Origin of the sequence: Pseudomonas sp. CHM02, assembly GCF_000612585.1 — a bacterium.
In the GTDB taxonomy this organism is placed as follows: Bacteria; Pseudomonadota; Gammaproteobacteria; order Pseudomonadales; family Pseudomonadaceae; genus Aquipseudomonas.
This window is the reverse complement of record NZ_JFCA01000017.1, coordinates 1-57,671: the sequence shown is the minus strand read 5'-3', so window position 1 is coordinate 57,671 and position 57,671 is coordinate 1. Positions and strand designations below refer to the sequence as shown.

Annotated in this window: 44 protein-coding genes and 1 pseudogene (1 of these 45 running past the window's edge); 27 read left to right on the top strand and 18 right to left on the bottom strand. The window is 62.1% G+C overall.

Translation table 11 applies throughout. The features are described 5' to 3' along the window. The 4 genes from BM70_RS0111650 to BM70_RS0111635 all read right to left on the bottom strand — a co-directional run. Window positions 1-383 carry the 5' portion of a hypothetical protein gene (locus BM70_RS0111650; protein WP_025856185.1) on the bottom strand. 313 nt of this gene lie to the left of the window's left edge, so only the first 383 of its 696 coding nucleotides appear in the window; it begins with the start codon at window positions 381-383; its stop codon lies off the left edge, out of view. Then, a complete protein-coding gene (locus tag BM70_RS0111645) occupies window positions 376-1,104 on the bottom strand; it encodes a winged helix-turn-helix domain-containing protein (protein WP_025856184.1) in 729 nt (242 codons plus the stop codon). Before BM70_RS0111645 ends, BM70_RS0111650 begins: the two co-directional genes overlap by 8 nt. Before the next feature lie 295 nt (window positions 1,105-1,399). Continuing rightward, window positions 1,400-2,704, bottom strand: a complete 1,305-nt coding sequence (locus tag BM70_RS0111640) for an ATP-binding protein (protein WP_025856183.1) — start codon at window positions 2,702-2,704, stop codon at window positions 1,400-1,402. Further along, window positions 2,701-3,441, bottom strand: coding sequence for a response regulator (locus BM70_RS0111635; protein ID WP_025856182.1), 741 nt, complete (start codon window positions 3,439-3,441; stop codon window positions 2,701-2,703). Before BM70_RS0111635 ends, BM70_RS0111640 begins: the two co-directional genes overlap by 4 nt. Before the next feature lie 255 nt (window positions 3,442-3,696). Here BM70_RS0111635 and BM70_RS0111630 point away from each other — a divergent pair, with 255 nt between their 5' ends. Continuing rightward, on the top strand, window positions 3,697-4,776 hold the full coding sequence (locus BM70_RS0111630) for a sigma-54-dependent Fis family transcriptional regulator (protein WP_025856181.1): 1,080 nt from the start codon (window positions 3,697-3,699) through the stop codon (window positions 4,774-4,776). Here BM70_RS0111630 and BM70_RS0111625 read toward each other — a convergent pair. Continuing rightward, window positions 4,754-6,166: a PLP-dependent aminotransferase family protein gene (locus BM70_RS0111625; protein ID WP_025856180.1), complete on the bottom strand. Its 1,413-nt coding sequence runs from the start codon at window positions 6,164-6,166 to the stop codon at window positions 4,754-4,756. The genes BM70_RS0111630 and BM70_RS0111625 overlap by 23 nt on opposite strands. 123 nt (window positions 6,167-6,289) lie before the next feature. On the opposite strand from BM70_RS0111625, the gene BM70_RS0111620 reads away from it, so the two are divergent. The 3 genes from BM70_RS0111620 to BM70_RS0111610 all read left to right on the top strand — a co-directional run bounded on the left by BM70_RS0111620 (window position 6,290) and on the right by BM70_RS0111610 (window position 9,341). Then, window positions 6,290-6,922 (top strand): LysE family translocator, encoded by a 633-nt coding sequence (locus BM70_RS0111620; RefSeq protein ID WP_025856179.1) that lies wholly within the window; start codon window positions 6,290-6,292, stop codon window positions 6,920-6,922. A gap of 82 nt (window positions 6,923-7,004) precedes the next feature. Beyond that, the gene (locus tag BM70_RS0111615) at window positions 7,005-8,063 is read left to right on the top strand and encodes a diguanylate cyclase (RefSeq protein ID WP_025856178.1); all 1,059 of its coding nucleotides are present in this window, start codon (window positions 7,005-7,007) and stop codon (window positions 8,061-8,063) included. A gap of 48 nt (window positions 8,064-8,111) precedes the next feature. Beyond that, window positions 8,112-9,341, top strand: coding sequence for a M20/M25/M40 family metallo-hydrolase (locus tag BM70_RS0111610; protein WP_025856177.1), 1,230 nt, complete (start codon window positions 8,112-8,114; stop codon window positions 9,339-9,341). A 221-nt stretch (window positions 9,342-9,562) separates the two neighbouring features. Here the strand turns inward: BM70_RS0111610 and BM70_RS0111605 are convergent, their stop codons facing one another. Both BM70_RS0111605 and BM70_RS31215 read right to left on the bottom strand, forming a co-directional pair. After that, a complete protein-coding gene (locus tag BM70_RS0111605; RefSeq protein WP_025856176.1) occupies window positions 9,563-9,937 on the bottom strand; it encodes a hypothetical protein in 375 nt (124 codons plus the stop codon). Then, window positions 9,934-14,779 (bottom strand): annotated as a pseudogene (locus BM70_RS31215) (RHS repeat-associated core domain-containing protein). Before BM70_RS31215 ends, BM70_RS0111605 begins: the two are co-directional and overlap by 4 nt. Before the next feature lie 201 nt (window positions 14,780-14,980). Here BM70_RS31215 and lexA point away from each other — a divergent pair. From lexA to uvrA, 5 genes are all read left to right on the top strand, one after another. After that, window positions 14,981-15,598 carry a transcriptional repressor LexA gene (gene lexA / locus BM70_RS0111595; protein WP_025856175.1) on the top strand — a complete coding sequence of 206 codons (618 nt, stop codon included), beginning with the start codon at window positions 14,981-14,983 and terminating at the stop codon, window positions 15,596-15,598. Further along, window positions 15,598-16,212 carry a translesion DNA synthesis-associated protein ImuA gene (imuA, locus tag BM70_RS0111590; protein ID WP_025856174.1) on the top strand — a complete coding sequence of 205 codons (615 nt, stop codon included), beginning with the start codon at window positions 15,598-15,600 and terminating at the stop codon, window positions 16,210-16,212. The genes lexA and imuA overlap by 1 nt, the downstream gene beginning before the upstream one ends. Window positions 16,213-16,219: 7 nt before the next feature. Then, window positions 16,220-17,632 (top strand): DNA polymerase Y family protein, encoded by a 1,413-nt coding sequence (locus BM70_RS0111585; protein ID WP_025856173.1) that lies wholly within the window; start codon window positions 16,220-16,222, stop codon window positions 17,630-17,632. Between the two features lie 127 nt (window positions 17,633-17,759). After that, the gene (locus tag BM70_RS0111580; protein ID WP_025856172.1) at window positions 17,760-20,831 is read left to right on the top strand and encodes an error-prone DNA polymerase; all 3,072 of its coding nucleotides are present in this window, start codon (window positions 17,760-17,762) and stop codon (window positions 20,829-20,831) included. Between the two features lie 302 nt (window positions 20,832-21,133). Further along, entirely contained in the window at window positions 21,134-23,650 is a 2,517-nt protein-coding gene (gene uvrA / locus BM70_RS0111575; protein ID WP_025856171.1) for an excinuclease ABC subunit UvrA, read from the top strand. A gap of 100 nt (window positions 23,651-23,750) precedes the next feature. Here the strand turns inward: uvrA and tkt are convergent, their stop codons facing one another. Continuing rightward, on the bottom strand, window positions 23,751-25,808 hold the full coding sequence (gene tkt / locus BM70_RS0111570; RefSeq protein WP_025856170.1) for a transketolase: 2,058 nt from the start codon (window positions 25,806-25,808) through the stop codon (window positions 23,751-23,753). 175 nt (window positions 25,809-25,983) lie between these two features. Between tkt and BM70_RS31210 the strand changes: the two genes are divergently transcribed. Continuing rightward, window positions 25,984-26,265, top strand: coding sequence for a YdcH family protein (locus BM70_RS31210; protein WP_025856169.1), 282 nt, complete (start codon window positions 25,984-25,986; stop codon window positions 26,263-26,265). A gap of 190 nt (window positions 26,266-26,455) precedes the next feature. Here the strand turns inward: BM70_RS31210 and BM70_RS0111560 are convergent, their stop codons facing one another. Beyond that, window positions 26,456-27,832, bottom strand: a complete 1,377-nt coding sequence (locus tag BM70_RS0111560; RefSeq protein ID WP_025856168.1) for a VOC family protein — start codon at window positions 27,830-27,832, stop codon at window positions 26,456-26,458. Window positions 27,833-28,121: 289 nt separating this feature from the next. Between BM70_RS0111560 and BM70_RS0111555 the strand changes: the two genes are divergently transcribed. Beyond that, entirely contained in the window at window positions 28,122-29,531 is a 1,410-nt protein-coding gene (locus tag BM70_RS0111555; protein WP_025856167.1) for an OprD family outer membrane porin, read from the top strand. A 69-nt stretch (window positions 29,532-29,600) separates the two neighbouring features. Beyond that, a complete protein-coding gene (locus BM70_RS0111550) occupies window positions 29,601-32,237 on the top strand; it encodes a glucosidase (protein ID WP_025856166.1) in 2,637 nt (878 codons plus the stop codon). 84 nt (window positions 32,238-32,321) lie between these two features. Here BM70_RS0111550 and BM70_RS0111545 read toward each other — a convergent pair whose 3' ends face one another. Next, on the bottom strand, window positions 32,322-33,749 hold the full coding sequence (locus BM70_RS0111545; protein ID WP_025856165.1) for a serine hydrolase: 1,428 nt from the start codon (window positions 33,747-33,749) through the stop codon (window positions 32,322-32,324). Window positions 33,750-33,773: 24 nt separating this feature from the next. Continuing rightward, entirely contained in the window at window positions 33,774-34,688 is a 915-nt protein-coding gene (locus tag BM70_RS0111540; RefSeq protein ID WP_025856164.1) for a LysR substrate-binding domain-containing protein, read from the bottom strand. Window positions 34,689-35,067: 379 nt separating this feature from the next. Here BM70_RS0111540 and BM70_RS0111535 point away from each other — a divergent pair, with 379 nt between their 5' ends. The 9 genes from BM70_RS0111535 to BM70_RS0111495 all read left to right on the top strand — a co-directional run bounded on the left by BM70_RS0111535 (window position 35,068) and on the right by BM70_RS0111495 (window position 47,702). After that, the gene (locus BM70_RS0111535) at window positions 35,068-36,630 is read left to right on the top strand and encodes an ABC transporter substrate-binding protein (protein ID WP_025856163.1); all 1,563 of its coding nucleotides are present in this window, start codon (window positions 35,068-35,070) and stop codon (window positions 36,628-36,630) included. A gap of 2 nt (window positions 36,631-36,632) precedes the next feature. After that, window positions 36,633-37,574 carry an ABC transporter permease gene (locus BM70_RS0111530; protein WP_025856162.1) on the top strand — a complete coding sequence of 314 codons (942 nt, stop codon included), beginning with the start codon at window positions 36,633-36,635 and terminating at the stop codon, window positions 37,572-37,574. After that, a complete protein-coding gene (locus BM70_RS0111525) occupies window positions 37,571-38,449 on the top strand; it encodes an ABC transporter permease (RefSeq protein WP_025856161.1) in 879 nt (292 codons plus the stop codon). The genes BM70_RS0111530 and BM70_RS0111525 overlap by 4 nt, the downstream gene beginning before the upstream one ends. Further along, window positions 38,446-40,089 carry an ABC transporter ATP-binding protein gene (locus BM70_RS0111520; protein ID WP_025856160.1) on the top strand — a complete coding sequence of 548 codons (1,644 nt, stop codon included), beginning with the start codon at window positions 38,446-38,448 and terminating at the stop codon, window positions 40,087-40,089. Before BM70_RS0111525 ends, BM70_RS0111520 begins: the two co-directional genes overlap by 4 nt. Window positions 40,090-40,200: 111 nt before the next feature. Continuing rightward, on the top strand, window positions 40,201-41,454 hold the full coding sequence (locus BM70_RS0111515; RefSeq protein WP_025856159.1) for an OprD family porin: 1,254 nt from the start codon (window positions 40,201-40,203) through the stop codon (window positions 41,452-41,454). A 444-nt stretch (window positions 41,455-41,898) separates the two neighbouring features. Beyond that, entirely contained in the window at window positions 41,899-43,017 is a 1,119-nt protein-coding gene (locus BM70_RS0111510; RefSeq protein WP_025856158.1) for a succinylglutamate desuccinylase/aspartoacylase family protein, read from the top strand. Window positions 43,018-43,151: 134 nt separating this feature from the next. Then, complete coding sequence (gene rocD, locus BM70_RS0111505) at window positions 43,152-44,345, top strand: ornithine--oxo-acid transaminase (protein ID WP_025856157.1); 1,194 nt, start codon at window positions 43,152-43,154, stop codon at window positions 44,343-44,345. Next, entirely contained in the window at window positions 44,342-46,996 is a 2,655-nt protein-coding gene (acnA, locus tag BM70_RS0111500) for an aconitate hydratase AcnA (RefSeq protein WP_025856156.1), read from the top strand. The genes rocD and acnA overlap by 4 nt, the downstream gene beginning before the upstream one ends. Then, window positions 46,989-47,702 (top strand): transporter substrate-binding domain-containing protein, encoded by a 714-nt coding sequence (locus tag BM70_RS0111495; protein WP_025856155.1) that lies wholly within the window; start codon window positions 46,989-46,991, stop codon window positions 47,700-47,702. Before acnA ends, BM70_RS0111495 begins: the two co-directional genes overlap by 8 nt. Here BM70_RS0111495 and BM70_RS0111490 read toward each other — a convergent pair. Next, window positions 47,688-48,050 (bottom strand): NUDIX hydrolase, encoded by a 363-nt coding sequence (locus BM70_RS0111490; protein ID WP_025856154.1) that lies wholly within the window; start codon window positions 48,048-48,050, stop codon window positions 47,688-47,690. The two genes, BM70_RS0111495 and BM70_RS0111490, sit on opposite strands and share 15 nt — an antisense overlap. A gap of 127 nt (window positions 48,051-48,177) precedes the next feature. Here BM70_RS0111490 and BM70_RS0111485 point away from each other — a divergent pair, with 127 nt between their 5' ends. Continuing rightward, on the top strand, window positions 48,178-49,158 hold the full coding sequence (locus BM70_RS0111485) for a Gfo/Idh/MocA family protein (RefSeq protein ID WP_025856153.1): 981 nt from the start codon (window positions 48,178-48,180) through the stop codon (window positions 49,156-49,158). 42 nt (window positions 49,159-49,200) lie between these two features. Then, the gene (locus BM70_RS0111480; protein ID WP_025856152.1) at window positions 49,201-49,830 is read left to right on the top strand and encodes a ribonuclease T2; all 630 of its coding nucleotides are present in this window, start codon (window positions 49,201-49,203) and stop codon (window positions 49,828-49,830) included. Here BM70_RS0111480 and BM70_RS0111475 read toward each other — a convergent pair. Next, a complete protein-coding gene (locus BM70_RS0111475) occupies window positions 49,821-50,687 on the bottom strand; it encodes a helix-turn-helix domain-containing protein (RefSeq protein ID WP_025856150.1) in 867 nt (288 codons plus the stop codon). The two genes, BM70_RS0111480 and BM70_RS0111475, sit on opposite strands and share 10 nt — an antisense overlap. 120 nt (window positions 50,688-50,807) lie before the next feature. Here BM70_RS0111475 and BM70_RS0111470 point away from each other — a divergent pair, with 120 nt between their 5' ends. After that, entirely contained in the window at window positions 50,808-51,218 is a 411-nt protein-coding gene (locus tag BM70_RS0111470) for a hypothetical protein (RefSeq protein WP_025856149.1), read from the top strand. 106 nt (window positions 51,219-51,324) lie between these two features. Here BM70_RS0111470 and BM70_RS0111465 read toward each other — a convergent pair whose 3' ends face one another. Continuing rightward, complete coding sequence (locus BM70_RS0111465; RefSeq protein WP_025856148.1) at window positions 51,325-51,672, bottom strand: hypothetical protein; 348 nt, start codon at window positions 51,670-51,672, stop codon at window positions 51,325-51,327. 90 nt (window positions 51,673-51,762) lie between these two features. On the opposite strand from BM70_RS0111465, the gene BM70_RS0111460 reads away from it, so the two are divergent. Continuing rightward, a complete protein-coding gene (locus BM70_RS0111460; protein ID WP_025856147.1) occupies window positions 51,763-52,107 on the top strand; it encodes a hypothetical protein in 345 nt (114 codons plus the stop codon). 55 nt (window positions 52,108-52,162) lie between these two features. Continuing rightward, window positions 52,163-53,071, top strand: coding sequence for a glutaminase B (gene glsB / locus BM70_RS0111455; RefSeq protein WP_025856146.1), 909 nt, complete (start codon window positions 52,163-52,165; stop codon window positions 53,069-53,071). Window positions 53,072-53,183: 112 nt separating this feature from the next. Here the strand turns inward: glsB and BM70_RS0111450 are convergent, their stop codons facing one another. The 4 genes from BM70_RS0111450 to BM70_RS0111435 are packed head-to-tail and all read right to left on the bottom strand — an operon-like array spanning window position 53,184 to window position 56,645. Next, window positions 53,184-54,452, bottom strand: a complete 1,269-nt coding sequence (locus BM70_RS0111450) for an FAD-binding oxidoreductase (RefSeq protein WP_025856145.1) — start codon at window positions 54,450-54,452, stop codon at window positions 53,184-53,186. After that, window positions 54,449-55,201: an amino acid ABC transporter ATP-binding protein gene (locus BM70_RS0111445; protein ID WP_025856144.1), complete on the bottom strand. Its 753-nt coding sequence runs from the start codon at window positions 55,199-55,201 to the stop codon at window positions 54,449-54,451. Before BM70_RS0111445 ends, BM70_RS0111450 begins: the two co-directional genes overlap by 4 nt. Further along, window positions 55,198-55,866: an amino acid ABC transporter permease gene (locus BM70_RS0111440; RefSeq protein ID WP_025856143.1), complete on the bottom strand. Its 669-nt coding sequence runs from the start codon at window positions 55,864-55,866 to the stop codon at window positions 55,198-55,200. Before BM70_RS0111440 ends, BM70_RS0111445 begins: the two co-directional genes overlap by 4 nt. After that, window positions 55,863-56,645 (bottom strand): ABC transporter substrate-binding protein, encoded by a 783-nt coding sequence (locus BM70_RS0111435; RefSeq protein ID WP_025856142.1) that lies wholly within the window; start codon window positions 56,643-56,645, stop codon window positions 55,863-55,865. Before BM70_RS0111435 ends, BM70_RS0111440 begins: the two co-directional genes overlap by 4 nt. A gap of 215 nt (window positions 56,646-56,860) precedes the next feature. Here BM70_RS0111435 and BM70_RS0111430 point away from each other — a divergent pair, with 215 nt between their 5' ends. After that, window positions 56,861-57,640 (top strand): IclR family transcriptional regulator, encoded by a 780-nt coding sequence (locus tag BM70_RS0111430; protein WP_025856141.1) that lies wholly within the window; start codon window positions 56,861-56,863, stop codon window positions 57,638-57,640. Window positions 57,641-57,671: the final 31 nt, after the last annotated feature.

Here is a 57,671-nt window from a genome sequence, read left to right as displayed (position 1 = left end):
AACTTATATAACTGGTAGACCATTGCCCTGCGTTCAACCGGGCCGGGAAGTGCGTCCAACGGGTTATTGATACTGAGGGTCAACGGTTGTTTGTGCTTTTCCAGAGCGCGGGCAGTCTGAATAATCTTGTTGTGCAGATCTTCATTCATCAAGGCCGCTTGGTCGATGCATAGAAACTTATGACTCAACGCTGGATTGGACGCTTTATGCCGTGCGCTTATACGTTGCAAGGCCTCGTTGTAGGCACTTTCAGACCGTGCATGATTGTGCGGGCACACGATGCTTATTTCGCTGCCCCACAGTGCATGACTGCGATCAACGATGGCTTGCCTGGCAAGATTGAAGTCCATCAGTTGGTCACGGCATATTTTGTCGCTATTCACGATTCGACCTCTCCTTGGCGGATTGAAAATGGCTGGCGCAAATAAGGCCCAGGCTTAGCTTGTAGCCATAGCCTCGAATATTCTGAATGATATTTTCACCGTAGTGTGCCTTGATTTTGCTGCGCAGGCGGCTAATAGACTTTTCCAGTGCTCTGGAGTCGTAGTACTTGGTATTCAGCCCCATGACAGCTGCGATTTCATTATGACTGAGCAGTCGACGCTGGATAAGCGCTTCCAATACTTTCATCTCGACGAAGGAGATTTCTAGCTTTTTGCCATCACCGTAAATGCACATGCGGTCCTGATCGAGTACCAGGCCACAACGATTCAGTCGAGCGCCCTCGCGGAGAAAAGCGTCAAACAGACTCAACTTTTTTTCGGGGGAGGTCTCTACCACCTTGATGCAGTAATCCGCACCCGCCAGGTAGTATTTTGTTTTGCTCAGGGTAGAGGCAAAGGTGACAACGACAAATATGGTGCAGCCTGGGTTTTTGTCTCGGGTTTTTCTTATTATGTCCAGCGTTAGATTGCTGGCCGAGGGCGTATCGATTTCTATGATGATCGCGCGGTAATTTCCGTGACTTTCCTGGGTGTCAATTAGTTGCTCGTAGTAACGTGTATCGACTTTTAAATCATCCGCTACAGTGCGAACTATAAGCTCTCTGAAATCCTCCGATTTAGACTGAGTCCGTGCAATAGCGAGGACATTGGAAAAATGCATCACCTACTCCCTTTTCCGGCATGCAAGGCCGTCAGATCAATCGCGGCTAGCGTTTAGATACTAATCGAATTGATTCCGCCAAAACGTGACAAATTTTAACATTTGCCACTTGTTTCGGGGTAGCGGAGCGCGGCAGAGAGGGGGATATGGAGAAGTTTGTACGATGTTGCACATATGCTAGTGCAGTTTTTTAGTGTGCGATAAATATCTTACGTCAATGGGTTAGCGGCAGCAGGCGGTTAGATATTATCAGTTAGACGGGAGGCTGCAGTGCAGCCGTTAACCCGGCTTCAAATTAAAGCACGAGGCGAATCTCGGCACACAAGCCACCTTCCGCTCGATTGCTCAAGGTCAACGAGCCGCCTATCGCCACCGCCAGTTGCTGCGCAATCGCCAACCCCAGCCCGGTGCCACCGGTGCCGCGATTGCGTGAGCTCTCCACGCGGTAAAACGGTTGCATCACCTGCACCAGTTCGTCCTCGGCGATCCCGGGCCCACGGTCCAGTACCTTGATCGACAATTCTCCGTTCGCCGTCGAGCCCACTTCCAGCTCGGCACTGCCTGCGAACTTCAGTGCGTTGTCCACCAGGTTCACCAGCACCCGGCGCAGGGCATGAGGGCGGGTGTCGAGCACCACCGCGCTTTTGCCACTGAGGCTGACCTGTTTGTGCATGTCCTGATAGTCGAACACCAGGCTGTCGAGGAAAGCGTCGAGGTTGATCCGGTGGCTGGCTTCGGTAGCGCCATGAACGCTACGCGCATAGGCCACGCCTTCGCGCACCAGGTGCTCCATTTCGCCGAGGTCGTTCCAGAGTTTGTCGCGGTCGGCGGAGTCTTCCATGAATTCGGCACGCAGCTTCATGCGGGTAATCGGGGTTTGCAGGTCATGGGAAATCGCCGCGAGGATCTGCATGCGTTCCTTGAGGTATTCGGCGATGCGTTTTTGCATTTCATTGAACGCGGCGGCGGCATGCGCGACTTCGGTCGGGCCCTTTTCGTCCAGCGGCGTGGGGTGGGCATTCGGGTCGAGGGTCTCTACAGCGCGAGCCAGGCGAGTCAGCGGGCGGATGGCCAGGCGCACGGCGAACCCGGTGCAGCCGAGCAGCAGCGCCAGTTGCAGTACCAGCACCACTGGCAGCCAATAGGCGACGGGCAGGGCGGCGGGGCGTACATCAATGGTGATCGGGCTGCCATCGGCCAGGGTCAGGTGCGCCTGGAAGTGTTTCTGCATGCCGGGGATGTCACGAAAGGTCAGCGCGTAGTGTTCGCCCAGTGCGTCCGCGATCGAGGTGGCGGCCATGGGGGCATCGTCGCTGCTCATCGGCGCGCCGGTTTCGCCGGCATCGAGCAGGTAGCGGTAATTCTGCCGGTCGAGACGCGGCAGCCAACTGGCGCGCTCGGTGGCGGGCAAACGGTCGAGAATGGCGATCGAGGTGGACACATCGTTTTCCAGGTTGCCCAGCATGGCGGTGCGCGCACTGATATAGCGCTCGTAGAACTGCGCGCTGAAGGACAAGCCATGGGCGCACACCAGGCTGATCAGGAAGATCAGCGACAGCTGCGACGCCAGGGTGCGTGGCCAGCCAAATCGTAGCTTCATTGATCGGCCCCGAGGATTTCCACCGGCAGGGAGAACACGTAGCCCTCACTGCGTACGGTCTTGATGTAGGCCGGTTCACGGGCGTCATCCAGCAGGCGTTGGCGCAGGCGGCTCACCAGCAGGTCGATGGAGCGGTCGAACAGATCCGCGTCGCGGCCTTGGGTCAGGTTCAGCAACTGGTCGCGGTTGAGCACGCGTTGGGGGTGGTCGAGGAACACTCGCAGCAGGCGGTATTCGGCGCCGCTCAGGGCCACCAGGGTGCCGTCTTCGTCGAGCAGGTGGCGGGCGGTGGTATCCAGGCGCCAGCGGCCGAAGCGGATCAGGCGTCCGGTCTCGCTGACCACCAGGTTCGGCGGCAGCATCCGCGTGCGGCGTAACACGGCGTTGATACGTGCCAGCAGTTCACGGGCGGCGAAAGGTTTGACCAGGTAATCGTCGGCGCCCATTTCCAGGCCGATGATGCGGTCGGTTTCATCATTGCGCGCCGTGAGCATCAGCACCGGCGTGGCCTTGTGCTTGCCTACTCGAAGTTCGCGGCACAGCTGCAAGCCGTCGTCGCCGGGCATCATGATATCCAGCACAATCAGGTCCACCGGCGTGGTGTCGAGGAAGCTGCGCATCTGGCGACCGTCGGCAACCACAGTGGTGCGCATACCGTTTTTCTTCAGGTAGTTGCCCACCAATTCGCGGATCTCCCGGTCGTCATCGACGATCAGGATGTGATCGACATGATCCATGCTGCCTTCCTCGTAAATTCTCATTGGGGCGCAGTCTAGCCAGTGGCGGCAGCCTTGCCTTGTGCCCTTTGTATTGCAGTGTATCTGGCGATGGGGAGATACACGACGAAGCAAAAATGCCGGAATGACAGGGTCTGGCTGTGGAGTAGTTCCGATAAACGGTTATGTACTAATGAATTTTTAATATTTCTAGTTATATCTGCGGCTGGGTAAAGTCACCCTCACTCTGTTTATCTCGCCGCCGGGAAATTGTTCATGAACCGTCCCCACGGGCAGCCCACGCCGATCCTGACCTTGCCCCAGGGTGAAAAAGACCCGTTGTCGATTCGCGCCAAGGCCCTGGTATTTTCCGATCCGCGCTCGCTGCAACTGCTCGATTACTTGAAACGCGTCGGTCCCAGCGAAGCGCCGGTATTGATCAATGGCGAGACCGGTACCGGCAAGGAGCTGGTGGCGCGTTACATCCACAGTGCCAGCGGTCGCACCGGGGCGTTTGTGCCGGTGAACTGTGGCGCGATCAGCGAGAACCTGGCGGAGAGTGAATTTTTCGGCCATGAAGCCGGCTCTTTTTCCGGTGCTTCGGGGCGGCGTATCGGTTGGTTTGAAGAAGCCGATGGCGGCACGTTGTTCCTCGATGAAATCGGCGACCTGCCGCTGCCTTTGCAGGTGAAGTTGCTGCGGGTGTTGCAGGAGCAGGAAGTGGTGCGCGTGGGCTCGCGCAAACCGATCAAGATCAATATCCGCCTGGTGACCGCCACCAACATCGACCTGGAACAGGCGGTGGAGGCGGGTAATTTCCGTCTCGATCTGTTCTATCGCATCAACGTCGCCCAGGTGCAGGTGCTGCCCTTGCGGGAACGCCCGCTGGATATCCTGCCGCTGGTGGAGCACTTCCGCCGGCTGTACAGCGCCAAGTTGAAAATCGCCGAACCGATGCTCTCCGAGTCCGCCACCCAGGCGCTGCTGGACTACCCGTGGCCGGGCAATATCCGTGAGCTGGAAAACGTCGTGCACCTGGCGCTGCTGGTGGCCGGTGACAAACCGATCATGCCCAGCCACCTCAAGTTTTCCGCCGGGCTCAGTGCACTGCACGCCAGCGCCAACGGCAGTGCACCGCGCATTCCCCAGGAGGTGATACGCGAGCAGTTGTTGCGGTTGTTCGACGTGCCCGGCGATACGTTGCTGCACGATATCGAAGACTTGATCGTGCGCGAGGCTTTTGCATTCTGTGGTTTCAACCAACTGCGCACGGCGGATCTGCTGGGGATCACCCGTAACGCCATGCGTACCTTGCTGGTCAATCACGGCATGCTCAAGGGGCGTGCGAAGCCTTGATCAACAGCGTTTCGAACATCTGTTGTACCTGTGGCTCATCACTGTGGGCCACATTGAAACGCATCGAATCGCGGTGTGCCGGGTCATAGCCGAACAACGCGCCCGGCGCCAACACCATGCCTTCTTTCAATGCCGCCTGGGCCAGCAGTTCGCCGTTGATGCCCGGCGGCAGGTGCGCCCAGATAAACATCCCACCTTCATAGCCCATCGGCAGTTCGCAGCCGCAACGCTTGAGCCATTGCTCGACCCGTCCACCGGCCTCCATCAAGCGCTGCACCATCCGCTTGCGGTGCTTGGCGTAGCTGCCTTCGCTGAGCATGCGGTACACGATCTGTTCGAACAGCTCCGAGGTCACGCCGCCGCTCATCAACTTCATATTGGTCAGGTTGGCCGCCAATTGCGGAGCGGCGACCACGAAACTGACGCGGGTGTTCGCGCTGAGAATCTTGGAGAAGCCCGACAGGTAGGTGACCTGGTCCAGGCCGGCGAGGGCGGCGAGGCGCGGCGGTGGGTTGGGGTGCAGGTCGCCGTAGAGGTCATCCTCGATGATATGGCAAGCGTATTGCTGGGTCAGTTGCAGCAGGCGAAACGCCTGGCTTGGGCTGAGGGAATGGCCGGTGGGGTTCTGCAGCACGCTGGTGGTGAGGTACAGGCTGGGGCGATGTTCCGCCAATAGTTGTTCGAGCGCGTTGAAGTCAAAGCCATCGGGCCGGCGCTGGATCGTCACCCCCTTGACCCCGTGCAATGCCAGGTTGGCATGGAAGTTGAAATAGCACGGGGCGTCGAGCAGCACGGTGTCGCCGGGGCGTGCCAGCAGGCGCATCAGCATGTCCAGGCCTTGCACGGTGTTGGGGGTGGTGATGATCTGTTCCAGCGACACCGACAAGCCTTCGCCATGCAGTTTCTGTTGCAGGGCCTGGCGCAACGGCAGTAAACCGGCCGGCGTGCCCAGCCCGGCGATGCGCAGTGACGGCGCTCGGACCACGCTGCGCAGGGTTTGGCGAATCGCGTCGTTGTCCAGCCAGGCCTCGGGCAAGTGGCCGCCGCCGGGGCGCAGGTCGCCGTAGGCCGTGGCAAGGGGACGACGCAATACGCTGAGCAGGTCTTGGGGCAGCAGTTCCACCCACGTCGCCAGGGCTGGGCGGACGCTGTCCACTGCCACGAAATAACCCCGGCCTTGGCTGGACGTCAGCAGGTTGCGCCCGCGCAGGCGGTCGAGGGCTTCGTTGAGGGTGAACTTGCTCACGCCCAGGGTCTGGGTCAGTTCGCGCACCGATGGCAGCTTGCTGCCGGGCGTCCATTCGCCACTTTCGATAGCCTGGCTGAACGCCTGCACGATCTGCTGCACCTTGGGGGTGCCCTCTACAAAGGTTATGGCCGAAACGAACATGCAGCTTCCTTGTCTTTGCCGGTGATTTTACCGGTGAAGTTCGGGCGGATTAGGCCTCACTTTACCTGCCCTGTGCAATGCCAACTGCCTAGACTGCCGGCTCTCTTTCCCAGGTTCCAGGCCATGACAAGCACATTGACCCTCTCTTCATTTCTCTACTTCCTGCTGTTCTGCGCCACCATGACCTTCAGCCCCGGCCCCATGACCCTGCTGCTGTTGAGCCTGGGCCTGCGCGACGGCTTGCGCAGTTCGATCCCGGCGCAAATCGGTGCCAGCGTGTCGTACCTGATTTCGATCCTGGTTTTCGCAGTGGGCTTTTCTGAAGTGATCAAGGGCAACCTTGCCATCACCCAGGGCATCCAGATCGTCGGTGTGGCCTACATCCTTTACCTGGCCTACAAGCAGTGGACCAGCAGCGGCCTGTCGCTGGACCGCGGCGGCGCGGCAGAGGGGGCGCGCAGTCTGTTTGGCAAAGGGTTGCTGACTGGTTTTTCCAACCCCAAGACCCTCATCATGTTCAGTGCGGTGTTCCCCCAGTTCGCCGGGGCCGGGGAGCACAGTTCGACGATGGACATCGCCATCCTCGGGCTGACGTTCCTGGTACTGCAATTCGCCAGTGGCTGCCTGTATGGCTACTTCGGCCAGCGCATCAAGCATGTGCTGGAAAACCCCAGGCGCCGAGTGCTGTGGCAGCGCATCACGGCGGTGCTGTTGCTGGGCGTGGCGGTGATGCTGGCGCGGGGCTTTTCCCGCTGAGGGCGCTGAGCTTATGAGCGGTAGTGGCGAATTGCCGGTCCCCTGATAGACTCCTGGCATTCACTCAGGATCTCATCCCGCCATGTCAGCTGCAGAAGGACACGGACTTCCGCTCGCTTCACGGCTGTACAAGTCCCGCATGCTCGGCCTGACGCTCGGATTCGTCTGCGTGGTGTTCGGGATGTATCCCCTGGATCCCGCCGGGTGGGTGTGGGCCTGGATGTTGATCAACGCATTTGTCTGGCCGCACCTGGCGTTTCAACTGACGTTGCGCACCGCCAACGCACTGCGAAGCGAACGCCGCAACTTGCTGTTCGACTCGTTTTGCGGTGGGTTCTGGGTCGGCGCCATGCACTTCAATCCACTGCCCAGTGTGACCACCTTGTCGATGATGACCATGAACAACGTGGCCATTGGCGGCCCCCGTTTCATGCTGGCGGGATGGATGGCGCAGGCGCTGGGGATCGGCACGGCATTGTTGATGTTTGCCCCGGCCTTCATCGCCGTGACCACCCAGGCGCAGCTCTACGCCTGCCTGCCGATCCTGATGCTGTATCCGCTGGCCCTGGGCTGGATCTGCTACCGCCAGGCGGTGACCCTGGCGCGACACAAGCGCGAGCTCTTGGCCCTGAGCCGCACGGACAGTTTGTCCGGCCTGCTCAACCACGGCGCCTGGAAAGATCATCTGGAGATCGAATTCCAACGCTGCCGCCGCGGTTCGGCAGGCGCTGCCATCGCGTTGATCGATATCGATCACTTCAAGGTTATCAACGACACCTACGGCCATGTCACCGGCGATATCGTCCTGCGCCAACTCAGCAAGGTACTGCGCCAGAACCTGCGCGCCACCGACCTGGCCGGGCGTTACGGTGGCGACGAGTTCTGCGTGATCCTGCCGGACATGGACCTCAGCCGTGCCACCGAAGTGATGGACGCGTTGCGCGACCGCTTCAACGCCCTGGCCTACGCCCAGGACCCGACCCTGCGCGTCAGCCTGAGCATCGGCCTGGCGCCGTATCAGCCGACCCACGCCGATTCCACCAGTTGGCTGAATGACGCTGACCAGGCGTTGTACGAGGCCAAGAGCAGCGGGCGAAACCGCGTCAGTTCCGTACAGGGGAGTTGGTTGCGATCGGTCTAGTGGGGTAGGGTGTGGCGGCACCCTCCAACAACAATCAAGGATCGGTTCATGCTCTTCAACTTCTCCCGTACCCTCCTGGCCGCCACCCTGGCCTTGTCCGTAGCCGTGCCGGCCTACAGCGCCGAACCCCATAAACAGATCCAGGCCCAATCCGAGCAGTACAAGGCCGACGCCCTGAAACTGCTTGAGCGCCTGGTGAACATCGACTCGGGTTCGGGCTACGAGCCGGGCCTGACTCAAGTGCGCGACATCGCCGTTGATGAGCTGAAACAGCTGGGTTTCACTATCGAGTTGGTGCCGGATAAAGCGGCCAACAACAGTCATGTAATTGCCACCCTCAAGGGCACCGGCAAAGCCAAGATCCTGCTGATGGCGCACATGGACACGGTCTTCAAGGAAGGCTCGGCTGCCGAGCGCCCGTTTCATATCAAGGACGGCCGCGCCTATGGTCCCGGCGTGATGGATGACAAGGGTGGCATCGTCGCCGGCATCTATGCGCTCAAAGTCCTCAAGGACCAGGGCTTCAAGGACTACGCGCAGATCACCTTCCTGCTCGACGCCAGCGAAGAAACCGGCTCCGACGCCGCCTCCGAGCTGATCCGCAAAACCGCCAAGGCCCACGACGTCACCCTCAACCTCGAACCCGGCCGCCCTGCCGACGGCCTGGTGGTGTGGCGCAAAGGCAGCGCCACCGCCGTGGTCGAAGTCAAAGGCAAGGCCGCCCACGCCGGCGTCGCCCCGGAACTCGGCCGCAACGCCGCCATGGAAGCGGCGCACCAGATCCTGCAGCTGGGCAAACTGGGCGACGAAGAGAAGAAAACCACCATCAACTTCACCGTGATCAAGGCCGGCGACCGCACCAACGTCATCCCCGACCAGGCCACCGCCAAGGCCGACGTACGTGCGGCCTTGCCAGAAGAATTTGACCGCATCGAAAAAGACCTCGCTCGCGTATCGGCGAACAAGCTGATCCCCGAGACCGAAGTGAAGACCAGCCTGCAGCGTGGGCTGCCACCAATGCCACAGACGCCGGAGTCGGACAAGTTGGTGGCGATTGCCCAGGAGATTTATGGGGAACTGGGCAAGACGTTGACGATTGAGGGCAGTGGTGGCGCGGCGGATGCCAGCTTGTCAGCCGGGGTAGGGACGCCGACGTTGGATGGGTTTGGGATTGTTGGCGGGAATATTCATACGCCGGAGGAGTACGCGGAGGTGGAGAGTGTGGTGCCGCGGGTTTATCTGCTTAGTCGGATGATTATGGAGCTTTCGAAGCGGTGATTTTCCGCTGATTGACACCCTTTTGTGGTGAGCAGGCTTGCCCTGCGTTGGGCTGCGCAGCAGCCCCAAAACAGAAGATGCCGATTTACCTGAGTACCCACTGCCTGCACTGGGGCCGCTGCGCGGCCCAACGCAAGCAAGCGTGCTACAGGGGGGGTGTTACCAAATTTACTGGTCTTCGAGGCTGGCCCTTTAAACTAATACGGTTCATTTTTCTGTGTTTATTTAATAGCTTTTGATTTGTGTGTGTCGGCCTCGTTGTGGTAACTCTTGAGACGTTCAAGCAGTATTGCCATGAACGCTCTTTTGTCAGTTATGTCGTTTTCGAAGTGTGTGTCAAATAGATAAAAGACAGATTCGAAATCATCCCCTTTTGATAGGTAATGCTCGATGGTTTCTATGAACCATATTTGCTCATCCTCTCTGTATGAGAGGAATTCGGGCTTGGTTAGAATATCGAAAAGCTCTGAGAGTTCAGCGTTGTTGTTTACGTTTTTTGAAACTATGATTTCTTCTCTTTCTAAATCAATGGTGTTCTCTATGCTGTATGTGAATAAAAAGCCTTGCAATATAGCGATGTCTGGTTTCTTTTTCATCTGTCGAACTCCGTATAGGCTGTGATTGGTTTTCCGTCTCTATCCAAATGCACAACTGCTTTAGTTTGTTTTCCATATTCTAGTCCGTCTCTCTTATAACCATCCCCGATAACTTTACCCATGTTCATTGGTCTTGGGGTTTGTGCTCGGCCATTAAGTTTGAATATCAGAATGGCTCGCTCAATTGCATTGAATTGATCTCTGTGACTAAGAAAGTGCGTGGCAGCACTGGGTGGTCTTGGTGTACCTGCTCTTCTTCCTCTGTCAAAGGTCTCGATTCTTCCGGTAGTTGGATTTCTAGCTGTTGTCACCCGTTCAAGTTGGGACTCCAATGAGGTTTGAGCTCCATGTTTTTCCAAGAAGTGTGCTCCTGGAATTGATATCTCGAGTTCCGATAATCGGCGATGAATGTTTGACTCAGCCAGCTCATCAATTCTTGCCTGACGCTCAGCACGCGTCAGTTGTGGTAAAGCTGGCTCTCCATCATTAACACTTGGCGCAGAGTTTTTAGCAGTAGCGCTTGGCTTGCAACCATCTCCGCCAGGACATGAGCTTAACCCTAACGGATCAACCCATCCCGTAGGATTAGGCACGTACTGGTACGCATTGATCCCACCCGCCAGCTTCACCGGATCCGGCGTCAGGTAGCGACCAATATCCGGATTGTAGTAGCGATGGCGGTTGTAATGTAGCCCGCTTTCCTGATCGAAATACTGACCCTGGAAGCGCAGCGGATTGTCGACTTTTCCGATGTCGAGGCGGCTGATTTCGCCGTAGGCGCGGTAATGCGCGGACCAGACGATTTCGCCATCCAGAGCGGTGAGTTCCTGCGGCGTGCCCAGGTGGTCGAGTTGGTAGTGGTAGGGCTTGGTTTCCTTTGGACCGAAACCGTCCAGTAAGGCAAGTGGACGGAAGCTGTCGGGTTCATAGAGGTAGCTGCGGTGGCGGTTCTCGTGGTGTTCGGCGATGAGTGTGTCGCCTTGCCAGAAGAACTCGGTGGTTATGCCATCGACGGTTTTGCTGATACGCCGCCCAAACGGGTCGTAGCGGTAGCTGGTGGTCTGGCCGTTGGGTTTTTTAATACCAATCAGGCGATGCTGGCAGTCGTAGCGGTATTCGGTGACGAGTTGATGGCCTTTGCCGCGGCGTTCGCGGATCAGGTTGCCGTAGGCGTCGTAGTCGTAGTGGTGATCGCCCTGGATCATCAGGCGGTTGCCGGCGACGATGTCGGGGCGGTCTTGCATGAGCAGGTTGCCGGCGGGGTCGTGGCCGAAGCGTTCTTGCTCGCCTTGGGTGTGGTCGGCGCGGGTGAGGCGGCTTAGGGGGGCGTAGTGGTAGCGGTGTTCGCCTTTGCGGGTGTCGAGCAGGCGGGTGAGGTTGCCGGATGGGTCGTAGTCGTAGTGGCGGCGGTATAGCGGGCCTTCGGCGTCGTTGATGCTCTGGTTGAACAGGCGTCCTTGGTGGTCGTGTTGGTAAGTGCTGAGCAGTTGGCCTTGTTGGCGTTGCTGTTCGCGGCCGGCGGTGAAGAGGTGTGAGGTGAGTACTGCGCCGTTCAGTTCGACGGTGGCGAGGTGACCGCCTTTGTCGTGATTGAAGGTGAGGCGGTTGTTGTCCGGCAGGCGTAGGTTTTGAAGATGGCCGCAGGCGTCGTAGCCGTAACGCAGGGTGCCCCAGCCTTGGTGTTCGGCGGTGAGGCGGTTTTGGGTGTCGTATTCGTAGGCCAGGGCCCAGTGGCCGTCTTCGACGCCTAAGAGATTGCCTTGGCGGTCGTAGGTGTAATCAACCTTGCCACCGTCGGGCAGGGTTTTTCTGACGAGGCGTCCGGCGTAATCGCGCTCGTAGCGGGTAACCAACTGACTGCCGTCATCGCCGTGTTCGGTCTTCTCCGAAAGGTTGCCGTTGAGGTCGTAGACGTAAGCGGTGCGCTGACCGTCAAACCCGGTTTCCTGCTGGATCAGGCCGTTGTTGTGGTACTGGAGCCGGTAGGTTTCGCCAACTTCGTTTTCGATTTCGGTCAGCAGTAAACGCGCGTTGTCGTAGCGGTAGTTGACCTGGCTGCCATCGGCATTGATGCGGCGGCTGATCAGGTGCAGGCCGTCGGCGTATTCGTAGCGGGTGATGTTCCCCAGTTCATCGCGTTCGGCGGTGATTTTTCCGTAGGGGTTGTAGCTGTATTCCCTGAACTCGCCGCCTGGCTGCACAACGCGAGTCAACCGACCCACGCTGTCCCACTGATACTGGGTCAGCGCGCCGTGCTCATCTTCCCGCGCAATCTGCCGCCCGAGATCGTCATAGCGATAACGCTTGATCTCACCATTCGGCAACTGCTCCTCAAGCAACTGCCCACGCTCATTCCATACCAGCCGCTGACAGCTGTGATCCGGGTACCAAACCCCAATCAGCTGCCCATATTTGTTGTAGCTGTAGTCCGTAACGTGACCATCAGGATCGGTCTTACGAGTGACATCGCCCTGATCATTGCGCTCATACTTCCAGACGGCTTCACCACGGCGCACCACCCGTACGAATCCATTGTCATGCTCGTAGGTCGTCGGCTCATCATCCCCCGGAAACAACGCCACCAGACGCCCGGCTTCGTCGTACTGGTAGGCCGTGATCGCGCCCAGCGGATCCTGCTCAACCGTCAGCCGGCCTTTGTCATCGTAGGACTTGAAGTGCTCGGCCCCGTCAGGATCCACCCGCTGCACCAGCCGCGCCCGCTGGTCATGCACGTAGACTTCCTGGCTGCCATCGGCGTTAAACACCGTGACCTGCCCGTTGTCATCCCAGGCATACCGCGTGTCCATCTGCGAAAAACTGGCCCAATGCGCGAATACATCGCGCCGCCTTGCCAGACCGTTCCCACTCCCAGAAGAAACTCGCCCCACCGGCCAAGCCGCGTTCAAGAATCACGTGCTGTTGGTCGTACCGATAAACCTCGCTTTCGCCGACTGTGTTGGTCGCTGAAATCAGTCGTCCAAGGTCGTCATAGGTGTAGGAAACAACGGTCTGTTCCGTCACCCAAACATACGGACCCTCATCCACGATGCGTTGAACTTGGTAGTCCACCGCCTCAATGCGGCCCGACGCATAGCGCAACAACAGCGAGCGCCCCACGCCGTTATCGAGCCGCTCAATGCGCCCCAAAACATCCCGGGAAATACGCAGGCGGTTGTCATACGCATCGCTGATCGCCGTCAGCACACCGTCGTGGAAGTGGTAGAAACGTGATGCCTGCGCCAGCACCAGTTCATCGGGCGCAGTACCCAAATAGATCGCCGCTTCGGCAAGACTGTTGGTGATCGCAGGTCGAGAGGCAGTCGGCAAGGGCAGGGTGGTGGAGCGGTTTTCATGATCGGTCCACACTACCGAATCCCCGGACACACTCAGCCGATGCGCCAGCGAATGACTCCAGCCAAAGCCCAACCCACAATCCATTTCCACCGCACTGGTGCGGTACAAGCGGGTCCACTCAAACGGCAATATCCCGTCCAGCGCCCCATCGGTGAGGGTCAGCAGTTCTTCGCCCGTGACCATGGACACCGGGCAGCCGTTGGTAGCGGTCTTGTCCGAAGACGCGGCGGCATCACCATTCAGGTTTCGAGCAGAAGCAGGCGCGTCATCCACAAGCTCCTGCCGCACCAACACCGTCCGTTGCGTGGCCTTGTCCCGAACCACCGGCACCGCGTTGGAAACCACCTGATCCCCCGCCTTCAACGGCGCATCCGGGATCGTCTTGATTGTCGTGGCCTGGCTACTGAGCAATACCGGCTTAGCCACCTCCGTGTGATCATCCACACGAAACTTTCCGAGCTGCGCGGCCATGTGCTCCAACCATCTGCGCACACGCTGAGACTTGATGCTGCCTAGCACCTTCGCACTCATTCGCACCGCCATACCCATCCCGGCGGTAGCGAGACACAGCAGCCAATTGATCAGTATTTCGGCGCTGATTTCACCCAGCAACTCATTCATATAAGGCGGCGGCAACATCCGCATCCAGCTGACCATTGCCGACAGATAAACGAACAGCAGTGGCTCATCGCTAAGCACCAGCAAGCCTTTTGCGATGCTTTCGGTACCGAGCTTCAGCAGCTTTTCAAATTCATCCTGGGACAGGTAATGCAGTAGCTTTTCGGCATAAACCAATGGGTTCAAAAGCCACTGAAACAGTGCATTGATGTTGTCCCAGAGCGAATACAGCGCCTCACCAAAGCCGCGAGCGTAGGCTTGGTGGAGTGAGAGGTAGCGCTTGAGAAAGTTGGCTTCGGAATAGTCCTTCCACAAGGGAGCGAAGGTAGTGGCCCATTCACTGCGCAGCCAGCCTTCCAGCGGTTCGATTATCGACTGGTAAGAGGCGTAAAGGGCCTTGAAATGCGCCTTGGAAACGTTGGGATAGAAGTTGACCCGGTACTGCTGGTCGCGCTCACACGCGTTGATTTCGAGAATGCCGCTCGGGCCGATGGTCCTGTGGATCGGCTCGCCCAGTGGGCCGCCGTTGGGGTCGACGCGCTGCAATACCACCGGCGTGTTGCCGATGGGTACAAATCGCGTGCTTTGGAACAGGTGCACCAGGGTCAACGTGCCGTCTGCCTGGCAGGTCGCGGTGATTGTGCTGGGAAACAGCGAGCGGTCGATCGGCGCTATCAGCGCCACCTCATCCCCGACCTTGAAGACCTGCTCGATATCCAGCGCCGAAAAGCTGAAAAAGCTCTCCGCCCAGGCGTCGTAGTGATTGAGGCAGCGCTTGAAATCGCTGATGACGGATTCGACGTCTCGCGTCTTTGAATCCATGGCGGCCAGTACCAAATAACCAATGGTTTGGCTGGTCACTTCGATCATGAGGCAGCCCCATCAACCGGGGCCCAAACAAATAACGTCATCCGCAATCCCTCGCACTGTGTAATCAGGCGAGGGACTTTGCGGACCTTTTCAGGGGAGGGGAGTAGAGCTTATCCGGCCGTTACGTGGGAAGTTTCGACAGCTCTCGTCAATTCCTGCGCGACTAGCGGCTATTGTCAGAAATTTCCCACAGGAGTACAAATGTACTCCATGACGACTCTAACTCCCCGCCGTACCGCCATCCTGACGTTTATCCGCGACCGTATCGCGCAGCAGGGCCAACCTCCCAGCCTTGCCGAGATCGCCGAGGCGTTCGGCTTTGCCTCGCGCAGCGTGGCGCGCAAGCATGTGCTGGCACTGACTGAAGCCGGTTTTATCGAGGTCAACCCCAACCAGGCCCGTGGCATTCGCCTGCTCAACCAACCGGCGCGCCCGGAATGGCTGGATGTGCCGGTGCTGGGCCGGGTCGCCGCAGGCTTGCCCATCGGTGCCGATGCCGAAGTGCACAGCCGCCTGCAACTGGACCCGTCGACCTTCGCGAAAACCCCGGATTACCTGTTGCGGGTGCAGGGCGACTCGATGATCGAGGACGGCATCCTCGACGGTGACCTGGTCGGCGTACGTCGGAGTGCCGAGGCCTTGAACGGGCAGATTGTGGTAGCGCGCCTGGACGGCGAAGTGACCATCAAGCGCTTTGAACGCAGTGGTGACCGTGTGCGCTTGCTGCCGCGCAACCCCGCGTACCAGCCCATCGTGGTCGGGCCCGATCAGGACCTGGCCATCGAAGGGGTGTTCTGCGGCCTGGTGAGGCAAGGCTGATGGGCGCCGTGGTTGCCCTTGACGCGCTGTTCAACGGTGGGCGCGTCTGGAAGGGCCGGCCCGCCGTGCCACCGGCCAGCGTCCACCCCACTGGGCTGGCGGCGCTGGATGCAGTGTTGCCCACGGGCGGCTGGCCGGAGGCGGCCTTGAGTGAAATCCTCATGGCCAAGGACGGCGTGGGCGAGTTGCAATTGGTGCTGCCGACCCTGGCGCGTTTGTCGGCGGCGGGGGAGCGCATTGTATTGGTCGCGCCGCCCTATACGCCGTACCCCCATGCCTGGCAGAACGCCGGGGTGGATTTGCGTCTGCTCTCGGTGATCCAGGCCGAGGAGCGCGATGCCCTGTGGGCAGTGGAGCAGTGCCTGCGTTCCGGCAGTTGCGGCGCGGTGTTGTGCTGGCCGCGCAAGGCCGACGACCGGGCGCTGCGGCGCCTGCAAGTCGCGGCAGAGACCGGGCAGACCCTGGCGTTTGCCTGGCGTGCCTTGAGTGAGGCGGTCAATTCTTCGCCCGCGGCTTTGCGTCTGGCGGTCGAAGCCAAACCCGCTCAAGTAAGGGTGCTCAAGTGCCGGGGCGGGCTGGCCCACCCGGCGCCGATTGCGCTGGCGGGGCATTGAGGTTGCCATGCGCTGGGTGTGTATTGTTTTCCCGCAATTGGCGCTGGACGGAGTGCTGCGCGTGCATCCCGAACCTGCCCAACCGCTGGTCCTGCTGGCCGGCACGCCGCAGCGACGTGTGCTGCAAGCGGTCAATGACGCGGCCCGCGCCTTGGGCCTGCGCCCCGGCCAATCCCTGACCGCGGCGCATGCCCTGGTCAAGACCTTTGCCTGCGCCGAATACGACCCGGCCGAGATCGAACGTCACCAACAATTCCTGGCCGCCTGGGCCTATCAGTTCAGTTCCCAGGTCAGCCTGTATTACCCGCGTGCCTTGTTGTTCGAAATCGAGTCGAGCCTGGGCTTGTTCGGGCCATGGCCGCAGTTCGAAGCGCGCTTGCGCAAGGCGTTGAGCGAGCTGGGCTTTCGTCACCGTATCGTTGCCGCACCCAACCCAGCAGCGGCACGGGTACTGGCGAATATCTACGATGGCCTGGCGGTGCAGGATGACGGCTTGATGCAGGCGCTGGCGCCGCTGCCCATCGACCGCGCGGGCCTCGACCCGCAGGCCGCCACGGCCTTGTCGCGCATGGGCCTGCGCACCCTGGCCCACGTGCAGGCGCTGCCTCGGCACACCTTGGCGCGACGCTTTGATGCCAGCCTGCTCAGGCACCTGGATGCACTGACCGGGCAGCGGCCGCTGGCCCTGGCGTTTTATCAGCCGCCGGACCAGTTCGACGTGCGCATCGAGCTGAATTTCGACGTGCAATCCCATCAGGCGTTGCTGTTTCCCCTGCGCCGCCTGACCGGTGATCTGTCCGCCTTCCTCTGTGGCCGCGACAGTGGCGTGCAACGCTTCGACCTGCACCTGGAACACGCGCAGGTGCCGGACACGGTGATCAAGGTCGGCCTGCTCAGCGCCGAACGCGAACCGGCGATGCTGTTTGAATTGGCCCGGGGGCGCCTGGAGCACGTCCAAGTCACCTCGCCGGTGCGCGGTTTTCGCCTGGTGGCCCAGGACCTGCCGGTGTTCGTGCCGCAGCGCCAGGACCTGTTCGACGACCGCCCGCAACAGACCTTGCCCTGGGAGCAATTGCGCGAGCGCCTGCGTGCTCGCCTGGGGGATGAGGCTGTGCAGGGCCTGCGCTTTCACGCCGACCACCGGCCCGAATGCGCCTGGCAAGCGACGGCGGATAAAAGTCCGTGCCCGAGCCTGAACAGGGTGCGACGCCCCGGTTGGCTGCTGAATGAGCCGACCTTGCTGGCCGAGCAGGGCGTACAGATCCTGATGGGCCCGGAGCGCATCGAATCCGGCTGGTGGGACGGTGCCGATATCCGCCGCGACTACTACCTGATCCAGACCCGCGCCGGCCAGCAAGGCTGGGCCTACCGCACCCTAGGGCAGACCGATGGGCTATGGCTGCAAGGCTGGTTCTCATGAACACTACCCCCCCTTGTAGGAGCCGGCTTGCCGGCGAAAATCGCACAGGCACCGCGTTCCCTCTGGGAGCCCACGCCACCGTTAACGACCATCGCTGGCAAGCCAGCGCCTACGGGCAGTAGCGATCATGAGTTACGCCGAGTTGCACTGCCTGTCCAACTTCAGCTTCCAGCGCGGTGCGTCCAGTGCGCTGGAGCTGTTCGAGCGGGCCAAGCGCCAAGGCTATAGCGCCCTGGCGATCACCGACGAGTGCACCTTGGCCGGTATCGTGCGCGCCTGGCAGGCGGCGAAGGCGGTGGATTTGCCGTTGATCATCGGCAGCGAGGTGCGCATCGAGAACGGTCCGAAACTGGTGCTGCTGGTGGAAGACCTCATCGGCTACCAGCACCTGTGCCGTTTGATCACACTGGCCCGGCGGCGTGCCGAAAAAGGCCGTTATCGCCTGCTGCACGAAGACTTCGAACAACCGCTGCCCGGCCTGCTGGCGTTGTGGGTCGCCGAAGACAGCGACACCCAGGCCTCGATCCAATGGCTACGCCGCACCTTCACCGAACGCCTGTGGCTGGCGGTGCACCTGCACTGCGGCCAGGACGATGCGCGGCACCTGGAACACCGCCTGGACCTCGCCGCCAGCCTGCACATTCCCGCCGTAGCCTGCGGCGATGTGCATATGCATGCACGCGGTCGCCGGGCGCTGCAAGACACCATGACCGCCATCCGCCATCACGTATCGGTGGCCGAGGCCGGCACGCGCCTGCACCCCAATGGCGAGCGCCATCTGCGCAGCCTCGACGCCCTGGCCGCGTTGTACCCGCAACGCTTGCTCGACGAGACCCAGGCCATTGCCCGTCGTTGCACCTTCGACCTCAGCCAATTGCGCTACCACTACCCACGCGAACTGGTGCCCAGTGGCTATGACGCCAAATCCTGGTTGCGCGCCGTGACCGAAGAGGGCATCGCCCAACGCTGGCCCCAGGGGGTCGATGCCAAGACCCTGCAACAAATCAACAGCGAGCTGGCGCTGATCAGCGAACTGGGCTACGAAAGTTATTTCCTCACGGTGCACGACATCGTGCGCTTCGCCCGCAGCCGTTCGATCCTCTGCCAGGGCCGGGGCTCGGCGGCCAACTCGGCGGTGTGCTTTGCCTTGGGCATCACTGAGATCAATCCGAGCCTGACGAGCATGCTGTTCGAGCGCTTCCTGTCCAAGGAGCGTAACGAACCGCCGGACATCGACGTGGACTTCGAGCACGAGCGCCGCGAAGAAGTGCTGCAGTACGTGTTCCAGCGCTACGGCCGCACCCGTGCCGCATTGACGGCGGTGGTCAGCAGCTACCACGCGGCCGGCGCGGTGCGCGATGTGGCCAAGGCCCTCGGGCTGCCGCCGGACCAGATCAACGCGCTGGCCGAATGCTGCGGGCGCTGGAGCGATGACGCACCGCCCCTGGAGCGCTTGCGCGAAGGCGGCTTCGACCCGCAAAGCCCGATCCTGCGACGTGTGCTCACGCTGACCCAGCAATTGATCGGCTTCCCCCGGCACCTGTCCCAGCACCCCGGCGGCTTCGTGATTTCCGAATACCCGCTGGACACCCTGGTGCCGGTGGAAAACGCCGCCATGGCCGAGCGCACCATCATCCAGTGGGACAAGGACGACCTCGACGCCGTCGGCCTGCTCAAGGTGGATATTCTCGCCCTGGGCATGCTCAGCGCGATCCGCCGCTGCTTCGATCTGCTGCGCCGCCTTCGCAACCGGGGCTTTTCCCTGGCGGACATCCCCAAGGACGACCCGGCCACCTACGCAATGATCAGCAAGGCCGACACCATTGGCGTGTTCCAGATCGAGTCGCGGGCGCAGATGTCAATGCTGCCAAGGCTCAAGCCGCAGACGTTCTATGACCTGGTGATCGAGGTCGCCATCGTGCGGCCCGGGCCGATCCAGGGCGGCATGGTGCACCCGTATTTGCGTCGGCGTAACAAGGAAGAAGAAGTCACTTATCCGTCACCGGAGCTGGAAGTGGTGCTGAAGCGCACCCTGGGCATCCCGTTGTTCCAGGAGCAAGTGATGCAGATCGCCATGGTCGCCGCCGACTATAGTCCCGGCGAGGCCGACCAGTTGCGCCGCTCCATGGCCGCCTGGAAACGTCACGGCGGCCTGGAGCCGCACCAGCAACGCTTGCGCACCGGCATGCTGAAAAAGGGCTACAGCGAAGCTTTTGCCGCGCAGATCTTCGAGCAGATCAAGGGCTTTGGCAGCTATGGCTTTCCCGAGTCCCACGCGGCCAGTTTCGCCTTGCTGACCTACGCCAGTTGCTGGCTCAAGTGCCATGAACCGGCCGCGTTTGCCTGTGCGCTGATCAACAGCTGGCCCATGGGCTTCTACAGCCCGGACCAGATCCTGCAGGATGCGCGGCGCCATCGCTTGCAGATTCGTCCGGTGGATGTACAGGCCAGCGACTGGGATTGCAGCCTGGAACCCATCGACGCTGCGCAGCCTGCGATTCGCCTGGGCTTGCGCATGATCTCGGGGTTTCGCGAAGAGGACGGGCGGCGTATCGAAGCGGCGCGTCAGCGTCGGGCTTTCAGCGACATTGCCGACCTGGACGACCGCGCCGGGCTGGATGCGCGCGCCCAGGCATTGCTGGCGGATGCCGGCGCCTTGCGGGCCCTGGCCGGCAACCGCCACAAGGCGCGCTGGGAGGTGGCCGGCGTGCACAAGCAACTGGGGTTGTTTGCCGGCCTGCCGAGCCCCGATGAAGCCGTGGTGGAGCTGCCCGCGCCGACGGTGGGCGAGGACCTGCACGCCGACTACGCTACGGTCGGCACCACCCTGGGCCCGCATCCGCTGGCGCTGTTGCGCGCCGAGTTGCGCAAGCGCCGTTGCCGCAGTTCGCAGGAGCTGAGGGCGGTCGAGCACGGTCGCCCTGTCAGCGTCGCCGGCTTGGTGACGGGCCGCCAGCGCCCAGGGACCGCCAGCGGCGTGACCTTCGTGACCCTGGAAGATGAGTTCGGTAACCTTAACGTGGTGGTCTGGCGCGACCTGGCCGAGCGCCAACGCCAGGCGCTGGTGGGGGCGCGGCTGCTGAAAGTGGATGGGCGCTGGGAGGCGGTGGGCGAGGTGCGGCACTTGATCGCCGGGCGTTTGACCGACCTGACGCCGCTGCTGGAAGGCATCCATGTGCGCAGTCGGGATTTTCACTGAGGCCAGCGGCTTCTGCGCTTATTACCCCCTGCGTCATATGAGATGAAACCATCCGCCTCACGCGCGCTCAAAATTTTGCGCCCGTCCTCTCTTTGCACAGGCCCAACCATGCCATGCTTGTGTGCACCCATGGTGGTGAAGGCTGGGCGGGTACATGATCGACAACGACAGTGACTCGGTTTTCGCCGGAAGCCAGCCTCCGTATCTGCTGGTCCTGACATTCATCTGCTGAGCAAGCCCTAGAGCCCCGACGCCTTGACGCAACGGGTGCGCCGCGTGCTCTCTGTCCGACAAGGTTGCACATGACTTCACAGCGCGATATCCCTCCGATCACTGCCCTGCAATACGGCTTTGTCCGTGTGCGCGGTGCCCGCGAACATAACCTGCATAACGTTGATGTGGACATCCCACGGGACGCTTTGGTGGTCTTCACCGGGGTGTCGGGGTCGGGCAAGTCGTCCCTGGCCTTTTCCACGGTGTATGCCGAAGCCCAGCGGCGTTATTTCGAGTCGGTGGCACCGTATGCGCGGCGCCTGATCGACCAGGTCGGTGTGCCGGATGTGGACAGCATCGAAGGCCTGCCGCCCGCCGTGGCCCTGCAACAGCAGCGCGGTACGCCAAGTGCGCGCTCGTCGGTGGGCAGCGTGACCACACTGTCGAGCCTGATCCGCATGCTGTATTCCCGTGCCGGCAGTTACCCGCCGGGCCAGGCGATGCTGTATGCCGAGGACTTTTCGCCCAACCTGCCTCAAGGCGCCTGCCCGCAATGCCATGGCCTGGGCCGCGTGTATGAAGTGACCGAGGCGCTGATGGTGCCCGATCCGTCGTTGACCATTCGCCAACGCGCGGTGGCTTCCTGGCCGCTGGCGTGGCAGGGCCAGAACCTGCGCGACATCCTGGTGACCCTGGGCTATGACGTGGACATTCCCTGGCGCGAGCTGCCGAAAAAGCAGCGCGACTGGATCCTGTTCACCGAAGAAACCCCCACCGTCCCGGTGTACGCCGGCTTCACCCCCGAGCAGACCCTCGAGGCGCTCAAGCGCAAGCTCGAACCGAGTTACCAAGGCACGTTCAGTGGCGCCCGGCGCTACATCCTGCACACCTTCACCCACACCCAAAGCGCACTGATGAAAAAGCGCGTCTCGCAGTTCATGCAGGGCAGCGCCTGCCCGCTGTGCGACGGCAAGCGGCTGACCAAGGCGGCGTTGTCGGTGAAGTTTGCCGGCGTCGACATTGGTGAGTTGTCGCAACTGCCGTTGGCGCAATTGGCAGAACTGTTGCGGCCGGTAGCGGCGGGGCAGGACAAGATGAAACTGTCGGTGGAAAAACGCCTGGCCGCGCAGCGTATCGCCCAGGACCTGCTTGAGCGGGTCAGCACCTTGACCGAACTGGGGTTGGGTTATTTGTCCCTGGAACGCAGTACACCAACGCTGTCATCGGGCGAGCTGCAGCGCTTGCGCCTGGCCACCCAATTGGGCTCGCAGCTGTTTGGCGTGATCTACGTGCTCGATGAACCCTCGGCAGGCTTGCATCCGGCGGATGGCGAAGCCTTGTTCACCGCGCTTGAACGCTTGAAGGCCGCAGGCAATTCGTTGTTTGTGGTGGAGCATGACCTGGAAACCATGCGCCGTGCCGACTGGCTGATCGATGTCGGCCCGGCCGCCGGCGAGCACGGTGGGCAGGTCCTGTACAGCGGCCCGCCCGCGGGGCTGGCGGACGTGGAGGCGTCGCAGACTCGTGAGTATCTGTTTGCCGACAAGCGCGTGGCGAATCAGCAGCGTCGCGAGCCCACGGGGTGGCTGAAACTGGAAGGGGTGACGCGCAATAATCTCAACGGCCTGAACGTCGATTTCCCGCTGGGCTGCTTCACGGCGGTCACCGGGATTTCCGGTTCGGGCAAGTCCAGCCTGGTCAGCCAGGCGCTGTTGGAGCTGGTGGGCGCAGGCCTTGGGCGCGTGGTGGAAAACGACGAAGAGCCGAGCCTGGAAGATGACGCACCGCAAACCAGCGGCGGGCGGATCAGCGCCGGGCTGGAGCAGATCCGCCGCCTGGTGCAGGTAGACCAGAAACCCATCGGTCGCACCCCGCGCTCCAACCTGGCGACCTATACCGGGCTGTTCGACAACGTGCGCAAACTGTTCGCGGCCACGCCGGCGGCGAAGAAGCGTGATTACGACGCCGGGCAGTTCTCCTTCAACGTCGCCAAGGGCCGTTGCCCGAACTGTGAGGGCGAGGGATTTGTCAGTGTCGAATTGCTGTTCATGCCCAGCGTGTACGCGCCATGCCCGACGTGCCACGGCGCGCGCTACAACCCCGAGACCCTGGCGATCAAATGGCAAGGCTTGAGCATCGCCCACGTGCTGGGGCTGACGGTGGAACAGGCGGTAGAAGTGTTTGCCGAGCAGCCTGGAGTGCTGCGTTCGCTGCAGGTGCTGCGGGACATCGGCCTGGGATACCTGCGCCTGGGCCAGCCGGCGACCGAGTTGTCGGGTGGCGAAGCGCAGCGCATCAAACTGGCCACCGAACTGCAACGCAATGCCCGGGGCGCGACCTTGTATGTGCTGGATGAACCCACCACCGGCTTGCATCCGCGCGACGTCGACCGCTTGCTCAGCCAGTTGAACCACTTGGTGGACGCGGGGCATACGGTGGTTGTGGTGGAGCATGAGATGCGCGTGGTGGCGCAGAGTGACTGGGTGATTGATATCGGGCCGGGGGCCGGGGATCTGGGGGGTAAGGTGGTGGTCAGCTGCACGCCGCAGAAGGTTGCGACGAGCAAGAAAAGCCGGACTGCGCCGTTCCTGGCCAAAGAACTCTAAATCCTTTTAGGCGCCCGGCTTGCCGGCGATCGCGTCCTTGAGTTCCAGGGAGAACTTGAGAACGCCATCGCCGGCAAGCCGGGCTCCTACACATTGTGGGTCAGGACTGTTGGATTTGTTGCTTGGCCTGCTTCACGACGTTTTCCACGGTAAACCCGAACTTCTCCTGCAACTTGGCCAACGGCGCGGACGCACCGAAGCTGTTCATCACCACCTTGGCGCCGGTCTGGCCCACATAACGGTCCCAGCCCAATGGGCCTGCCTGTTCCACCACCACCCGTGCCTTCACCGCTGGCGGCAGCACGCTGTCGCGGTAGGCCTGGTCCTGGTCTTCAAACAATTCCCAGCTGGGCATGGACACCACGTGCGCGGCAATCCCTTCGGTCTTCAACTGCTCATAAGCCGCCACGGCCAGGCCGACTTCGCTGCCGGTCGCCAACAGCAGGACCTCGGGATGATCAGCACCGGCCAATACATAAGCCCCCTTGGCCGCCCCGGACGCCGCTGCGTACTTCGTGCGATCCAGCGTCGGCAACGGCTGACGCGACAACACTACGCAACTCGGGCGATGGGTTTGCGCCAGGGCCACCTTCCACAGCTCCAGGGTTTCATTCGCATCGCCCGGCCGCAACGTCAACAGCCCTGGCGTGGCGCGCAACTGCGTGAGGTGTTCGATCGGCTGGTGTGTCGGCCCATCTTCACCCACGCCAATCGAGTCATGGGTGAACACGAACACCACCGGCAACTCCATGATCGCCGCCAGGCGGATCGGCGGTTTCATGTAGTCGCTGAACACCAGGAACGTCGAGGTGTACGGCCGCAGGTAGGACAGCGCCAGCCCGTTGGCGATTGCGCCCATGGCGTGTTCACGAATGCCGAAGTGCAGGTTGCGCCCACTGTAGTCGTCGGCACTGAAACGGCCGGCACCGTCAAAGGTGAGGTTGGTCTTGGTCGACGGTGACAAGTCCGCCGAGCCGCCCAGCAGCCAGGGGATTTGCTGGGCAAACGCATTCAGCACTTCGCCCCCGGCGGCGCGGCTGGCCACGCCCTTGGCGTCGCTGTCGAAGTGCGGCAGATCATCCTGCCAATGCTCGGGCATTTCCCCGGCGCGCATGCGGCGCAGTTCGTCAGCCAGTTCCGGCTCGTATTGCTCAAGCTGCGACAGGTGCTGGTGCCAGGCCTCATACAGCGGCTGGCTGCGCTTGACCAGCGCGTCACGTAGCACCGTGCGGACTTCGTCGGGTACCAGGAAACTCGAGTCCTGTGGCCAGCCATAGGCCGCTTTGGTCAGGCGGATTTCGTCATCGCCCAACGGTTCACCGTGGGCTGCGGCGGTATTGTGCTTGTGCGGCGAGCCGTAGCCGATGACGCTGTCGACCACAATCAGGGTCGGCGCACCGGTGTTGCTCTTGAAGGTCTCCAGCGCGGTGCTCAGCGCCTGCAAGTCATTCGCGTCAGTCACGTGCAGGGTGTGCCAGCCGTACGCCTGGAAGCGCTTGATCAGGTCCTCGCTGAACGCCAGCTCCGTGTGGCCCTCGATGCTGATGGTGTTGTTGTCATAGATCCAGCACAGGTTCTCCAGCTTCAGATGCCCGGCCATCGACGCGGCTTCGCTGCTGATGCCTTCCATCATGTCGCCGTCACCGCACAGGGTGTAGACGTTGTAGTCGAACAAGACCTTGTCATTACGGTTGAAGCGCTCGGCCAACCAGCGCTGCGCCATCGCCATGCCCACGCTGTTGGCGCACCCCTGGCCCAGTGGCCCGGTGGTGGTTTCCACCCCGGTGGTCATGCGGTACTCCGGATGCCCTGGGGTCTTGGAGTCGGCCTGGCGGAATTGCTTGATATCGTCCAGGCTGATCGCCGGCTGGCCGGAACGCTTGCCGTGGGCGTCGATCTCTACCACGCCGGCCAGGTGCAACAGCGAATACAGCAACATCGACGCATGCCCCACGGACAGCACAAAGCGGTCGCGGTTAGGCCAGTCCGGATGCTGCGGGTGGTAGCGCAGGAAGCGACTCCACAGCGTATAGCCCACCGGCGCCAGGCCCATGGGCGTGCCCGGATGGCCGGAATTGGCCTTCTGCACGGCGTCCATGGCCAGGGTGCGGATAGTGTTGATGCATTGGGTGTCGACAGTGGTGGCAGCATGCGTCATGAAACCGGTCTCCCTCGGGTGGCTATCTAGAGTGGAGGGCAGGGCGCGGCAAAGGTTTGATCCAAACGCCTGCGCTGCGACGAACGGGGCTGTATTGCCCCCGAACATGACAAGACCCCTCGCAATGGTCTAGCTTCAAGGGCGTCAGCCATTGATCTACTTGCGGAGGTACGCCATGCCAGTGAAACACGACCTGTATCAGGACTTGGGGTTTAGCAAGGAAGTCGTTCACGAACGCAGGGTGAGCGACAAACGCCTGGACTCGCTGCTCACTCAATACGACGACGCTGACAAGGAGGTGTTGAAGGCGGAGTCGGCAAGCGCCAGCGATGAGGATGTGGAGAGGCTGAAGAAGCAGCGGCTGTTGATCAAAGACGACATCGTGGAAAGGCTAACCCCCGAACAGCCCGCTGTAGGAGCGAGCTTGCTCGCGAAAAACTTGAGAACGCCGCGATAAACCTGATGCGCTGCGTCATCGTTAACGTTTTTTCGCGCGCAAGCTCGCTCCAGCAAGGGCCCGACATATTTATTCAGAATTGTCTGGGGGACAGGATTCTTCTCACTGCCTATCATGCCGACCGCCCACCCGGCTCTGGGGACTGTTGCGGCGCAAGGATTGCGCTGGTGAGCCGGGTGGGCACTTCATTTCATGCCAGCAGCGTCCTGGTGCATTCATCGATCGAGCGTTGCTGCGTCTCGCCATACAGCTTCAGTTCATCAATTGTCTGGCGCCCCAGTGCCTTCTCGAACTCAGCCTGGTTCGAGTTCGCCGCGTAGTGACTCTGCGCCGCGTCCCCCAGGTTCGACTGGAATATCCCCGCCGCGCTCACCGGCAGAAAATCCTCATACACCAACGGCTCCACATCGATGTGGCCGGCCGCGATCAGTGCTTCCAGCGTGCGCGGTTGAGCGGCAGTGCCGCGCGCCGCCAAACCTCGTTCGGTGGCGAAGTAGCGGAAGTACGCCAGGCCCTGTTCACGCATCTGCGCGTGGTTATCCGGGAACGCCTGGAAGTGCTGTTCCATCAATTCGACATAACGTGCGGCGTTGCCCTCATTCGGGAAGGCGCCCAATTCGTCGCGCGCGGCGTTCAGCAATTGGTCGTACAGGGCGCGGCCTTTGGGCGTGAGGGCTACGCCGCGCTGTTCGATCTCGCCAAAGCGCGCGCTGTGGCTGCCTTGGGCGTCGGTAAAGGCGATGGGTTCGTCGAGGGCCTTGAAGCTGGTCTGGCGCAGCAGGATCGGGCAGCGACGGCGGGGCGGGCCTTCGATCACGGCTTTGGGGGTGATGCCTTTGCCGGGCATGGCGGCCTGGACCTGGTCGATGTCCAGGGTGCGCGGGGTCAGATGGTTGATATGCGGGCCCTTGAAGGCGACCACGTCGGCGATCAGGCGGTGCTGGTCGCTCAGTTGCTGGTACTGCGCGCCAGTGACGGTGGCGGTGTGGTGCCAGCGGAAGGTTTCCAGGGCCTGGCGGATAAATTCATCGGCGTTCTCGGCGTTGAGGCCACCGTGCTTTTCCGCGTGTTCGATCAGCGCCAAGGCGCCGGGGGTGAAGATCGAGCGCTTGGCCAGTGCGGCTTCGGCGAAGGCGCGCAGGTCGGGGTTTTCGATCAGTTCCAGGCGCAATAACGAGGTGAACACCCGGAACGGGCTGGTTTGCAGCGCCTGCTCATGCACGGCGCGAAAAGCGGTGGAGTGCACCGGCACGCCGGCCGGGGTCAGGTCGTAGTAGCCCACCGGCTGCATGCCCATCACGGCAAACAGGCGGCTGATGGTCGCCAGCTCTGCGGCGGTGCCGAGACGGATCGCGCCGTGGCGCTCCATGTCCAGGCGCTGGATTTCACCGGTACGTTGCAGTTGTTGCGCCAGCTGCGGCTCGGTGTCGAGCACACGGGCGTTGGTCTCGGCCACCAGCTCCATCAGTGCGCCGTAAAGTGGAACTTCATCTCGGTACATGTCGGACATGGCCTTGGAAAAGCCCTTGCGGATCTCGTCGGGGCTGACATGTGCGGTGGTGGGCATAGAAAAATTCCTGATGGCTATGGCGATGAAGGTGGCCTTTGCCCGGATTTTGTTGAGCTGCAGGCCGACTGGCAAACGAAGATTCTTCAGGACTTCATTCTGCAAATGAATGAGATGACGTAAATATGACAAAAAACAGCCTTCGTGAAATTTCATTTTCACGCGGTTTTCCTAACTAATTCTTCACGGAGTCCGCCCCGGTCGGCATGAAAGAATCGTCACGTTTGCAAGGATGAAAACGCCGTTATGCACACCACGCACATAAAAAAATGTTTAGGGGCCGTCGTTAATGAAAATTTCTACACTGGCGTTGTCGATCACCGCCGCCGTTCTTGCACAACACGCATTCGCTGATGATTTCGGGCTCGGCTCTCTGGGTACGGGCAACGGTCACAGCGGCTTCCTGGAAGACAGCCATGCGTCCGTCAGTTCGCGGACCATGTACTACAGCGCGGACAACCGCTCGGGGACCAGCAACGATCTGCGCGAAGCCGCCACCGCGCTGCGTTTTGACTACAAATCCGGTTTCACCCAAGGCACCGTTGGCCTCGGTTTCGACGTCATGGCCTTCGGCGCCCTGCGTCTGGACGGTGGCGATGGCCACACGGCCGGTGCCGGCTTGTCCGGTAACGGCAACAGCTTCTTCCCGACCAAGAACAACGGCACCGAGCCTGCCGATTCCTTCGGCCGCGCGGCAGGCAATGTGAAGTTCCGCATTTCCCAGACCGAGTTGCACGTCGGTGGCGGCTTGGCGCCGGTGTTGCCGATCCTGGTTTCCAACGACAGCCGCGTGGCCCCGCAGACCTTTGACGGTGGCATCCTCACCTCCAGTGACATTCCCAATGTCACCTTCACCGGTGGTGAGCTGAACCGCGCCGAAGGCCGTGCCTCCAGCAACTCCACCGGCTTGAGCGTGGCAGGCGGCACCCGCGACAGCGACAGCTTCAAATTCGGCGGGGTGGACTACAAGCCGTTTGGTTCTTCCGATAACGTCGTCGCGAAAAACCTGACGTTGCAGTACTACTACGCGCAACTGCAGGACTTCTACAAACAGAACTACTTCGGCCTGGTCCACGTGCTGCCGCTGGGCAATGACCAGTCGTTCAAGACCGACCTGCGCTACTTCGACAGCACCAGCGACGGCAAGAACGGCGAAAGCGGCTACCAGTTCAACAACAACGGCGGCTACGCCAAGCACGCCAACGAAGTGGACAACAAGACCTACAGTGCAGCCTTCACCTACCAGTTGGGTGGCAGCAGCCTGATGCTCGGCCACATTGGCGTGGGTGATGACGGCGGCTTTGTGTGGGTGAACCAGGGCAGCCTGGCCGACCCGCACGCACAAGGCGCCGGCGGCAGCGACTTCTACCTGTTCACCGACGCCGTGGTCGGCCAGTTCTCCCGCGCGGGCGAGCAGGTCAACTTTGGCCAGTACTCCTATGACTTCAAGGCCTACGTGCCTGGCCTGAAGGCGTCCGTGGCTTACCTGGACGGTTCGGATATCAAGTCGAAGGTCGCCGGGGGCCCTGACCAGAAGGAAAACGAAACCGACTTCCGCCTGGACTACGTCGTGCAGGCAGGTCCTCTGAAAGGCTTCGGTACCACCTTCCGTACCGGTACCTATCACGGCAAGAACACCGGCACCGCCGACCAGGACCAAACCCGCCTGATCTTCAACTACACGTACGCCCTCTTCTAAGTCTTCATGTGCACCCGGACGTCATTGGGCTCTACACTGCCTCTCACCCGGTAGGCGATGGAGGACCCAATGACGGCCACCCCCGACACCCGAATACTTGATACAACCGAAGGCCAACGCCTGGCGACGCAGGATGCCGAGCGCTGGCGCGAGTGGGGCCCTTATTTAAGCGAACGCCAATGGGGCACGGTGCGCGAAGACTACAGTGCCGATGGCGATGCCTGGACTTACTTCCCCCATGAACACGCGCGCAGCCGCGCCTACCGCTGGGGCGAAGATGGCCTGGCCGGTTTCAGCGACAAGGCGCAACGCTGGTGCCTGGGCCTGGCCCTGTGGAACGAGCGCGATGCGATCATCAAGGAGCGCCTGTTCGGCCTCAATAACGCCGAGGGCAACCACGGTGAAGACGTCAAGGAACTGTACTTTTTCGTCGATGGCGTACCGAGCCATGCCTACATGCGCATGCTCTACAAATACCCGCATGCCGCCTTTCCCTACGACGACCTGATCAGCGAGAACGCCCGCCGTGGCCTGGAGGATGCCGAGTACGAGATCCTCGATACCGGCGTGTTCGAAGACAACCGTTACTGCGATATCAGCGTCGAATACGCCAAGCACCAGCCCGACGACCTGTTCATGCGCGTCACCGTGCACAACCGCTCCGACCAGTCGACCCGCTTGCAGGTGATGCCCCAACTGTGGGCGCGCAATGACTGGAGCTGGACGTTTGATGCGCACAAGCCGCAGTTGAAGATGGACGGGGAGCAGGTGCTGGCGCGCCATCCCGAGCTGCCTGATCGGCATCTCGGTGCCTGGGGCCAGGACGGGGTGGAGTGGTTGTTCTGCGAAAACGAGACCAACTTCCCCCGGTTGGATGGGCAGCCGGCGCCGGGGCCGTTCAAGGACGGGATCAATGATTACGTGGTCGCGGGTGTTCAATCGGCGATTCGCCGTGACAGCGGCACCAAAGTCGCGGCGCGTTTCATCCTCGAACTGACAGGCCTGGAAAGCAAAACCGTCTACCTGCGTTTTGCACCCGTGGACGCGCCGCAGGTCAACGCCCGCAAGGTGTTCGAACAGCGTCGCCAGGAGGCCGATGAGTTCTACGCTGCCTTGCAACAGCGCATCGGCGACGACGATGCCCGCAATGTGCAACGCCAGGCGTTGGCGGGGTTGTTGTGGTCCAAGCAGCTTTACTACTTTGACGTCAACCAATGGCTCGACGGCGACCCGGCACAACCCGCGCCGCCAGCCGAGCGCTTGCATATCCGCAACACCCATTGGCGGCACCTGTCGAATTTCGACATCCTCTCCATGCCCGACACCTGGGAATACCCGTGGTATGCCTCGTGGGACCAGGGCTTCCAGGCAGTGGCCATGGCGCTGATCGATCCGGGGTATGCCAAGCAGCAACTGCTACTGCTGGTGAAAGACCGCTTCATGCACCCCAACGGGCAGTTGCCGGCCTATGAATGGCGCTTCGATGATGCCAACCCGCCAGTACACGCGTGGGCCAGCTGGCGGGTGTACCAGCAGGACAAGGCGCTGACTGGCGTAGGCGATATGGATTTCCTCGAGCGGATCTTCCACAAGCTGCTGCTGAATTTTTCCTGGTGGGTCAACCGCAAGGACGCCGAAGGGCGCAACCTGTTCCAGGGCGGTTTCCTCGGGCTGGACAATATCGCCTTGTTCGACCGTTCGGCCGGGCTGCCGCCGGGTTACCAGTTGGACCAGGCCGACGGCACGGCGTGGGTCGCCGCCTATGCACTGGACTTGATGCGTATCGGCCTGGAGTTGGCCAAGCGCAACGGGGTGTATGTCGACATCGCGGTGAAGTTCTTCGAGCATTTCCTGTACATCGCCGGCGCCATCAACCGCGTCGACGACAGCGCGGAAGGCTTGTGGGACGAGCAGGACCTGTTCTTCTACGACGTGCTGCACCGGCCCGACGGCGTGAACGAGCCGGTGCGCCTGCGCTCGATCGTCGGGCTGATGCCGCTGTTTGCCGTGCTGGTGCTGGAGCAGCGCGAGCATGAAGGCCTGGAAGGTTTGCGCGAGCGCCTGCTGGGGTTCATGAAGCACCGGCCCGACCTGGCCAAGCTGGTCTCGCGCTGGAACGAGCCAGGGCAGGGCAACCGCCTGTTGCTGGCGCTGCTGCGCGGTGAGCGCACCAAGGACCTGCTGCGGCGCATGCTCGATGAGCAGGAGTTCCTCTCGGCGTTCGGCGTGCGTTCCTTGTCCAAGGCCTTTGCCGAGCAGCCCCTGGCATTGAAGATGAACGGCAACACCCTCAGCGCACGCTATCAGCCCGGCGAATCCGACTCGCGGCTGTATGGCGGCAACTCCAACTGGCGTGGGCCGCTGTGGATGCCCGTCAACTACATGCTGATCGAGTCGTTGCGGGAATTTCACCGCTACTACGCGGACAACTTCTCGGTGGAGTACCCGACCGGCAGCGGTTACCTGTCCTCCCTGGAGGACGTCGCCGACAGCCTCAGTCAGCGCCTGACGCGCCTGTTTCTACGCGATGAAAACGGCTCAAGGCCGTCGATGGCAGGGTACGCCCAGCTGGAAACAGACCCGGCCAGCCGTGACTTGGTGCTGTTCCACGAGTATTTCCATGGAGAAACCGGGCGCGGACTGGGCGCGTCCCACCAGACGGGATGGAGCGCGCTGGTGGCATTGTTACTGCAGCCAGCGGCGTAAGCCTCTTTGAGGTGAGCGGGTTTACTGTGGCTAGGGCGCGTGTTGTGGTGTGTGGCGAGAGGGTGCAGTGGGGGGGCAGATAGCTTAGAGCGATCTGCCGCTCAACACTTCCTGCTCGCGCTCCGCGCTGTTGACGTTAACCGTGCGCGCAAAACTCACGCCATCCCCATCAAACACGCACACCACCCGGTCCCTGAATGCCGTCTGCGGATAGATCCAGGTCATCTCCAGGGTCTTTTCATCCAGCCAGCGCGCACCGGCCACGACCTGCGCGTCCTTGAATTCATAACCGTGATGCAACGCCCGGCCGGGCATGCTGGTAAGGCCGCTGAGCCAGTGATCAACGCCCACTTTCAACGTATGAGTGGCCTGGCCGTCGCTGAGTTCGAAGGTCAAGCCATCCCCCGCAAACTCAAATGACAACTGCTGCACACCCAACCCGTTGTCGGCCATTTCAAACACGCGCTTCGCATTTGCCGGCGCAGCACACAAAGACACCAGTGCAGGGCGCTCGGCCATGTTCGCCAGCCGCTGTTCCAGGCGTGCATCCGCGCCAGGGCTGCCACCGCTGGCAAACGCCGCCGGGAAATACGCTTCGACAAACGGGAGGATCGCCGCCGAGTTTTTCATCCCGCCCACCAGTACCAGCGTCGCGCCGTACTCGCGGTACACCGCGGCCATCTGCACAAACACTCCCAGCGCGCTGAAGGCCCCGCTGGGCTTCATCATCCAGTGGTAACCATAACGGCTATCCGGGCCACCCTGGGGTTGGGTCGCGGCCTTGACCCAGGCGGCTGGCAATACCTGCTGTCCATTCCATACGCCGTCCTGGGCATGCAGCACGGCCAGTTTCAGCGCGGCCGACACCGGTGCGGTGAGGCCATTGCCGCCGGGGTTCACGCCGTCGGGGCCGAGGTCCCAGGTTTCGTTGTGAATATCCAAGGGGAGGAACAGCCGCGGCTTGAGGTAGTCGTGCAGGGTCTGGCCGGTGACGCGGTTGATCAGCGCCGACAGCATGTAGCTGGCCGCACTGGTGTAGACGTATTCGGTGCCCGGTGCGTAGGCCAGGGGGATCTTGAAGAATTCCGCGATCCAACTGGTGCTGATGCCGCGCCAGACGGAGCCGGAGGTGTTGCCGGCGTGGCCGGTGCGCATGGTCAGCAGGTGTTCGACGGTCATGTCGGCCAGGCGTGGGTCGGCGTGCGCGGGGACGTCGTCAGGGAAGAAGGTGACCAGCCGATCGTCCAGCGCCAGCAAGCCTTCTTCGATGGCCAGGCCGATGGCGCAACCGGTGAAGCTCTTGGCCATGGAGTGCAGCACGCGTGGCTCGTTGGGGTCTACGGGCCAGGTCCAGCCTTCGGCGACGACATGGCCGTGGCGGTGCAGCATAAAACCATGCAGGTCGAGGCCGGCCGCCTTGACGGTGTCGAGAAAAGCGATCAACTGGTCGGGGTCAACGCCAAGGCTGCTGGCGCTGGCGCGGGGCAAACCATCGTAGGAAATCAGGGGCATGAAAAGGCTCGGCAAGGGTTGCGATCAACGGCTGCGGTGCACCAGCCGGGAATAGGAAATCAGCATGCTGGTGAGTTCCTGGCTGACCCCGGTGAGGGGCGCGGAACGGCGGCTGATCAGGCACACATCACGGGGTGCCAGGGGTTCTTCGATGGCGATGGTAGTGAGTGCGCTGGAAAACAGCTTCATCCCCGGCAGCATGCGTGGTTCGATGGTCAGGTAGTCGGTTTCCGAAACGATATGCAGGGTTTCCAGCAACGAGTCGGTGGTGATCGCGATCTTCGGCGGTGCCAGGCCCTGGGTGCGGAACAGCTGGACCAGACGGTTTTCCGCGCCACCGATCACGCCGGTCGAACGTACGCTGATCCATTGGCAGTCCACCAGCTCCTGTACCGATTTGGCGTGGGCCAGCGGGTGGCCCTTGCGCGCAATGACACCGGCGCTGGAACTGTAGAGGCGGTCGATGGACAGGTCGATATCGGTGACGTTCGGCGCAAGGGGGCACAGCACGAAATCCAGGCGGCCATCGCGGACCTTTTCGACCAGGCCCTTGGTGGTACCGCTGGCCACGTGCACCTGAATGCGCGGGAAGCGTTGGGTGAAGTTGCTCAACACCGGCACCAGCAGCTCGGCCAGGGGCTCGGAGGTCACGCCCAGATCGATATGGCCTTCGGGCTCGCCTTTCCAGGGTTGCAGGTCGAGCAGGGCGCGTTCGCAGTCCAGGGTGATGGAGCGAGCGCGTACCAGGAACACTTCGCCGGCCGAGGTCAGGTTGATGCCTTGGTTCGAGCGTTGCAGCAAGACCACGCCGAGTTCTTTTTCCAGGGTCTGGATCGATTGGGTCAGGGTGCTTTGCGCCACGTCCAACTGGCGTGCGGCAGAGCGGAAGCTGCCTTTTTCGACCACGGCACAGAACGCACGAAGATGGGTGAGTGTCATGAAGGACTGCCTCGGGTTTCAGCATTTAAACCATTGAATGACTGCCAGCTTATCTGATGACTATAGGTGCGCACAGATCGGTCTGGCCGATCAGGTTCATTATTTTTGAACGCATGCAAACGGCTCCGGGCCCCGATTTTTCGGTAGGCTGGGGGCAGGTTGTGACCGGCTCGAGGGGTGATCGGAAAAGCCGAGCCTGATCACTCGGAGCGTTCTTCTCAAGCTTGCCGCGTGAAGAATAAGATCGGTCCAGGAACATTCGCCAACCGTGAAGGCGACTAAAACAACAACAACTATCCAGGTGTTCGGCCGTGCCTCTTTTTGGGTCCTGCCAGCGTCCGAACCCCAAGCGTAAGGATCATTTAAGGTGCATTTATCCATGAACAAGACTTTTATCCTGGCAGGCGCTTTGTCTGCGGCGCTGGTGGGCACTGCCCACGCCGAAAGTGTGTTGAAGGTGGCGCTCAACGCCGATATCCGCAGCACCGACCCAGGTGTGAACCGCGACACCAACTCCGACGCGGTGATCATGCACATCACCGAAGGGCTGGTAGCCTTCCGTGAAGACGCCACCGTCGGCCCGTTGCTGGCCAAGGACGTGCAGGTGTCCGACGACGGCCTGCGGTATACCTTCCACCTGCGTGACGGGGTGAAGTTCCAGAATGGCAAGGCACTGACGTCCGCCGACGTGCTGTGGACCTGGAAGCGCTTCCTCGACCCCAAGACCCAATGGCGCTGCGCGCCTGAATTCGATGGCCATGGCGGCGCCAAGATCGTCGACATGAGCGCCCCGGACCCACTCACCGTGGTGTTCACCCTCGACAAGCCCAATGGCCTGTTCCTCACCAGCACTGCACTGCCTGAATGTGGCGGCAGCGGCATCCTGTCCTCGGACTCGCTCAACGCCGATGGCAGCTGGAAGGCCCCGGTGGGCACCGGCCCATTCAAGCTGGGCGAATGGAAGCCCGGTCAATACGTCGAACTGCTGCGTAACCCCAACTACAGCGCCCGTGATGAAAAAGAGCCGGACGGTTACACCGGCAACAAATCCACCACCCTCGACCGCGTGCGCCTGTTGGTGATCCCTGATCCGGCCGCCGCCAAAGCCGCCCTGCTGTCGAAAAACGTCGACCTGCTGATCGACGTCACCCCGCTGGACGCCACCGAACTGGCGGCCAACCCCGGCGTGCGCGTGACCTCCAGTGGCACCATGTCGGTCAACGCGTTGCTGTTCCAGACCCGCGACCCGCTGCTCAAAGATGTGCACCTGCGCCAGGCCATCGCCCATGCCCTGGATTCGGCGCAAATCGTCGAAGCGCTCACCGGCGGGCGTTCCAAGGCCAACAACTCGATGGTCGCCAGCGGCAGCCATTACCACACGGCCGTCGAAGACCAGGGCTACACCTTCGACCCGGCCAAGACCGCGCAGTTGTTGCGTGAGGCTGGCTACAAGGGCGAGCCGATCAAGCTGATCGTCAACAAACGCTACGCGGCGATTTTCGACATGGGCGTGTTCGTCCAGGCCATGGCCAAGGCGAGTGGCATCAACCTGGAACTGGAAACCCTCGAGTGGGGCACGCAGTTGGAGCGCTACCAGAGCGGCAACTACCAGATGATGGCGTTCCCGTACTCCGAACGCCTCGACCCGGCCCTGAGTTTCGACTCGATGACCGGCGACAAGGACAAGGAAGCGCGCAAGGTCTGGGACAACCCCCAGGCCCGCGAGTGGCTGCGTGAAGCCCAGCGCGAAGGCGACATCACCAAGCGCCAGGCGCTGTTCGACCAACTGCACCAGCAGATGATCAAGGACGTGCCGATGATCCCGATGTACAACGGCAACGCGATCGCCGCCAGCCGTGACTACGTCAAGGGCCTGCGCACCTGGCCGGTGTCCAAGCCGCGCCTGTGGACCGTCAACGTCCCAGCCTCCGGGAGCAATTGAGGATGTTTCGTTTTATCTCCCAACGCCTGGCGATGTCGATTCCGACCTTGCTGCTGATCTCGCTGATGGTGTTCGCGATCATCCGCCTGGTACCGGGCGACCCGGCGCTGCTGATGCTTGGCGACATGGCCGATGCCCACAGCCTGGAGGTCGCACGTGCGTCCCTGGGCCTGGACCAGCCGCTGCCGGTGCAGTTTGTGATCTGGCTGAAGGCGGTGCTCAGCGGCGACCTCGGGCATTCGATCACCACCAATGAGGCGGTGTTGCCGCTGATCCTCGACCGCTTCCAGGTGAGTGCCGGGATCGTGCTGGTATCGGTATTGCTGGCCGCCTTGATTGCGGTGCCGGCCGGCTTGCTGTCGGCGTGGAAGCAGGACAGCGCGCTGGACTTCAGTGTGGTCTCGACCGCGACGCTGCTGCTGTCGATCCCCAGCTTCTGGCTCGGCCTGCTGTTGCTGTATGCGTTTGGCATCAAGCTGGGCTGGTTGCCGGTGGTGGGTTATGTGTCGTTCGGCCAGTCACCGTGGCAGGCCTTGAGCTTCATCGTGTTGCCGATTGTCACCCTGACGTTGGTGGAACTCGGCGCGATCACCCGCATGGCGCGGGCGAGTGCCATCGAGGTGTTGCGCCTGGAGTACATCACCCATGCCCGCGCCAAGGGGCTGTCGGAACGTGCGGTGCTGTGGCGCCATGCGCTGCGCAACTCGTTTGCGCCGACCCTGACCCTGATCGGGCTGATCCTCGGCAACCTGCTCAGCGGCATTGCCGTGCTGGAAACCGTGTTCACGCTGCCGGGCATCGGCCGTCTGATGGTCGATGCCATCTACGCCCGGGACTACCCGGTGCTGCAAGGCTGCCTGCTGCTGGTGACCTTTGTCTATGTGCTGGTCAACCTGTTGGTGGACCTGCTGTACCCGCTCTTCGACCCCAGGGTTAAGTTATGAATAAGCCACTTCCTGTTGCACCCGAGGTGCTGCTGCCTGCACCGGTGCGTGCCCCCAGGGCCTGGCGCGTGCCGCCGTTGAATGCACTGATTGGTGCGTTCCTGTTGGGCTTGCTGTTGCTCATGGCCGCGCTCGGCCTGGTGTGGACGCCCCATGATCCGCTGGCGCTGAACCTGCTGGCGCGGTTGCAGGCGCCGACCGCCGCGCACTGGCTGGGCACCGATGAATACGGCCGCGATGTGTTGAGCCGCTTGATGATCGGCGCGCACACCAGCCTGTGGGTGAGTGTGCTGACGGTGAGCATGGCGATTATCGCCGGTACGTTCCTCGGCTTGCTGGCCGGTTTCCTGCGCGGCTGGGTCGACCGTGGCCTGATGATGATCAACGACGCGCTGCTGGCGTTTCCCGGCATCCTGCTGGCCCTGGGGTTGATGGCGATCATCGGCCCGAGCTTGTACGGCATCGTCTTCGCCCTGAGCCTGGCCTATACGCCGTCGGTGGTGCGGGTGGTGCGCGGCACGGTGTTGTCGCTGCGGGAGAAGGAGTTTGTCGAAGCCTCGCGGGTGATCGGCAACTCCGAGCTGTACACCATGCTGCGCCATATCGCGCCGAACTGCGTGGCGCCGGTGTGCGTGCTGGCCACCAGCATGTTCGGCTGGGCGATCCTCGCCGAAAGCTCGCTGAGCTTCCTTGGCCTGGGCGTACCGCCACCGGCGGCGACCTGGGGCAATATGCTCGCGGCCAGCCGGCCGTATATCGCCACGGCCAGCTGGCTGGGGCTGTTTCCCGGTGTCTGCATCGCCATGGCGTTGCTGGCGTTCAACCTGTGTGGCGATGCCTTGCGTGACCGCCTTGACCCACGGATGAGTAAATGAGCATGACTGACGTACTGTTGGCAGTCGATCACCTGAAAATCCGCGTCGGCGCCCACGGCCCGCTGGCGGTCAATGACCTGAGTTTCACCATCGCGCCGGGGGAAATCGTCGCGCTGGTGGGCGAGTCCGGCAGCGGCAAGACCATGGCCGCCCGCGCCGCCATCGGCCTGCTGCCACCGCCGCTGGAGCACTGTGGCGGCCAGGTGCGGTTCCAGGGCCACGATCTCAACAGCCTCAAGCCGGAGCAACTGCGCCATCTGCGCGGGGCCAAGATCGGCATGGTGTTCCAGGAACCCATGGTGTCGCTCAACCCGTCCATGAGCATCGGCGAACAAATGGCCGAAGGCCTGCGCCTGCACACCAAGCTCACCGACGCGCAGATCCGTGAACGCAGCCTGGAGATGCTCGGCCATATCGGTATCAAGGACGCCGAACGCTGCCTGGCCGCGTTCCCCCACGAGTTTTCCGGCGGCATGCGCCAGCGCATCATGCTCGCCTCGGTGATGCTGCTGCGCCCGGCGCTGCTGATTGCCGACGAACCGACCACGGCGCTGGATTGCCTGGCGCAACTGGATGTGTTGAAGCTGATGCTCGACCTGACCCGCGAGCAAGGCACGGCGATTCTGTTTATCAGCCATGACTTGTCCCTGGTGGCGCGTTACGCCGACAAGGTGGTGGTGATGCGTGAAGGGCGTGCGGTGGAGCAGGGCACCATCGAGCAGATCCTGCTGGCGCCCAAGGCCGAGTACACCCGGCAGTTGCTCGAGGCCTTGCCACGCCGTGGGGTGTTGGCGGACCTGCCTCAGGCCGACGGCCCGCTGCTGACGGTCAGGGACGTGTGCATCGAACACCCCGGCCCGCGCAGCTTGTGGGGCCGTACGCCGTTCAAGCGCGTGGTGCATTCGGCCAACCTCAGCATCGCACCGGGCGAAACCCTGGCGCTGGTGGGCGGCAGCGGCTCCGGCAAGACTACCCTGGGCCGCGCGATTGTCGGCCTGAACAAAGCCTGTGCCGGTGCCATCGAGTTTGAAGGCGTGGACATCCTCAAGTCCGGCAACCGCGAACACCGGTTGCAGTGCCAGATGATTTTCCAGGACCCGTATTCGTCCCTCGACCCGCGCATGAAGGTCGGCGACATCCTCGCCGAACCGCTGCGCCACGTGCCAGGCATGAGCGCCGAGCAGAAGCGTGAGCGCGTCACCAAGACGCTGCTGGATATCGGCCTGGCCGAGCAGTTTGTCGACCGTTTCCCGCACCAGCTGTCCGGTGGCCAGCGCCAGCGTGTCGCCATTGGCCGCGCGTTGGTGCGGCACCCACGCCTGGTGATTGCCGACGAGCCGATCTCGGCCTTGGACATGACCATCCAGAAACAGATTCTCGAGCTGTTCGAACGCCTGCAGGCGCAGTACGGCTTTGCCTGCCTGTTCATCTCCCACGACTTGGCGGCGGTGGAACGCATCGCCCACCGGGTGGCGGTGATGAGCGAGGGCAGGGTGGTGGAAATGGGCGCGCGCGACGAGATCTTCGACCGCCCGCAACACCCTTACACCCGCAAGTTGCTGGCCGCCGCCAGCCCCTTGGAGAAACTTGAAAACGGTGGCTACCGCATCCGCCAGGGCCCCGTACCGCTAGCGCTGTAACCCAGGACTGACGTCACCCGCCGCGCAAATCACCGATTTGCGCGAACGGCGAAGCCATGCCCGAAGAACAATAAAAACCCCCAACCATGACACTGCCAGGAGCTTAAAAAAATGAAAAAATCCCTGACTCAACTCATCACCGGCGTTGGCGTCGTGAGCAGCGGGTTGATCCCGTTCGCCGCCCATGCCGACTTCATCAAGGACAGCAGCGGTACGCTGGAATTGAAGAACTACTACTTCAACCGTGACTACCGCGAAGAAGCCACCCAGTCGGTGCGTGCCGAATGGGCCCAAGGCTTTTTGCTCGGCATCAAGTCCGGCTTTACCGAGGGCACGGTGGGCTTTGGCCTGGATGCCATGGGCATGCTCGGGTTGAAACTCGACTCCAGTCCGGACAAATCCGGTACCGGCTTGCTGCAGCGTGACAGCGACAAGCGCGCCTCCGACAGCTACTCCAAGCTCGGTGTGACCGCCAAGGCCCGCTTCGCCAAGAGCGAACTGCGTGTGGGCTACCTGGTGCCGGACCTTCCGACCCTGCAACCCAACACCAGCCGGCTGTTCCCGCAGTCGTTCAGCGGCACGCAACTGGTGTCCAACGACATCAGCAACCTCAAGATCAGCCTCGGTCAGTTGGACCAGGCTAAAGACCGCGACTCCACCAACTACGAAGACATGAAGCTGACCACGGTCAGCAAGGTCTACAAAAGCACGGCCCTCAGCGACCAGTTCCGCTTCGCCGGCGGCGATTACTCGCTCACCCCCAACACCTTGCTCAGCTATCACTACGCAGCGCTCGACAGCATCTACCACCAGCAATACGGCGGCTTCAAGAACAGCTTCGGCCTGGGCCCCGGCACGCTGAAAACCGACGTGCGCTACTTCAAGGCGGACAAGGACGGTGCAGGCCTGGCGGGTGATGTCGACAACCGTGCACTGAGTACGCGCCTGACCTACCAGTACGGCGGCCACAGCATCGGTGGCGGTTTCCAGCGGCAGTTCGGCACCACGCCGTTCACCTACCTGGATGGTTCGATCAGCTACCTGTTCACCGAGTACCAGTTCACCAACTTCACCCAAACCAAGGAGCGCGCCTGGCACGCACGCTACGACTACAACTTCGCCGACCTGGGCCTGCCGGGCCTGCTGTTCGGGATCAAGTACGCCAAGGGTGATTCGGCTGAGGTGATCGGCTTCAACGGCGAAGGCCGTGAATGGGAACGCGACCTGGACATCAGCTACGTGGTGCAGACCGGCCCGTTCAAAGGCGTGTCGATGCGTTGGCGCAACGCCCTGGCCAAGGGCAACTTCTACAACGACGTCAACGAGAACCGCGTACTGCTGGGCTACACCCTGGCACTCTGGTAAGCGTGTGAATGCCAGCGGTCTTGTTGAGGCCTGAGGGGTTGTCTGTGGTGAGCGGGCTTATTGTGGTGAGCGGGCTTGCTGTGGTGAGCGGGCTTGCCGTGGTGAGCAGACTTGCTGTGGTGAGTGGGCTTGCTGTGGTGAGCGGGCTTGCCCCGCGCTGGGCTGCGTAGCAGCCCCGAAACCTGCCACCGCGTTTTCTCTGGAAAAACGCGGTGGCCTTGGTGGGGCCGCTGCGCGCCCCAGCGCGGGGCAAGCCCGCTCACCACAAGCGCCGTGCTCAGCACAGCAACCCAGCTCGCCACAAAACCCCTTGCCCCACGGCTGATCGGTTTTGCAGATCAAGATAGCCCTGGCCGCCCTTACAGGCGATCACCCGGTCTCGATACTCTTTTCAAAAGCAAGTTTCCTCAAGAACCATCACTCGAATATCGAGACTTCTGTTTTATGAAACTTAATCAACACCCCTTGCTGCAAGCGACACAAGGTACCCACAGGCACGTGGAAAGTGAGCATTACGGTGCAGTGGGGGCGGGTCGGAAAATCTATATCCAGGCGGCGCTGCATGCCGATGAAACCCCGGCAATGCTGGTGGCCGCGCACCTGCGCCGGCAACTGGCGGCACTGGAGAATGCCGGTCGCCTGAATGCACAGGTCGTGCTGGTGGCCGTGGCCAACCCGGCCGGCCTGGGCCAATACATCATGGGCGCACCCAGCGGTCGTTTCGAGCTGGGCAGTGGCCGCAATTACAACCGTGGTTTCCCGGTGCCGTACCCGGAAATCGCCGGCAAGATCGAACACCTGCTCAGCCAGGATATCGACGCCAACCGTGAACTGATCCGCACCGCCTGGGGCGAGGCACTGCGCGCCACGCGACCGATGGATGAATACCAGTCGCTGCAGCAGACCCTGATGCTGCTGGCCCACGATGCTGACATCGTGCTGGACCTGCACTGCTCCCGCGAAGCGGCGATGCACCTCTACACCGGTGAATCGGTGTGGCCGACCATCGAGCCGTTGGCGCGCTACATCGGTGCCGAGGCCACTTTGCTGGCTACCGATTCCCAAGCCAACTCCTTTGATGAAGCGCTGTACCTGCTGTGGGTGAATTTGCGCGAGCGTTTTGGCGATCGATTCCCGATCCCCGACAGCAGCATTGCCGTGACCGTGGAACACCGTGGTCAGCGTGATGTGTCCTATGAACTGGCGGACCATGACGCCACCGCGATCATTGATTACCTCACCCACCTGGGCGCCATCGAAGGCACCCCACGGCCGTTGCCCGCCTTGCGCAGCCCGGCCACGCCGCTGGCAGGCAGCGAGCAGTTCTATGCACCGAGCGCCGGCGTGCTGGTGCACCGTGCGGCGGTCGGCAGCCGGATTGAAGCAGGGCAGGCGTTGTTCGATATCGTCGACCCCCATAGCGGCCAGACGGTGACCGTGCATAGCCACACCAACGGCGTGTTGTACATGCGTCGTGATGTGCGCTTTGTGAAGCCGGGCGACCCCCTGGGCCGCGTGTCCGGTGCGACACCGATTCGCAGCGGCAAGCTTCTCAGCGCGTGAATTGAAAGGCGATCAAGCCTGTAGGAGCAGGCTTGCCGGCGAGAGCGGTGTGTCAAAGGTACCGCCATCGCAGGCAAGCCAGCGCCTGCAGCAGATCTTCAATGTTTTCAGATTTTTATCAGGCAGGACACCTCATGCACGCCAACCCGGCAATCACCCTCGAAAACCAATTCTGCGCCCATAACTATTCGCCGCTGCCGGTGGTCATCGTCAAGGGCGAGGGCGTCTGGGCCATTGGCGATGACGGCAAGCGCTACCTGGACATGATGTCGGCCTATTCCGCCGTCAGCCACGGCCATGTGCATCCGCGCATCCGCGCCGCCGCCGTGGCGCAGATCGACAAGATCAGCGTGGTGTCGCGCGCGTTCTACAGCGAGCCATTGGGCAACTTCCTCAAGGCGCTGTGCCGCCTCAGTGGCTTCGACTCCGCGTTGCCGATGAACAGCGGCGCCGAAGCCGTGGAGACCGCGATCAAGGCCGCCCGTCGCTGGGGCTATCGGGTCAAGGGCATCGCCGCGAACCAGGCGAAGATCGTGGTGGCCGACAACAACTTTCACGGCCGTACCTCGACGATTGTCGGCTTCTCTTCCGAGCCGGACTACAAGGCCGACTTCGGCCCGTTCTGCAACGGCTTCACCGAGGCGCGCTTCGGTGATATCGAGAGTTTTCGCCAGGCCATCACCGCCGACACCTGCGCCGTGCTGATCGAACCGATCCAGGGTGAAGCCGGTATCCGCGTGCCGCCTACCGGGTTCCTGCGTGAGCTGCGTCAGCTGTGTGACGAAACCAATACCTTGCTGATCCTCGATGAAATCCAGTCGGGCCTGGGCCGTACCGGCAAATGGTTTGCCTTCCAGCATGAAGGTATCCGCCCGGACGCGCTGATCCTCGGCAAGGCGCTGGGCGGCGGGATCATGCCGGTGTCGGCGTTTGTCGCGGATCACTCGATCATGGACCTGTTCGACGCCGGCAGCCATGGCTCGACGTTCGGTGGCAACCCGCTGGCCGCCGCGATTGGCCTGGAAGCCTTGAACGTGCTGGAAGAAGAGGGGTTGATCGATAACAGCGCGCAATTGGGCCACTACCTGGTGGAACGCTTGCGGGCGATGAACTCCCCGGTGATCCGTGAGATTCGCGGCCGCGGTTTGTGGGTCGGTGTGGAGCTGGACCGCGACGCACGGCCAATCTGCGAAGCGCTGCTCGCCGAAGGCCTGCTGACCAAGGAAACCCATGAGAACGTGCTGCGCATCGCGCCACCGTTGTCCATCACCCGCGAGGAACTGGACTGGGGCCTGGTGCGTATCGAGCGTGTGTTCGGCCAACTATGAGCGACTTTCTCAACCACCTCGACATCGACGGGCAGCGCTACGCCTATATCGACCTGCATAAGTTGCTGACGCCCGCGCAGTTGCACCGGTTGCCGTATTCCCTGCGCATCCTGCTGGAAAACATCGCCCGTTGCGCCCCGGCCTCCCTGCCACCGGTGCTGGCACGGGCGACGGGGACGGGACCGGACTGCGAGGTGCCGTTCCAGCCCAACCGCCTGATGTTCCATGACACCACCTGCCTGCCAGCCCTGGCGGACTTTGCCGGGATGCGCGATGTGGTCGCGGAGCTCGGCGGTGACCCGACGGCGGTGAACCCGTCGATTCCCGCCGTGCTGACCATCGATCACTCGGTGATCGTCGAACACTACGCCGAAGCCGGTGCGGTGGATGCCAACCTGGACATCGACTTTCGCCGCAACAGCGAGCGCTACCGTTTCATCAAGTGGGCCCAGGCCAGCCTGGACAACTTCAAGGTGATCCCGCCGGGCACCGGGATCATCCACCAGATGAACATGGAGTCCATCGCGCAGGTGGTGTGGGAAAGTCCCGCCGCCGACGGCGGTGTGTTGCTGCACCCGGACTGCATGGTCGCCACCGACAGCCATACGCCGATGATCAACGCCATCGGCGTGCTGGGCTGGGGCGTGGGCGGGCTGGAAGGGCAGGCGGCGATGCTCGGTGAGCCGGTGCCGATTCCGTTCCCCCAGGTGGTGGGGATTCGCGTGAGCAATGCCTTGCGTCCCGGCGTGACGGCGACGGACCTGGCCTTGACCGTGACCGAACGGCTGCGCCAGCGCAGCATGGTCGGCAAGTTTGTCGAGTTCACCGGGCCAGGCTTGTCGTCACTGAGTTGGGCGGCTCGCGGCACGGTGGCGAACATGGCGCCGGAATATGGCGCGACGGTGGTGTTTTTCCCGTTCGATGACGAGACCCTTTCCTATCTGGAACTGAGTGCGCGACCAGCGCCGTTGCTAGCCAAGGTGTCGGCCTATATGGCCGCGCAATCCTTGTGGCACCAGGCCGGCGAGCCGGAGCCGCAGTTCGATGAGTTGATCGAGTTGGATCTGGCCACGGTGGAGCCCAGCGTAGCCGGGCCGCACCAGCCCCATCAACGCCAGTCGTTGGCGAACGCCGCCGCTTCGTTTCATCAGCACGTGCAGGGCGAAGCCGGGCGGCAGTTTGTGGCGCCATCGTTTGATGCGCCGCTGACCCACGGCGCGGTGGTGATGTCGGCGATCACCAGTTGCACCAACACCGCCAACCCGGCGCAGATGATCCAGGCCGGGCTGCTGGCGCGTAATGCACGGGCGCGTGGCGTCGGACGCAAGCCGTGGGTGAAGACCTCGCTGTCGCCCGGTTCGCGGGTGGTGGCGGACTATCTGGAAGCGGCAGGCTTGCTGGAGGATTTCGCCGCGCTGGGTTTTGACCTGGCGGGCTTTGGTTGCATGACCTGCATCGGCAATTCCGGCAGCCTTGAGGCCCATGTGCAAGCCTTCGCCGAGCAAGGGCTCAAGGGCGTGGTGGTGCTGTCGGGCAATCGCAACTTCGAAGGCCGGGTCAACCCGCAAGTGCCGGCCGGTTATCTGGCCTCGCCGGCGCTGTGCGTGGCCTATGCCATTGCCGGGAGCATCGATATCGACCTGTCCAGCCGTCCGCTGGCGCTGGATGCCCAAGGCCTGCCGGTGTACCTGGCGGAGTTGATGCCCAGCGATGCCGAGGTGGCCGCGCAAGTGGCGCAGGTGGTGCGCCCGGCGCTGTTCCAGCAACGCCGTGAGCTGCTGTGGCAGGGCACGCATCACTGGCAGGCGCTGGAGGCCGATGGCAGCGTGCAGTTTGCCTGGCATCCCGATTCCACCTACCTGCGCCGCCCGCAGTACCTGGCGGATGTGCAGCCGTTGCCGGCAACGAGCCTGGTTGTGCGCAATGCGCGGGCGCTGGTGGTGTTGGGTGATAACGTCACCACCGACCATATCTCGCCGGCGGGCACCATCCCGGCCGAGAGCCTGGCCGGTGCGTGGTTGCGCGAACGAGGGGAGGCCGAGGCGGATTTCAACCAGTACTCGACCCGGCGCAGCAACCATGAAGTGATGGTGCGCGGCGCCTTCACCAACCCGCGCCTGAACAACTTGCTGGACCCGACGCAACCCCCACGCCAGGGCGTGTGGGCGTGGACTGCCGACCACAGCGCCTACCAGCCGCTGTACCTCGCTGCGCAAAGCTACGCCGGTACGCCCACGGTGCTGTTTGCCGGGATCAACTACGGCGCTGGCTCCAGCCGCGATTGGGCGGCCAAGGTCCTGAGCCTGTTGGGGATCAAGGCGGTGGTGGCGCGCAGCATCGAACGCATTCACCGCAGCAACCTGATCGGCATGGGCGTTTTGCCGTTGGTCTTGCGTGACGGCGCAACGGTGCAGGACTTGTTGCTCGATGGCAGTGAGCGCCTGACGTTCCTGGGCCTGGAACACCTGCAGGTCGGTGAAAACCCGATCACGCTGCAGATCGAGCGTGCCGACGGCAGCCTCTTGCACAGCGCCCTTGCCCTGCGTCTCGACTCGCTGCAAGAGCTTGGGTACCTTGTGCACGGCGGCGTGCTGCCGTTTGTGATCCGCAAGACCGTGCAACGGACCCGCCCAGGAGCGCTCGATGACTGATCCATTGGTACTGCAACAACTGGCCCCCGATGGCGTGCTGCGCGCCGCCATCAACTTCGGCAATCCGGTATTGGCGCAACGCGGCCCGGGCGGTAAGCCCCAGGGCGTTTCCGTGGCGCTCGCCAAGGCGCTGGCCGAAGAGCTGGGTGTCGAGTTGCAACTGATCACGTTCGAGGCGGCGGGCAAGGTCTTCGCTGCACTGGCCGAGGATGCATGGCGCGTGGCATTTCTGGCGATCGAGCCGGTGCGTGAACGGGAAATCGCCTTCAGCGCGCCTTACGTGGCGATCAAGGGCACTTACCTGGTGGCAGCGGCTTCACCCTTCACCCACGTCGCCCAGCTGGACGGGCCGGGCCGACGTATCGCCGTTGGCCAGGGCGCGGCGTACGACCTGTACCTGAGCCGCACGCTGCAGCATGCCGAACTGGTGCGGGCACCGACTTCGGCCGCTGCCGTGGACTGGTTCAGCGAGCAAGGCCTGGACGCCGCGGCAGGCGTGCGCGACTTTCTGCAAACCCTGGTGTGCGAACAGTGGCGCCTGGTGCAGGATGACTTCATGACCATCCGCCAGGCCATGGCGGTTCCGGTGGCGCATGCAGGCGCTGCCGCGTTCGTCAGATCCTTTGTCGAACGGCAGAAAGAGAATGGCTTGGTGAAGCGAGGCCTGGTGGCCAGCGGGCAGAGCGCTGAGCTACAGGCGACGTAGGAAGGATTTGACGATGTGCCGGGTGGCGTCGGTGGTGTCCAGTTCATCCATGGCGCCATAAGGGTGCCACTGGCAATCGATGATTTCATTGCAAGGTTTTGCATCGGCGATGTTGACGACTGACGCTTCGAACACGTGGTGAACGGTGTCGCGGGCCTTCAGTTCCTGCAAGTACAGCAAGCCGTCCACGTTCAATCCGGTTTCTTCTTCCAGTTCGCGTTCCGCCGCGCCGACCGGGCGCTCGTCGCGTTCGACCTTACCCCCCGGCAATGCCCATTTCGATCTGGCCTTGCGCACGAAGAGGATATGCCCCTCGTGTTCGCAAATGACCGTGGCCCTTATTTTCATCGTCTGTGCCCCCGCAGTGGGATGAATGTCATAAAAGTGTAATGCAATTGTCATGCTAAGTGGTTATGGCGCTGATGTGTGGGGATGTGGATACTGCCCGATTGATCAAAACGGACGAGGAGAGCAGATGAGCACCGTACGCTGGGGCATGATCGGCTGTGGCAGTGTCACTGAGTTGAAGAGTGGGCCCGCTTTCTACAAGGCGCCAGGTTCTGCGCTGGTGGCCGTAATGGGGCGCCGTGAAGAAGCCGTGCGCGATTATGCGACACGCCATGGCATTGCGCGCTTCTACACCGACGCCCAGGCCCTGATCAACGATCCCGAAGTGGACGCGGTGTACATCGCCACGCCACCCGACAGCCACCTTGAATACAGCCTGATGGTGGCCGCCGCGGGCAAGCATTGCTGTGTCGAAAAACCGATGGCGTTGAATGCCGAGCAAAGTGCGTTGATGCAGCGCACCTTCGAACGTGCCGGCCTGCACCTGTTTGTCTCGTATTACCGCCGCTCGTTGCCGCGTTTCCAGCAAGTGCGCCAGTGGCTGCAGGACGGGCGCATTGGCCAATTGCGTCACCTGACCTGGACCTTGTGCAAGCCACCGGGCGCCGACGATGCCAGCGCGGCCAATTGGCGCACCGACCCGCTCATTGCCGGTGGGGGGTACTTTGCCGACCTGGCCAGCCATGGGTTCGACCTGTTCCAGTACCTGGCCGGGGATATCGTCGAGGTCTCGGGCTATACCGCGCGACAGGCCGGGCGCTACGCCGCCGAGGATGCGGTGACCGCCTGCTGGACGTTCGCATCCGGCGCGCTGGGCATGGGTTGCTGGAACTTTGTCGCCGACCGCCGCGAAGACAGGGTCGAGCTGATCGGCAGCAAGGGGCGCATCACGTTTGCGGTGTTCGAAGACCAGCCGCTGCGCCTTGAAGGCGAGGTGGACGAGGTGCTGGAAGTGCCTTGCCATGCGCATATCCAGTGGCACCATGTGCTGGCCATGAATGCGCACATTCGCGGGGAGGCCGAGCATCCTTCGCAGGCGATCGAGGCACTGAAGACCGATCGGATCCTCGACAAGGTGCTACAACGTAACCCTCATCACCCCGGGTAATCGCAATAGGCTGGCTGTTCATTTTTCTAAGGGAACACAGGGATGAAGTACTGGATGATGTTGTGGCTCGCCATCGCCACAAGTGCAATCGCGGCACCACGAGAGCAGCGGCCGGCGGGGGATTTTGATTTTTACGTGTTGTCACTGTCGTGGTCGCCGACGTTTTGCCTGACGCACCCGAACAATCAACAGTGCACGGGCAAAGGCTACGGGTTCGTGCTGCACGGGCTTTGGCCGCAGTACGCACGGGGTGGGTGGCCGGCGTCGTGCGATTCGCAATCGCGGCTGTCGGCAGAAGACATGGCCAAGGGCGCGCTGATGTTTCCCACACCGGCATTGCTCAAGCATGAGTGGGCCAAGCATGGCACCTGCAGCGGCCTGGATGCCTCGCGTTATCTGGAGGCCACTGATGCGGCGCTGGCCACGGTGCAGATTCCGCAGCAACTGCAGCCGTTCAATGTGCCCAATTACCTTGAAGCACGCGACATCGAACAGTTGTTCCGCCAGAGCAACCCCGCGATGGGCGATCACAGTGTGGCGGTCATCTGCAAGGGCACCGTGCTGTCCGAAGTGCGGGTGTGCCTGAGCAAGGAACTGCGCTTTGCCGGCTGCCCCAAAAGCGTGAAGACCCAGTGCCGCCGCGGTGACATTCGCATTCCGGTTCAGCGCTGATCCGGCGTCTGGAGTGCGTGCAGCGCAATGGTCGCCGCGGCGTTGGCCGTTGACGCTCCGGCGCGATCCGCCAGGTAACGTGCCGGCGGCTGTCCTACCGCCTTGCGGAACATGGTGATGAAGCCGCTGGCGTTCTCATAGCCCAGGTCCAGGGCGACCCGCTGCACGCTTTCGCCCCTGGCCAGGCGTTGCAGAGACAAGATCACATGCAACTGCCGGCGCCAGCGGCCGAAACTCAAGCCAAATTCTTCCAGCAACAGGCGCGTCATGCTGCGCTCGCTCATGCCGATGCGCATGGCCCATTGGCCGAGCGTGGCCTTGTCGCCGGGGGCGGCCAGCAAGCTGTCGGCCAGGCGTCGCAAGCGCGGATCCTGGGGCATCGGCAGGTGCAGGTCCTCGATGGGCGCCTGGGCCAGTTCGTCCAGCAGCGTGCGGATCAGGCGGCCCTGTGCGCCGTCTTCTTCGTACAGTTGCGGGAAGCTTACGGCCTTGCTGATCAGCTCATGCAACAGGCCGGACACCGACAGCGTGCAACATTGCGCGGGCAGGTCGCCGGCGGCGTCCGGGTCGATCAACAGGCAATACACCTGCGCTTCGCCGGAACCGCGCGCGGCATGGGACAGGCCGCCGGGAATCCACAGTGCGCACTGGGGCGGCACGATCCAGATGCCAGCCTCGATCTGGCAATGAATCACCCCGCGCAGGGTGTACATCAGTTGGCCCTTGCGATGGGAATGCGGGGCATGCTCCCAGCTCTCGGACGTGCTGGTGGCGTTCACGGCCACCACGGCACGCGGGAGCAGGTCGGCGTCCCTGACCCTGGAGGGATCATGTTGATCAAGGCGGTGGCGTTGCATGGCGGCTTCACGGCTTGGCTGAATTGCGAAACATTCTGGCTATTCTGTGCAATGCCGTCCAGCGAGTTGATCCTTATGATGAGATTCACTCTCATCAACGGCTACTCAAGGGGCTTTGCCATGCGACTCGACAGTTCAACATTCCCAGTGGTGAAAATCGTCTTCGATGCACCCACCGAGGGCGGGCCGGAAGATGCCTTCCTGGCCTTCGAAAGCCTGCTGGCCCGCCAGCAATCCTTCGTGCTGCTGCACGAGAAATCCGTGGATGAAAACAACCACGAGCACTCTCACGAGGAGCGCAAGCACGCGTCGATCTGGATGAAGAAAAACAAGCAGGCGCTGCGTACCTATGTCAAAGGCATGATTCAGGTGGAGCCCAGCACCGCGCAGCGCCTGGCGCTGAAGCCGTTTGCCGTGATGTTCGGCAAGGCCTGGGGCTACCCGCTGCTGGTGGTGGAGTCCAAGGATCGCGCCTGGGCGCTGGCGCGGGATGTGCTGGACGAGCAGGTGTCGGATGTGGCGCATTTCTAAGCGCTGCCCCGCTTGTAGGCGCCGGCTGCCAGCGATAGGCCCTCAAGATTTGCATCGCACCTGGGGACGCCATCGCCGGCAAGCCGGCTCCTACAGGGGGTATCGGTCAATCGATGCAGATCGCCCGCCCCAGCTTGCCTTTCTCCACTGTCGCCGAGCAGCCGAAGCGGCTGTTATCCACTTGGCAGGTGCCGCTGATCGGTGTGGTGCCTGTTTGCGTGGTCACGCTGGTCTGGCACTCACCCTCGCACTGGCTCGAATCGGTACATGCCTTGCCCGCATCCTTGTACGGCGTGATGCACTTCCAGCTCTGCAACTTGCCGACTTGCTTCATGGTGCCGCCGCCGGCCAGGCACGTCGACGCAGCGGAGTCTTGGGCGGGTGGCGTGGTGGACGCGGTTGTGGTGCAAGCCGATACCAACAGCAGGGCGGCCAGGCCGATCATCAATTTCATGCAAAAATCCTCGTGGAGTAAGCGCCGCGGTGCAGTGTACGGGCATTTGGACTACTTTGATTGACGAGCGATCCCTATCCGGTACCTGCCATGCGCACGTTATGGAAACGCTATATGGCGTTGTTGGAAAACGATCTGAGCACGCAGATCTTCGACAACGTGAAAAACCTGCTGGTGTGTGCACTGTTGTTTGCAGCGGGGACCAATACGTTGCTTGGGCAGCGTGACTTGTTTATCGGGGTGTTCGCCTCCAGCGTGGCCGGCTGGGGCCTGATCATCCTGTCGACGCTGCTCATGCTCCTGAATATCAGCGACGGTATTCGCCGGCTCGCCAAGCTGCGCTATCACCTGGCGCTGCAGGTATTGTTGATCCTGGTGTACCTGGTGATCGCCGAACGGGTGGTCGAGATTGTGTGGGGCTTTCGGGCGCATTGAAGTATCCTCCGCGACCCGTTTGCCAGCGATTCAAACCCAGATGACAGGACAAGACATGCAGGCGATGCTCTCGTCGATCCTCGACGAAGTGCGCCCCCTGATCGGCCTCGGCAAAGTCGCCGACTACATCCCCGCGCTCGCCGATGTGCCGGCCAACCAGCTTGGCATCGCCGTGTACGGCAACGACGGTTCGGCCTACTGCGCCGGCGATGCCGATACGCTGTTCTCGGTGCAGAGCATCTCCAAGGTGTTCAGCCTGGTGCAGGCCATCGACCACGGCGGCGAAACCATCTGGGAACGCCTGGGCCACGAGCCTTCGGGACAACCATTCAACTCCATGGTGCAACTGGAATTCGAACGCGGCCGCCCGCGTAACCCGTTCATCAATGCCGGCGCGCTGGTGATTTGCGACATCAACCAATCGCGTTTCGCCGTGCCGATTTTGTCAATGCGCGATTTCGTTCGTCGTCTGTCCGGCAACCCGCAGATCCTGGTCAACAGCGTCGTCGCCGAATCCGAAGCCCAGCACGGCGCGCGCAACGCGGCCATGGCCTACCTGATGAAATCCTTCGGCAACTTCCACAACGACGTGGACGCGGTGTTGCACAGCTACTTCAACTATTGCGCGCTGCAGATGAGCTGCCTGGACTTGGCCAGGGCCTTCAGCTTCCTGGCCAACGAAGGCGTGAGCGCCCACAGCGGCGAACAGGTGTTGACCGCGCGCCAGACCAAACAAGTCAACTCGATCATGGCCACCAGCGGGCTGTATGACGAGGCGGGGAATTTTGCCTATCGCGTGGGGTTGCCGGGCAAGAGCGGGGTCGGTGGCGGGATCGTTGCGGTGGTGCCGGGGCAGTTCACGGTGTGCGTGTGGTCGCCGGAGTTGAATGCAGCGGGTAACTCGCTGGCGGGGATGAAAGCGTTGGAGTTGTTGAGTGAGCGGATTGGTTGGTCGGTGTTTTGAGATCGTTCCTGTGGGAGCGGGCTTGTTCGCGAAAGCGCTGGGTCAGCGCCAGATGCAGTGACTGATACGCCGCATTCGCGAGCAAGCCCACACACAGGGGGGCGTGGCGAGTTCAATTCACATTCAGTCTATCCAACAAGCTGTACCACGCCACACCTGCGCCAATGTAAAACCGCTGCAGATTATGCATCGGCAAACGCTGCAACGCCGTCACCGGGTACGCAAATTCGGCGTTGCCGTCGCACAACCGCCCAGCCAATTGCTGCCCCAGGCTGGTACACAACGCAATCCCACGGCCGTTACAGCCCAGCGCCAATGTGAGCCCCGGCGCCGGTTCGTGAACATGGGGCATGAAGTCCCGCGTGATCGCGATGCGGCCTGCCCAACGGTATTCGAATTCCAATGGCCCCAACTGTGGAAAGAGCAGTGCCAACGAACGCTCCAGATGAGCAAAATCCGTGGGTGAGGTGGGGTCGTTGAACAGCCCGCGTCCGCCCATCAGCAAGCGCCCATGGCTGTCTTTGCGAAAGTACAGCAGCAGCCTTTGTGCGGTGGAAACGGTTTCCTGGCCCGGCAAAATACTTTCGGCCGCGCGCCCGGTCAAAGGCTTGGTGGCGACGATAAAACTGTTGGCCGCCAGGATGCTTTGCGCCATGCCCGGCCACAGGTTGCCGCTGTAGCCGTTGGTGGCAAGCACGACCTGATCGGCCATGACCTGTGCACCACCAGCGGTCTGCAACTGCCAGCCGGAACCCTGGCGTTGCAAGCTCGTCACCGCGCTCTGCCCATGGATCCGCACACCCGCCGCCAACGCCGCGGCCACTAATCCACGGGCATACGCCAACGGTTGAATCGCACCCGCGCGGCCGTCCAGCCAGCCGCCGGCAAAGGCATCACTGCCCATGCGCGAAGCCACCGCCGGCGCATCCAGGCGCTGCACCGGTACGCCACGCCTGGCCCACTGATCCGCCCGCGCATGCAGCCCGGCAACGCCTTTTTCGCTGTAGGACACCTGCATCCAGCCTTTGCGTACCGGCGCGCAATCAATGCCGTGCTTTTCGATCAGCCTGAACACCAGGTCGGCCGAATTCGACACAGTCGAGATCAGCGGTTCGGCGCGCTCCGGTCCGTACATTTGCACCAGTTGCTCGGGATCGTATTTGAGCGTGGGATTGACCTGCCCACCATTGCGCCCGGAGGCGCCCCAGCCGGGCTCGTTGGCTTCCAGCACGCACACGCTGACGCCGCGCTCAGCCAGATGCAGTGCCGTGGACAAGCCGGTATAGCCCGCGCCGACAATCGCCACGTCCACCTTCACCGACTCGCCCAACGCAGGCGTCGGCACCACCGACGGCGCGGTCGCTGACCACAATGACTTCATGACAGGCTCCGCGTATCGCCGGTGGGGTGCAGCACCCGTCGCAGGAAGTCCTGGGTACGCGGATGTTGCGGGTTACCCAGCACTTGCTCGGCCGCGCCGCTCTCAACGATGTAGCCGCCATGCAGGAAGCACACACGGTCGGCCACTTCCCGTGCAAAGCCCATCTCGTGGGTGACCACGATCATGGTCATGCCTTCGTCCGCGAGGGTACGCATCACGGCCAATACATCGCCGACCAGTTCCGGGTCGAGGGCCGAGGTGGGTTCGTCGAACAGCATGGCTTCGGGTTTCATCGCCAGGGCGCGGGCGATGGCCACGCGTTGTTGCTGGCCGCCGGAGAGTTGTTCCGGGTAGGCATCGGCCTTGGCACTCAGGCCGACTTTTTCCAGCAGCACCAGGGCTTCTTCGCGGGCCTGCTTGGGCGGTTCGCCTTTGACGTACACCGGGCCTTCCATTACATTTTCCAGCACGGTGCGATGGGGGAACAGGTTGAAGCGCTGGAACACCATGCCCATGCGGCTGCGCAGGGCGTGCACGGTCTTGCTGCCGCGCTGCACGGTTTCGCCGAACACATTGATGTGCCCGCCGTCGTAGGCTTCCAGCGCATTGATGCAGCGCAGCAGGGTGGATTTGCCCGAGCCCGAGGGGCCGATCAGGCACACCACTTCGCCCTTGGCCACGTCGAGGTCGACGCCGTGCAGCACGCGGTGGCTGCCATAGTGTTTTTGCAGTTGGCGAATCTCGATCATGCTTTTTTCCTCCGGCCCAGATGCTGTTCCATGCGGCGCAGGCCATACACCAGCGGCAGGCTCATCAGCAGGTAGAGCAGGGCGACCAGGGTGTAGACGGTCATGTTCTGGAAGGTCGACGAAGCAATCAGCTGGCCCTGGCGGGTCATCTCGGCGACGGTGATGGTGGAGACCAGCGACGAGTCCTTGAGCATCATTACCAGGGTGTTGCCATAGGGCGGCAGGGCGATGCGGAACGCTTGCGGCAGGATCACCCGGCGCATCATCAGCGCCGAGCGCATCCCCAAGGCTTCGGCGGCTTCACGCTGGCCTTGTTCGACGGCAATGATGCCCGTGCGGAAGTTCTCGGCTTGGTACGCCGAGTAGGCGATGCCCATGCCGATTACGCCGGCATAAAACGCGGTGAGGTGCACGCCCATGTCGGGCAGCACAAAGTAGATGTAGAACAGCTGCACAATGATCGGCAGGCCACGGATCACGTTGATGATGGTGCTCGCTACCCACGACAGCGCCCGGATCGGCGACAGTTTGAGCAACGCCAGCACCAGGCCGATGGCGCTGCTGAGCAGGAACGACAGCACGGTGATCTGGATGGTCACCCAGGCGCCTTGTAGCAGGATCGGCAAGAAGTCCTGGGCGTTTTGCAGGAACTCAGCCGGGTTCATGGACGCACCTGGGTATCAAGGCCCCACTTCTTGAGGATGCTGTCCAGCGTGCCGTCCGCCTTGATGCTGGCAATGGCCGTATTCAGGCGCTCGAGGGTTTGCGCATCGCCCTTGCGCACCACCAGGCACACTTCGCCGACGTTGGTGGGCTTGTAGTCAGGGGCGAGCTTCACGCCTTTGAACAGCTTCTGGCGAATCTGGTAGGCCACCACCGGCTGGTCACCCACGGCGGCCTTGATGCGGCCCAGGGACAGGTCGCGGACCATCTCGCCGATGGAGTCATAGGTGCGGATCTCCTTGAAGATTCCAAGCTTGTTCAGTTGGTCGTAGAAGATCGTACCGGCCTGCACGCCGACGACCTGGCCCTTGAGGGGGGTAAGGTCGGGGTAGGCGGCATTGTCGTCGGCGTTGATGATCAGGCCCTCACCGTAGGCATACACCGGGGCGCTGAAGTCGACGACCTTGGTGCGCTCTTCGGTCTTGAGCATGCCGGCGGAAATGAAGTCGAGCTTGTCGGACGTGAGGGAGGGGATCAGCGCAGCGAAGTTGGTCTGCTCGATCTGGCTGGTAAAGCCGCCGGCCTTGCCCACCGCCTCGGCGACATCGACCATCACGCCCTGGATGCTGTTGCTCTTGATGTCGAGGAAGGTGAACGGCGAACCACTGGCCGTTGCACCGACTTTGTACGAGGACGCACTTTCTGCGTGCACGGCGCTGACGCAGAACGCGGTGCAGAGAGCGAAGGCAAGGCGGCGAAACAAGGGCGAAAGACTGTTCATCGGGTTACTCCAGAAGGAAAACGGAAAGTCAGTACCGCGAGCGGCTGCCGATGAAATCGCAAGCTCTGTGCCATTTCGATTGTTAAAAATCGTATGTCGGTATAGAAAATCGATAAAATGAACCATTCGTATCGATATGCGATATTTGGTGGTCTATTTTTGTGATTTGAGGTAGAAATATCGCCACGCTTGATCGACCTGACCGCGAGTCCGCCATGTCCGAAGAACGCAACAGTCTGCACAATCAATCCCTGGAAAAAGGCCTGTCGGTGCTCAAGGCATTCAGCGCCCAGCGCCGCAGCATGAGCCTTGCAGAGGTGGCCGAGGCTGCCGGCATGACCAAAAGCTCGGCCCAGCGCATGGTATTTACCCTCGAAAGCCTGGGTTACCTTCGGAAACACTCGCGCACCCGGCATTACCAACTCACACCTCGGGTACTGGAGTTGGGCTTCAGTTACCTGGATGCGCATTCGTTGATCGAAGTGGCCAACCCGTTTCTGTCGGAGTTGACCCGACTGACCGGCGAGACGTCGTGCCTGACCGAGCCTGCGGGCTACGACATGACCTATATCGCGCGGTTCGTCAGCTCGGGCTTCGTGCCCGTGCACATGCCGATCGGCTCGCGGGTGCCGATGTATTGCACGGCGTCGGGGCGCGCCTATCTGAGCGCGTTGCCGCAGGAGGAAGCGCTGGTGTTGATCGAGAACAGCCAGCGCATTGCGCACACCAGCCAGACGCTGACTGAAGTCGACCAGATTCTGGAATCGTTGCAGCAAGTGCGCGAGCAGGGCTATGCGGTGAATGGCCAGGAGTTGTTCCTGGGCGACATGACCATTGGCGCGCCGGTGCTGGGCGCGAATGGTCGACCGGTGGCGGCGGTGCATGTGGTGGCGCCGACCAGTCGGTGGAGCAGGGCGGATGCCGAGCGGCAGCTGGCGCCGGCGTTGTTGCAGTGTTCGCGGGCGTTGAGCAACTCGGCACGGAACCTCGAATAACTCCACTCTCACATCCGCCGCAAATCACTGT

Excerpts from the sequence above, each read along its gene's own strand:
- BM70_RS0111465 (WP_025856148.1), bottom strand. The coding sequence starts at position 51,672 with ATGAAATTGATGATCGGCCTGGCCGCCCTGCTGTTGGTATCGGCTTGC.
- BM70_RS0111530 (WP_025856162.1), top strand. The coding sequence starts at position 36,633 with ATGTTTCGTTTTATCTCCCAACGCCTGGCGATGTCGATTCCGACCTTG.
- BM70_RS0111620 (WP_025856179.1), top strand. The coding sequence starts at position 6,290 with ATGACAAGCACATTGACCCTCTCTTCATTTCTCTACTTCCTGCTGTTC.
- BM70_RS0111485 (WP_025856153.1), top strand. The coding sequence starts at position 48,178 with ATGAGCACCGTACGCTGGGGCATGATCGGCTGTGGCAGTGTCACTGAG.
- BM70_RS0111585 (WP_025856173.1), top strand. The coding sequence starts at position 16,220 with ATGCGCTGGGTGTGTATTGTTTTCCCGCAATTGGCGCTGGACGGAGTG.
- BM70_RS0111635 (WP_025856182.1), bottom strand. The coding sequence starts at position 3,441 with ATGGATCATGTCGATCACATCCTGATCGTCGATGACGACCGGGAGATC.
- BM70_RS0111545 (WP_025856165.1), bottom strand. The coding sequence starts at position 33,749 with ATGCCCCTGATTTCCTACGATGGTTTGCCCCGCGCCAGCGCCAGCAGC.
- BM70_RS31210 (WP_025856169.1), top strand. The coding sequence starts at position 25,984 with ATGCCAGTGAAACACGACCTGTATCAGGACTTGGGGTTTAGCAAGGAA.
- imuA (WP_025856174.1), top strand. The coding sequence starts at position 15,598 with ATGGGCGCCGTGGTTGCCCTTGACGCGCTGTTCAACGGTGGGCGCGTC.
- BM70_RS0111510 (WP_025856158.1), top strand. The coding sequence starts at position 41,899 with ATGAAACTTAATCAACACCCCTTGCTGCAAGCGACACAAGGTACCCAC.
- BM70_RS0111525 (WP_025856161.1), top strand. The coding sequence starts at position 37,571 with ATGAATAAGCCACTTCCTGTTGCACCCGAGGTGCTGCTGCCTGCACCG.
- tkt (WP_025856170.1), bottom strand. The coding sequence starts at position 25,808 with ATGACGCATGCTGCCACCACTGTCGACACCCAATGCATCAACACTATC.
- acnA (WP_025856156.1), top strand. The coding sequence starts at position 44,342 with ATGAGCGACTTTCTCAACCACCTCGACATCGACGGGCAGCGCTACGCC.
- BM70_RS0111580 (WP_025856172.1), top strand. The coding sequence starts at position 17,760 with ATGAGTTACGCCGAGTTGCACTGCCTGTCCAACTTCAGCTTCCAGCGC.
- BM70_RS0111515 (WP_025856159.1), top strand. The coding sequence starts at position 40,201 with ATGAAAAAATCCCTGACTCAACTCATCACCGGCGTTGGCGTCGTGAGC.
- BM70_RS0111560 (WP_025856168.1), bottom strand. The coding sequence starts at position 27,832 with ATGCCCACCACCGCACATGTCAGCCCCGACGAGATCCGCAAGGGCTTT.
- BM70_RS0111460 (WP_025856147.1), top strand. The coding sequence starts at position 51,763 with ATGCGCACGTTATGGAAACGCTATATGGCGTTGTTGGAAAACGATCTG.
- BM70_RS0111435 (WP_025856142.1), bottom strand. The coding sequence starts at position 56,645 with ATGAACAGTCTTTCGCCCTTGTTTCGCCGCCTTGCCTTCGCTCTCTGC.
- BM70_RS0111610 (WP_025856177.1), top strand. The coding sequence starts at position 8,112 with ATGCTCTTCAACTTCTCCCGTACCCTCCTGGCCGCCACCCTGGCCTTG.
- BM70_RS0111440 (WP_025856143.1), bottom strand. The coding sequence starts at position 55,866 with ATGAACCCGGCTGAGTTCCTGCAAAACGCCCAGGACTTCTTGCCGATC.
- BM70_RS0111630 (WP_025856181.1), top strand. The coding sequence starts at position 3,697 with ATGAACCGTCCCCACGGGCAGCCCACGCCGATCCTGACCTTGCCCCAG.
- BM70_RS0111490 (WP_025856154.1), bottom strand. The coding sequence starts at position 48,050 with ATGAAAATAAGGGCCACGGTCATTTGCGAACACGAGGGGCATATCCTC.
- BM70_RS0111540 (WP_025856164.1), bottom strand. The coding sequence starts at position 34,688 with ATGACACTCACCCATCTTCGTGCGTTCTGTGCCGTGGTCGAAAAAGGC.
- uvrA (WP_025856171.1), top strand. The coding sequence starts at position 21,134 with ATGACTTCACAGCGCGATATCCCTCCGATCACTGCCCTGCAATACGGC.
- BM70_RS0111475 (WP_025856150.1), bottom strand. The coding sequence starts at position 50,687 with ATGCAACGCCACCGCCTTGATCAACATGATCCCTCCAGGGTCAGGGAC.
- BM70_RS0111445 (WP_025856144.1), bottom strand. The coding sequence starts at position 55,201 with ATGATCGAGATTCGCCAACTGCAAAAACACTATGGCAGCCACCGCGTG.
- BM70_RS0111520 (WP_025856160.1), top strand. The coding sequence starts at position 38,446 with ATGAGCATGACTGACGTACTGTTGGCAGTCGATCACCTGAAAATCCGC.
- BM70_RS0111615 (WP_025856178.1), top strand. The coding sequence starts at position 7,005 with ATGTCAGCTGCAGAAGGACACGGACTTCCGCTCGCTTCACGGCTGTAC.
- BM70_RS0111495 (WP_025856155.1), top strand. The coding sequence starts at position 46,989 with ATGACTGATCCATTGGTACTGCAACAACTGGCCCCCGATGGCGTGCTG.
- rocD (WP_025856157.1), top strand. The coding sequence starts at position 43,152 with ATGCACGCCAACCCGGCAATCACCCTCGAAAACCAATTCTGCGCCCAT.
- BM70_RS0111555 (WP_025856167.1), top strand. The coding sequence starts at position 28,122 with ATGAAAATTTCTACACTGGCGTTGTCGATCACCGCCGCCGTTCTTGCA.
- BM70_RS0111640 (WP_025856183.1), bottom strand. The coding sequence starts at position 2,704 with ATGAAGCTACGATTTGGCTGGCCACGCACCCTGGCGTCGCAGCTGTCG.
- BM70_RS0111480 (WP_025856152.1), top strand. The coding sequence starts at position 49,201 with ATGAAGTACTGGATGATGTTGTGGCTCGCCATCGCCACAAGTGCAATC.
- BM70_RS0111550 (WP_025856166.1), top strand. The coding sequence starts at position 29,601 with ATGACGGCCACCCCCGACACCCGAATACTTGATACAACCGAAGGCCAA.
- BM70_RS0111645 (WP_025856184.1), bottom strand. The coding sequence starts at position 1,104 with ATGCATTTTTCCAATGTCCTCGCTATTGCACGGACTCAGTCTAAATCG.
- BM70_RS0111605 (WP_025856176.1), bottom strand. The coding sequence starts at position 9,937 with ATGAAAAAGAAACCAGACATCGCTATATTGCAAGGCTTTTTATTCACA.
- lexA (WP_025856175.1), top strand. The coding sequence starts at position 14,981 with ATGTACTCCATGACGACTCTAACTCCCCGCCGTACCGCCATCCTGACG.
- BM70_RS0111470 (WP_025856149.1), top strand. The coding sequence starts at position 50,808 with ATGCGACTCGACAGTTCAACATTCCCAGTGGTGAAAATCGTCTTCGAT.
- glsB (WP_025856146.1), top strand. The coding sequence starts at position 52,163 with ATGCAGGCGATGCTCTCGTCGATCCTCGACGAAGTGCGCCCCCTGATC.
- BM70_RS0111450 (WP_025856145.1), bottom strand. The coding sequence starts at position 54,452 with ATGAAGTCATTGTGGTCAGCGACCGCGCCGTCGGTGGTGCCGACGCCT.
- BM70_RS0111430 (WP_025856141.1), top strand. The coding sequence starts at position 56,861 with ATGTCCGAAGAACGCAACAGTCTGCACAATCAATCCCTGGAAAAAGGC.
- BM70_RS0111535 (WP_025856163.1), top strand. The coding sequence starts at position 35,068 with ATGAACAAGACTTTTATCCTGGCAGGCGCTTTGTCTGCGGCGCTGGTG.
- BM70_RS0111625 (WP_025856180.1), bottom strand. The coding sequence starts at position 6,166 with ATGTTCGTTTCGGCCATAACCTTTGTAGAGGGCACCCCCAAGGTGCAG.